Origin of the sequence: Methylobacterium crusticola, assembly GCF_003574465.1 — a bacterium.
GTDB lineage: Bacteria > Pseudomonadota > Alphaproteobacteria > Rhizobiales > Beijerinckiaceae > Methylobacterium > Methylobacterium crusticola.
The window spans coordinates 57,672-112,601 of the sequence record NZ_QOWC01000001.1 but is presented as its reverse complement, the minus strand read 5'-3'; the positions used below and the strand labels follow the sequence as shown (position 1 = coordinate 112,601).

At 69.8% G+C, this 54,930-nt stretch carries 56 protein-coding genes and 1 pseudogene (1 of these 57 cut by a window edge); 24 read left to right on the top strand and 33 right to left on the bottom strand.

Features of this window, described 5'->3' with window-relative positions:
• Window positions 1–116: 116 nt before the first annotated feature.
• A complete protein-coding gene (locus DT057_RS06515) occupies window positions 117–800 on the top strand; it encodes a GntR family transcriptional regulator (RefSeq protein ID WP_128561261.1) in 684 nt (227 codons plus the stop codon).
• Window positions 801–982: 182 nt separating this feature from the next.
• Here DT057_RS06515 and DT057_RS06510 read toward each other — a convergent pair whose 3' ends face one another.
• Both DT057_RS06510 and DT057_RS06505 read right to left on the bottom strand, forming a co-directional pair.
• Window positions 983–1,396: a CopD family protein gene (locus DT057_RS06510; RefSeq protein ID WP_128561260.1), complete on the bottom strand. Its 414-nt coding sequence runs from the start codon at window positions 1,394–1,396 to the stop codon at window positions 983–985.
• Window positions 1,393–1,797, bottom strand: coding sequence for a DUF3817 domain-containing protein (locus DT057_RS06505; protein WP_203236205.1), 405 nt, complete (start codon window positions 1,795–1,797; stop codon window positions 1,393–1,395). The genes DT057_RS06510 and DT057_RS06505 overlap by 4 nt, the downstream gene beginning before the upstream one ends.
• A gap of 141 nt (window positions 1,798–1,938) precedes the next feature.
• Here DT057_RS06505 and DT057_RS06500 point away from each other — a divergent pair, with 141 nt between their 5' ends.
• Window positions 1,939–2,883, top strand: a complete 945-nt coding sequence (locus tag DT057_RS06500; protein WP_128561259.1) for a GlxA family transcriptional regulator — start codon at window positions 1,939–1,941, stop codon at window positions 2,881–2,883.
• 293 nt (window positions 2,884–3,176) lie between these two features.
• Window positions 3,177–6,059 carry an ATP-binding protein gene (locus tag DT057_RS06495; protein WP_162501342.1) on the top strand — a complete coding sequence of 961 codons (2,883 nt, stop codon included), beginning with the start codon at window positions 3,177–3,179 and terminating at the stop codon, window positions 6,057–6,059.
• 13 nt (window positions 6,060–6,072) lie between these two features.
• Here DT057_RS06495 and DT057_RS06490 read toward each other — a convergent pair whose 3' ends face one another.
• From DT057_RS06490 to DT057_RS06475, 4 genes are all read right to left on the bottom strand, one after another.
• Window positions 6,073–7,512, bottom strand: coding sequence for an aldo/keto reductase (locus tag DT057_RS06490; protein WP_162501341.1), 1,440 nt, complete (start codon window positions 7,510–7,512; stop codon window positions 6,073–6,075).
• 288 nt (window positions 7,513–7,800) lie between these two features.
• Window positions 7,801–8,580 (bottom strand): VOC family protein, encoded by a 780-nt coding sequence (locus DT057_RS06485; protein WP_128561257.1) that lies wholly within the window; start codon window positions 8,578–8,580, stop codon window positions 7,801–7,803.
• Window positions 8,581–9,058: 478 nt separating this feature from the next.
• The gene (locus DT057_RS06480) at window positions 9,059–9,748 is read right to left on the bottom strand and encodes a hypothetical protein (protein ID WP_128561256.1); all 690 of its coding nucleotides are present in this window, start codon (window positions 9,746–9,748) and stop codon (window positions 9,059–9,061) included.
• 125 nt (window positions 9,749–9,873) lie between these two features.
• Complete coding sequence (locus DT057_RS06475; RefSeq protein WP_128561255.1) at window positions 9,874–10,896, bottom strand: TRAP transporter substrate-binding protein; 1,023 nt, start codon at window positions 10,894–10,896, stop codon at window positions 9,874–9,876.
• 144 nt (window positions 10,897–11,040) lie between these two features.
• Between DT057_RS06475 and DT057_RS06470 the strand changes: the two genes are divergently transcribed.
• Entirely contained in the window at window positions 11,041–11,835 is a 795-nt protein-coding gene (locus DT057_RS06470) for an IclR family transcriptional regulator (protein ID WP_203236204.1), read from the top strand.
• Window positions 11,836–11,845: 10 nt separating this feature from the next.
• On the opposite strand, the gene DT057_RS06465 is transcribed toward DT057_RS06470, so the two are convergent.
• The 3 genes from DT057_RS06465 to DT057_RS06455 form a co-directional block, all read right to left on the bottom strand.
• Window positions 11,846–12,352: a hypothetical protein gene (locus tag DT057_RS06465; protein WP_128561253.1), complete on the bottom strand. Its 507-nt coding sequence runs from the start codon at window positions 12,350–12,352 to the stop codon at window positions 11,846–11,848.
• A 469-nt stretch (window positions 12,353–12,821) separates the two neighbouring features.
• The gene (locus DT057_RS06460) at window positions 12,822–14,009 is read right to left on the bottom strand and encodes a winged helix-turn-helix domain-containing protein (protein ID WP_238314012.1); all 1,188 of its coding nucleotides are present in this window, start codon (window positions 14,007–14,009) and stop codon (window positions 12,822–12,824) included.
• 422 nt (window positions 14,010–14,431) lie between these two features.
• Window positions 14,432–14,920, bottom strand: a complete 489-nt coding sequence (locus DT057_RS06455) for a dual specificity protein phosphatase family protein (RefSeq protein ID WP_128561251.1) — start codon at window positions 14,918–14,920, stop codon at window positions 14,432–14,434.
• 314 nt (window positions 14,921–15,234) lie between these two features.
• Here DT057_RS06455 and DT057_RS06450 point away from each other — a divergent pair, with 314 nt between their 5' ends.
• Window positions 15,235–15,435, top strand: coding sequence for a hypothetical protein (locus tag DT057_RS06450; RefSeq protein WP_128561250.1), 201 nt, complete (start codon window positions 15,235–15,237; stop codon window positions 15,433–15,435).
• 213 nt (window positions 15,436–15,648) lie between these two features.
• Here DT057_RS06450 and DT057_RS06445 read toward each other — a convergent pair whose 3' ends face one another.
• The 4 genes from DT057_RS06445 to DT057_RS06430 form a co-directional block, all read right to left on the bottom strand.
• Window positions 15,649–16,041: an MAPEG family protein gene (locus DT057_RS06445; RefSeq protein ID WP_128561249.1), complete on the bottom strand. Its 393-nt coding sequence runs from the start codon at window positions 16,039–16,041 to the stop codon at window positions 15,649–15,651.
• A 34-nt stretch (window positions 16,042–16,075) separates the two neighbouring features.
• Window positions 16,076–17,155, bottom strand: coding sequence for a catalase family protein (locus tag DT057_RS06440; protein WP_203236208.1), 1,080 nt, complete (start codon window positions 17,153–17,155; stop codon window positions 16,076–16,078).
• A 226-nt stretch (window positions 17,156–17,381) separates the two neighbouring features.
• The gene (locus DT057_RS06435) at window positions 17,382–18,521 is read right to left on the bottom strand and encodes an L-dopachrome tautomerase-related protein (RefSeq protein ID WP_128561284.1); all 1,140 of its coding nucleotides are present in this window, start codon (window positions 18,519–18,521) and stop codon (window positions 17,382–17,384) included.
• Between the two features lie 481 nt (window positions 18,522–19,002).
• Window positions 19,003–19,545 (bottom strand): hypothetical protein, encoded by a 543-nt coding sequence (locus DT057_RS06430; protein ID WP_238314005.1) that lies wholly within the window; start codon window positions 19,543–19,545, stop codon window positions 19,003–19,005.
• A gap of 173 nt (window positions 19,546–19,718) precedes the next feature.
• Here DT057_RS06430 and DT057_RS06425 point away from each other — a divergent pair, with 173 nt between their 5' ends.
• From DT057_RS06425 to DT057_RS06405, 6 genes and pseudogenes are all read left to right on the top strand, one after another.
• On the top strand, window positions 19,719–20,987 hold the full coding sequence (locus DT057_RS06425) for an NHLP bacteriocin system secretion protein (RefSeq protein ID WP_128561247.1): 1,269 nt from the start codon (window positions 19,719–19,721) through the stop codon (window positions 20,985–20,987).
• 81 nt (window positions 20,988–21,068) lie between these two features.
• Entirely contained in the window at window positions 21,069–23,183 is a 2,115-nt protein-coding gene (locus DT057_RS06420; protein ID WP_269153099.1) for an NHLP family bacteriocin export ABC transporter peptidase/permease/ATPase subunit, read from the top strand.
• The gene (locus DT057_RS06415; RefSeq protein ID WP_128561245.1) at window positions 23,180–26,077 is read left to right on the top strand and encodes an NHLP bacteriocin export ABC transporter permease/ATPase subunit; all 2,898 of its coding nucleotides are present in this window, start codon (window positions 23,180–23,182) and stop codon (window positions 26,075–26,077) included. The genes DT057_RS06420 and DT057_RS06415 overlap by 4 nt, the downstream gene beginning before the upstream one ends.
• A gap of 184 nt (window positions 26,078–26,261) precedes the next feature.
• Window positions 26,262–26,444 (top strand): hypothetical protein, encoded by a 183-nt coding sequence (locus DT057_RS06410; RefSeq protein WP_128561244.1) that lies wholly within the window; start codon window positions 26,262–26,264, stop codon window positions 26,442–26,444.
• Window positions 26,445–26,670: 226 nt separating this feature from the next.
• Window positions 26,671–26,895 (top strand): annotated as a pseudogene (locus tag DT057_RS36710) (IS5/IS1182 family transposase); the annotation flags it as partial.
• Window positions 26,896–27,455: 560 nt separating this feature from the next.
• Window positions 27,456–29,042, top strand: coding sequence for an ABC transporter substrate-binding protein (locus DT057_RS06405; RefSeq protein WP_128561243.1), 1,587 nt, complete (start codon window positions 27,456–27,458; stop codon window positions 29,040–29,042).
• A 4-nt stretch (window positions 29,043–29,046) separates the two neighbouring features.
• On the opposite strand, the gene DT057_RS06400 is transcribed toward DT057_RS06405, so the two are convergent.
• Both DT057_RS06400 and DT057_RS06395 read right to left on the bottom strand, forming a co-directional pair.
• Window positions 29,047–29,478 (bottom strand): DUF6691 family protein, encoded by a 432-nt coding sequence (locus tag DT057_RS06400; RefSeq protein WP_407068133.1) that lies wholly within the window; start codon window positions 29,476–29,478, stop codon window positions 29,047–29,049.
• Window positions 29,478–29,891: a YeeE/YedE family protein gene (locus DT057_RS06395; protein ID WP_128561282.1), complete on the bottom strand. Its 414-nt coding sequence runs from the start codon at window positions 29,889–29,891 to the stop codon at window positions 29,478–29,480. Before DT057_RS06395 ends, DT057_RS06400 begins: the two co-directional genes overlap by 1 nt.
• A gap of 279 nt (window positions 29,892–30,170) precedes the next feature.
• Between DT057_RS06395 and DT057_RS06390 the strand changes: the two genes are divergently transcribed.
• The 8 genes from DT057_RS06390 (at window position 30,171) to DT057_RS06360 (ending at window position 38,106) form a co-directional block, all read left to right on the top strand.
• Window positions 30,171–30,380, top strand: a complete 210-nt coding sequence (locus DT057_RS06390) for a hypothetical protein (RefSeq protein WP_128561241.1) — start codon at window positions 30,171–30,173, stop codon at window positions 30,378–30,380.
• 27 nt (window positions 30,381–30,407) lie between these two features.
• Window positions 30,408–31,316: a serine O-acetyltransferase gene (cysE, locus tag DT057_RS06385; RefSeq protein ID WP_238314004.1), complete on the top strand. Its 909-nt coding sequence runs from the start codon at window positions 30,408–30,410 to the stop codon at window positions 31,314–31,316.
• Between the two features lie 407 nt (window positions 31,317–31,723).
• The gene (locus DT057_RS06380; protein ID WP_128561240.1) at window positions 31,724–33,115 is read left to right on the top strand and encodes a family 2B encapsulin nanocompartment shell protein; all 1,392 of its coding nucleotides are present in this window, start codon (window positions 31,724–31,726) and stop codon (window positions 33,113–33,115) included.
• A complete protein-coding gene (locus DT057_RS06375; RefSeq protein ID WP_128561239.1) occupies window positions 33,102–35,120 on the top strand; it encodes a cysteine desulfurase in 2,019 nt (672 codons plus the stop codon). Before DT057_RS06380 ends, DT057_RS06375 begins: the two co-directional genes overlap by 14 nt.
• A 601-nt stretch (window positions 35,121–35,721) precedes the next feature.
• Window positions 35,722–36,012 carry a co-chaperone GroES gene (gene groES, locus DT057_RS06370; protein ID WP_128561238.1) on the top strand — a complete coding sequence of 97 codons (291 nt, stop codon included), beginning with the start codon at window positions 35,722–35,724 and terminating at the stop codon, window positions 36,010–36,012.
• Window positions 36,013–36,044: 32 nt separating this feature from the next.
• The gene (gene groL / locus DT057_RS06365; RefSeq protein WP_128561237.1) at window positions 36,045–37,667 is read left to right on the top strand and encodes a chaperonin GroEL; all 1,623 of its coding nucleotides are present in this window, start codon (window positions 36,045–36,047) and stop codon (window positions 37,665–37,667) included.
• A gap of 74 nt (window positions 37,668–37,741) precedes the next feature.
• Window positions 37,742–37,867, top strand: coding sequence for a hypothetical protein (locus DT057_RS37195; RefSeq protein WP_269153098.1), 126 nt, complete (start codon window positions 37,742–37,744; stop codon window positions 37,865–37,867).
• Between the two features lie 11 nt (window positions 37,868–37,878).
• Window positions 37,879–38,106, top strand: coding sequence for an FAD/NAD(P)-binding protein (locus tag DT057_RS06360; RefSeq protein ID WP_128561236.1), 228 nt, complete (start codon window positions 37,879–37,881; stop codon window positions 38,104–38,106).
• Window positions 38,107–38,305: 199 nt separating this feature from the next.
• On the opposite strand, the gene DT057_RS06355 is transcribed toward DT057_RS06360, so the two are convergent.
• Window positions 38,306–39,076, bottom strand: a complete 771-nt coding sequence (locus tag DT057_RS06355) for a hypothetical protein (protein WP_128561235.1) — start codon at window positions 39,074–39,076, stop codon at window positions 38,306–38,308.
• Entirely contained in the window at window positions 39,076–39,306 is a 231-nt protein-coding gene (locus DT057_RS06350) for a hypothetical protein (protein ID WP_128561234.1), read from the bottom strand. Before DT057_RS06350 ends, DT057_RS06355 begins: the two co-directional genes overlap by 1 nt.
• 440 nt (window positions 39,307–39,746) lie before the next feature.
• On the opposite strand from DT057_RS06350, the gene DT057_RS06340 reads away from it, so the two are divergent.
• Entirely contained in the window at window positions 39,747–40,127 is a 381-nt protein-coding gene (locus DT057_RS06340) for a hypothetical protein (protein WP_128561232.1), read from the top strand.
• A 204-nt stretch (window positions 40,128–40,331) separates the two neighbouring features.
• Here DT057_RS06340 and DT057_RS06335 read toward each other — a convergent pair whose 3' ends face one another.
• Entirely contained in the window at window positions 40,332–41,912 is a 1,581-nt protein-coding gene (locus DT057_RS06335) for a P-loop ATPase, Sll1717 family (protein ID WP_128561231.1), read from the bottom strand.
• Window positions 41,913–42,221: 309 nt separating this feature from the next.
• Between DT057_RS06335 and DT057_RS06330 the strand changes: the two genes are divergently transcribed.
• From DT057_RS06330 to DT057_RS06320, 3 genes are all read left to right on the top strand, one after another.
• Complete coding sequence (locus tag DT057_RS06330) at window positions 42,222–42,428, top strand: hypothetical protein (protein WP_128561230.1); 207 nt, start codon at window positions 42,222–42,224, stop codon at window positions 42,426–42,428.
• A gap of 214 nt (window positions 42,429–42,642) precedes the next feature.
• On the top strand, window positions 42,643–42,900 hold the full coding sequence (locus DT057_RS06325) for a hypothetical protein (protein ID WP_128561229.1): 258 nt from the start codon (window positions 42,643–42,645) through the stop codon (window positions 42,898–42,900).
• Window positions 42,897–43,217 carry a hypothetical protein gene (locus DT057_RS06320; RefSeq protein WP_238314003.1) on the top strand — a complete coding sequence of 107 codons (321 nt, stop codon included), beginning with the start codon at window positions 42,897–42,899 and terminating at the stop codon, window positions 43,215–43,217. Before DT057_RS06325 ends, DT057_RS06320 begins: the two co-directional genes overlap by 4 nt.
• Window positions 43,218–43,903: 686 nt before the next feature.
• Here DT057_RS06320 and DT057_RS06315 read toward each other — a convergent pair.
• On the bottom strand, window positions 43,904–44,110 hold the full coding sequence (locus DT057_RS06315; RefSeq protein WP_128561228.1) for a hypothetical protein: 207 nt from the start codon (window positions 44,108–44,110) through the stop codon (window positions 43,904–43,906).
• A 274-nt stretch (window positions 44,111–44,384) separates the two neighbouring features.
• Between DT057_RS06315 and DT057_RS06310 the strand changes: the two genes are divergently transcribed.
• Window positions 44,385–44,630, top strand: coding sequence for a hypothetical protein (locus DT057_RS06310; protein WP_128561227.1), 246 nt, complete (start codon window positions 44,385–44,387; stop codon window positions 44,628–44,630).
• 183 nt (window positions 44,631–44,813) lie between these two features.
• On the opposite strand, the gene DT057_RS06305 is transcribed toward DT057_RS06310, so the two are convergent.
• The 14 genes from DT057_RS06305 to DT057_RS06240 all read right to left on the bottom strand — a co-directional run.
• Window positions 44,814–45,371, bottom strand: a complete 558-nt coding sequence (locus DT057_RS06305) for a dihydrofolate reductase family protein (protein WP_128561226.1) — start codon at window positions 45,369–45,371, stop codon at window positions 44,814–44,816.
• Window positions 45,372–45,452: 81 nt separating this feature from the next.
• The gene (locus DT057_RS06300) at window positions 45,453–46,577 is read right to left on the bottom strand and encodes a hypothetical protein (RefSeq protein WP_128561225.1); all 1,125 of its coding nucleotides are present in this window, start codon (window positions 46,575–46,577) and stop codon (window positions 45,453–45,455) included.
• Between the two features lie 255 nt (window positions 46,578–46,832).
• Window positions 46,833–47,444, bottom strand: a complete 612-nt coding sequence (locus DT057_RS06295) for a hypothetical protein (RefSeq protein ID WP_128561224.1) — start codon at window positions 47,442–47,444, stop codon at window positions 46,833–46,835.
• Window positions 47,441–47,908, bottom strand: a complete 468-nt coding sequence (locus DT057_RS06290) for a hypothetical protein (RefSeq protein WP_128561223.1) — start codon at window positions 47,906–47,908, stop codon at window positions 47,441–47,443. Before DT057_RS06290 ends, DT057_RS06295 begins: the two co-directional genes overlap by 4 nt.
• Window positions 47,909–47,964: 56 nt before the next feature.
• On the bottom strand, window positions 47,965–48,306 hold the full coding sequence (locus tag DT057_RS06285; RefSeq protein WP_128561222.1) for a hypothetical protein: 342 nt from the start codon (window positions 48,304–48,306) through the stop codon (window positions 47,965–47,967).
• Entirely contained in the window at window positions 48,303–49,787 is a 1,485-nt protein-coding gene (locus DT057_RS06280) for a hypothetical protein (protein WP_128561221.1), read from the bottom strand. Before DT057_RS06280 ends, DT057_RS06285 begins: the two co-directional genes overlap by 4 nt.
• A gap of 187 nt (window positions 49,788–49,974) precedes the next feature.
• Entirely contained in the window at window positions 49,975–50,199 is a 225-nt protein-coding gene (locus DT057_RS06275) for a hypothetical protein (RefSeq protein ID WP_128561220.1), read from the bottom strand.
• Window positions 50,200–50,431: 232 nt separating this feature from the next.
• Window positions 50,432–51,106, bottom strand: coding sequence for a recombinase family protein (locus tag DT057_RS06270; RefSeq protein WP_128561219.1), 675 nt, complete (start codon window positions 51,104–51,106; stop codon window positions 50,432–50,434).
• Between the two features lie 368 nt (window positions 51,107–51,474).
• Complete coding sequence (locus DT057_RS06265; protein ID WP_128561218.1) at window positions 51,475–51,738, bottom strand: hypothetical protein; 264 nt, start codon at window positions 51,736–51,738, stop codon at window positions 51,475–51,477.
• Between the two features lie 154 nt (window positions 51,739–51,892).
• Window positions 51,893–53,149 carry a helicase RepA family protein gene (locus tag DT057_RS06260; RefSeq protein WP_128561217.1) on the bottom strand — a complete coding sequence of 419 codons (1,257 nt, stop codon included), beginning with the start codon at window positions 53,147–53,149 and terminating at the stop codon, window positions 51,893–51,895.
• Entirely contained in the window at window positions 53,142–54,056 is a 915-nt protein-coding gene (locus DT057_RS06255) for a DUF7146 domain-containing protein (RefSeq protein WP_128561216.1), read from the bottom strand. The genes DT057_RS06260 and DT057_RS06255 overlap by 8 nt, the downstream gene beginning before the upstream one ends.
• Complete coding sequence (locus DT057_RS06250; RefSeq protein ID WP_128561215.1) at window positions 54,053–54,313, bottom strand: transcriptional coactivator p15/PC4 family protein; 261 nt, start codon at window positions 54,311–54,313, stop codon at window positions 54,053–54,055. Before DT057_RS06250 ends, DT057_RS06255 begins: the two co-directional genes overlap by 4 nt.
• Window positions 54,314–54,515: 202 nt before the next feature.
• Entirely contained in the window at window positions 54,516–54,734 is a 219-nt protein-coding gene (locus tag DT057_RS06245; RefSeq protein ID WP_128561214.1) for a helix-turn-helix domain-containing protein, read from the bottom strand.
• Between the two features lie 140 nt (window positions 54,735–54,874).
• Window positions 54,875–54,930: the final stretch of a hypothetical protein gene (locus DT057_RS06240; protein WP_128561213.1), read on the bottom strand. 802 nt of this gene lie beyond the right edge of the window; only the last 56 of its 858 coding nucleotides appear in the window; the start codon falls outside the window, past its right edge — the gene reads right to left on this strand; its stop codon occupies window positions 54,875–54,877.

The window sequence follows — 54,930 nt, the reverse complement described above, 5'->3', positions numbered from 1 at the left end:
TGCCGTACCGGTACCATCGACGCACCCTGTATGCAAGTATGCTGCATACAGGATGAAGGCGTGGTGGGTGCCCGCGACGCCGTGCTAGGATGGCGGACTTCACGCGAGGCGGGACGATGCAGGGGATCGACGGGGGCGTGTCGGCCCTGGACCGGGTGACGCCGCTGAACCGGCGCACGCTCCACGACGAGCTCGTCGGGCGCATTCGGGACATGATCATCGAGGGACAGCTCGCCCCGGGCGGCCGCATCCACGAGGGCCAGCTCGGCCAGGCCCTCGGCGTCTCCCGCACGCCCCTGCGCGAGGCCTTGAAGTTCCTGGCGAGCGAGGGGCTGATCGACCTCGTGCCGGGCCGGGGCGCGGTGGTGCGCCGCCTCACCGCCCACGACGTGCGCGACATGCTCGACGTGCTGGTGGCCCTGGAGACCACGGCCGGGCGCCTGCTCTGCCGGCGCGCCTCCGATGCCGAGATCGCGGCGGTCCGGACCCTGCACGACGAGATGATGGGCTTCTACGCCGACCGTAACCGGCTCGAGTACTACAAGCGCAACCAGGCGATCCACGCCGCCATCGCGGCGCTCTCGGGCAACGCATTCCTGGCCGCCTCGCACGAGGGCATCCAGTCCCGCCTGCGCCGGATCCGCTTCATCGGCAACGAGGGGCCGGAGAAGTGGGCGGGCGCCGTGGCCGAGCACGAGGAGATGATCGCCGCCCTGGAAGCGCGCGACGCCGACCGCCTCGCCGCCATCATCGCCCGGCACCTGGAGCGGACCTGGGAGCGGGTGCAGGGGGTGATCTGACGGGTGATCCGGCAGGCGGCCGGCGCCGCGGGCGGCGGGTCCGGAGGCGGCGCGGCGCCGAGCGACCTGCGGCGCCCTGACCCTGAGCGGCCCCCGGTGCCGCGGCGGGCGGGCCGTGGGCGCTCGTGCCCCTTGTTCAGCCGCGATCATGCGCGGCAGAAAGCGCGCGCGCGGGCACCGACCTACGGTTTGATCACGGCGAGAACCGCGATGGCCACCAGGGCCGGCACGATCAGGGCCGAGACCCGCGGCGGCGCGGCGCCATCCCCTCTGCCCAGGCGCCGGATCCGGCCCGATTGCAGGCCGTGGATGGCCGACAGCAGGACGGCGAGGACCAGCTTCGCCTGAAGCCATCCCGCGGCGAACCAGCCCCCCGTGACGGCGAGCCCGAGGCCGAGGGCCCACACGCCGAGAAGGGCGGGCATCGTGACCCGCCGGTCCCAGCGCAGCAGGGCGGCCGCGAGCGGGGCGACGCGGTCGGGCGCCGCCCGTCCGGCGGCAAGCAGCAGGCCGTTGGCGACGACCCCGCCGACGAACAGGAGCGCGCAGGCCACGTGCAGCGCCTTCAGCCACGGGTAGGCGTCCACCGCCGTCATGCCCCGGGCCGGTCTTCGACCGCCCGCGCGGCGCGCCGCGCGACGGCGCGGGCCGCGAGGAAGCCCGCGAAGGGAACGACGGCCGCCAGGAGCAGCCGGGCCGCCTCGCCCCGCGTCCACAGGCCCGCGCCGACGGACTGGAGGACCAGCCAGAGATAGGCGACGAAGGCGAGGCCGTGGAGCGGGCCGAGGACGCGCACCGCCAGGGGCCAGTCGCCCAGGTGCTTGAGCGGGACCGCGACCCCGACGAGGAGGAGCAGCGTCGTCGCCTCTGCGGCCGCCGCGATCCCGAGCAGGCGGAGCTGCCGCGGGTCGGTGCCCGCGCCCTCCCCCGCCGTGCCGACCGGCTCGCCCCGGCCGAGGTCATGACGCCACGCGCGTCCTTGCCGAACCGTGCTCACATGCCCCCTCCGCGTGCCCTGCCCCGGCGGTCTACCGGGTGAGCCGGCCCGGGGCGAGTGGCGGAAACGACATCCACCGATCGCTTCCTGCCAATCGACGGAGCCTGTATGACGGTGCCGCAACCGGGAGGCGGGGACGGCATGGCTCACATCGTCGGGGTGCTCGCGCTGGACGGGGTGGTGCCCTTCGACCTCTCGATACCCTGCGAGGTGTTCGGCCGCGCCGAGGCCCGCAACGGCACGCCGTTCTACGACGTCCGCGTCTGCGGCGAGGCGCCCGAGATCCGCGCGCGCCCGTTCGGCGTGCGCCCGCCCTACGGACTGGACGCGCTCTCCTCGGCCGACACGCTCGTCATCCCAGGCATCGAGGATCCGTTGCGGCCGGTCGCGCCGGTCGTCCTGGACTGCATCGCGCGCGCCTGGGCGGCCGGCGCGCGGGTCGCCTCGATCTGCTCGGGGGCCTTCGTGCTCGCCGCGACGGGTCTGCTGGACGGACGCCGCGCCACCACCCACTGGCTCGCCGCGGGCGACCTCGCCGCGCGCTACCCGGCCGTCGCGGTGGACCCGAACACGCTGTTCGTCGACGAAGGGCGCATCATCACGTCGGCAGGCGCCGCCGCGGGCCTGGACATGTGCCTGCACCTCGTGCGGCGCGACCTCGGTCAGGCGGCGGCCGCGCACGCCGCCAGGATCGCGGTCGCCCCCCTCGACCGCGACGGCGGCCAGGCCCAGTTCATCCGGCACGAGCCGCCACGCACCACCGCCAGCCTCGCCCCCGTGCTCGAATGGCTGCTCGCGAACGTCGACCGGCCACTCGGCGTCGCCGCGATGGCGCGGCGCGCGGGCATGAGCGAGCGCACCTTCGCGCGGCGCTTCCAGGAGCAGACCGGAACCACCCCCAAGCAGTGGTTCCTGTCGGCCCGGATCAGGCGCGGACAGGAACTGCTGGAGGGCGGGGGCGCGTCGGTCGACGCGGTCGCGCTGGCGAGCGGCTTCACGTCGCCGGTCACGTTCCGGGCGAGCTTCCGCAGGCTCATCGGGATCGGCCCGGCGGCTTACCGGGCCCGCTTCAGCGCCGGGCGCTGAACGCCCTGGCGGAGACCCCCGGGGCCGCGCCGGGGGTGCCCGTGAGTCCCGGTGAGCGGGCGTCCAGTCGAACGCAAGACCGGGGGACGCCGTTCGACCGCGCGCCGAGGACAAGCGGCAGCAGCGCGCGGCAGGAGCAGGAGGCGCGCGGAGTCTCGACCTTGCGCCGATCTTGACAGGCCTCGCCTCCGGGAGATCCATTGCAGCGGGTGCGGACGACCGGGTCCCGCGCGGGTCCGGCGGGCGGACCGGGCGACGCCGCCGCCGCGCAGCCGGTCTCGAGGCGCGGTTGGGTGTCCGCGGCGACGCCGACCCGGGCAACCGCCCACGAACCCGGGACGGAGCAGGTCATCATCTACACGTTCGGCCCCTTCCGCCTCAGTCCCGCAGAACAGCTCCTGCTCAGGGGCGACGCGCCGGTCCGGCTCGGGGGTCGGGCGCTGGAGATCCTGACGGCGCTCGTCGAGCAGGCGGGCGAGGTCGTCAGCCAGGACGACCTGATCGGCCGTGCCTGGCCCCGCACGCACGTCGACCGGTCGAACCTCAAGGTCAACGTCGCGGCCATCCGGCGGGCGCTGGCGGGGGCGGACGCGAGAGACCGCTACATCGTCACGGTCAACGGTCACGGCTACCGCTTCGTGGCGCCGGTCCAGACGGCCCGGCCCCGCGAGCAAGCCGGCCGGCGGCACGCCCTGCCGCCGGCGCCGCGCCTCGTCGGACGGGACGAGGACGCGGCCGCCGTCGCGGAGCGTCTCCGCTCGCACCCGCTCGTCACGGTCACGGGTCCCGGCGGGATCGGCAAGACGTCGCTCGCCGTCGCGGTCGCCCATGCCGCCGCGTCAGCGTTCCCGGACGGCGCCTGGCTTCTGGATCTCGGCGCGCTCGACAGCGCGCGCTACATCGCGAGCGCCCTCGCCCACCGGCTCGGGCTGGTCGTCCCCTCGGACGATCCCGACGCGGCCCTCGTCGCGGCGATCGCGGGCCGGCAGATGCTCCTCGTCTTCGACTGCTGCGAGAACAGCCTCGACGAGGCGGCGCGGCTCGTCGACCTCGTCACCGGAGCGGCCCCGGACACGCGCGTGCTCGCGACGAGCCGCGAGCCGCTCCGCGTCGCCGGCGAGTGCGTGCATCCCCTCGACCCGCTCCCCGTGCCGCCCGCAGGCGCCCTCACGGCCGGGCAGGCGCTGGCCTTCGCGGCGGTCGGCCTCTTCGTGGAGCGCGCCGCGCAGGGCCCCGGACGCTTCGCCCTCCGGGACGCGGACGCGCCGGCGGTCGCCGCGATCTGCCGCCGCCTCGACGGGCTGCCGCTCGCCCTCGAACTCGCGGCGACGCGCCTGGACGCGTTCTCGCCCGGCGACCTCCTCGCGCTCCTGAGCGAGCGGGTCGCGCTCCTCGACGGGGGGCGGCGCGCCGGGCCGGCGCGCCAGCGCAGCCTCTCGGCCACGCTGGACTGGAGCCACGACCTCCTCTGCGCGGACGAGCGGGCCGTGTTCAGGCGGCTGTCGGTCTTCCCCGGGCCCTTCACCCTGGCGTCCGCGCGGGCGGTCGGCGACCTCGGCGGTGGCGCGGGTCCCGACGTCGTCGGGGTTGTCGCCGCCCTCGTCGCCAAGTCGCTGCTGGCGACCGGCGCTGCCGGCCCGGACCGCGCCTACCGCTTCCTCGACACGACCCGGGCCTACGCCCTGCGCCGGCTCTCCGGGAGCGGCGAGTGGGACGCCGCCCACAGGCGCCACGCCGAGCGGTGCCGGGAGCTCTGCCGGCGGCGCGACGACGGGCCGGGCGAACCCTGGCCGTCCGACGGCGGCCAGGGTGGGTCGTCGCTCGGCGACGACCTGCGCTCCGCCCTGGACTGGGCCTTGTCCGAGCGGGGCGACGGGGCGCTCGCCCTGTCGCTGACGGCCGCGGCGATCCCGGTCTGGGAACGGCTGTCCTTCGTGCAGGAACTCGTCGACACGGTCGAGCGGGCCCTCGCGCTGCTGCCCGGGGGCACGGCCGGTCCGGACGACCGCACCGCGGTGACGCTGCGCGTGGCCCTGGCGGCGGCCCTGCTGCAGACCCGGGGGCCGGTCGCGCGCGTGGCGGCGTTGTGGCGGGAGGCGCACGAGGCCGCCGACCGCGTCGGGGATGCGGAGGGGCGGCTGCGCGCGCTATGGGGCTTGTGCGACTACCGGACCTGGATCGGCGACCACCGGGCGGCCCTCGCCCTGGCGGCGCGCATCCGCGCGGAGGCCGCGCGGACCGGGAACCGGGTCGCGGGCGTGGCCGTCGAGAGGCCGACCGCCACGCTCCTGCGCTACCGCGGCGACCTCGCGGGTGCGCGCCGCGCGGCGGAGCGCCTGTTGTCCCGCTCGACGCCGCGCGCGTCCGCCGGCCGACCCGAGCGCCACGGCAGGTCCGCGGCGCGAGGCACCCTGGCGAACGTCCTCTGGCTCCAGGGCTTCGCCGACGGTGCGGTCGCGGCGGCCCGGCAGGCCCTGGAGGAGGCGCGGGCCGGCGGCGATCCCTTCGCGATGATGAACGCGCTCGCGCACACTTTCGTCCCGGTCGCGCTGCACGTCGGCGACGCGCGGGCGGCCGAGGAGGCGCTCGCCATGCTGTCCGACCACGGTGCCCGGCACGGGTTGCGGATCTGGCGGTCGGTCGGCGATTGCCTCGGGGCGATCCTGCTCCTCCGGCGCGGCGACGCGGAGGGGCTGGGACGCCTCCGGGAGGCGCTCGACGAGATGGAGGCGACCGGCTTCCGGATGCGCCGCCCGGCCTATCTGGGGTCGCTCGCCAGCGCGCTTGGCGCCCACGGGCAGCGGGTCGAGGCCCGGGCGACGATCGCGGAGGCGCTCGCCGCCTCGGACCGGAGCGGCGAGACCTGGTGCCGCCCGGAGCTGCTGCGCATCGAGGGACGGCTGCTCGCCGCCGAGGCGCGCGCCGCCGACGCCGAGGCCCGCGTCAGGGAGGCGATCGAGCTCGCCGGGCGCCAGGGCGCGCTGGCCTTCGCGCTGCGCGCCGCGACGAGCCTCGCGGCGCTCAGGAGGGCCCCCGACGAGCGCGCCCTCCTCGCCGCGATCTACGGGCGGTTCTCCGAAGGGTTCGACACGCCCGATCTCATGGCCGCGCGCAGGTGCCTGGGCGACGCGGCGGTGCAGCGCGACGAGGCCGCCTGGCCGGTCGCCCTGGCCTGACCCCGCCCGCACCTCAGCCGGCGAACCTCGCCGCCAGCGCCTTCAACCCGTCCTCGAAGATCGCCTGGAAGACCCGGACGGCCTCCGCGTCGCCGACACCCGCCGGGATGAACCGACCGGACCACTCGACTCGCGCGCGCCCGTCGCCGGCGTCGGAGACCCTGAGCGTCGCGTCGTAATCCGTGACCGGGAAGGGCGCCTGGAGGATGTGGTAGCCGTAGCGGCGCCCCCGCTCGTCGAAGGAGGTCAGCCGCTCGACGATCGGATGGCCGTCGACGTCCCTGAGATGGCGGGTCCGCCCGCCCTCGGCGAGGCTGGATTCCCGGATGAAGGGCAGCCAGTCCGGCAGGGAGCCGAAGCCGCCGATCAGCGCCCAGACCCGGTCGGCCGGCGCGGGCAGCGTGACGCTCGCCGACGCGGTCGCGAACCGCCTCCCCGCCCCTTCACCCGGCAGGGGCGCGTCCGGTGCGACGAGCCCCCGCTCGCGCAGGGCGCGCCAGAACTCCCCCGGAACGGCCGCGCGCAGCGCCGCGTGATCCTCCGCGATGCGCTCCGGCCGGCTGGCGCCCGGAATGATCGCGGCGGCGGCCGGGTGGGCGAGGGAGAACTGGAGCGCCGCGGCCTTGATCGGGACGGCGTGCGCGGCGCACAGGGCCTTGATCGCCTCGACCTTGGCCCGGATCGCCTCGGGGACGGCGCCGTACTCGAAATGCGCGCCTCCGGCCAGCACGCCCGAGCTGTACGGGCCGCCCACCACGATATCGACGCCCGCCGCGGCCGCCCGCGGCATCACCCGCTGCAACGCCGCCTCGTGGTCCAGAAGCGAGTAGCGCCCGGCGAGGAGCGTCGCGTCCGGCCTGACCTCGGCGAGCCCGAGCAGCACCTCCACCGGCTCGACCTTGTTGACGCCGAGCCCCCAGCCGCCGATCACGCCCGCGTCGCGAAGCCGGTCGAGCGCCACGAAGGCGCCCTTCCGCGCGGTCTCGAACTGGCCGAGCCAGCCGTCGCCGTGGAAATCCTGGGCGAGGTCGTGCACCCAGACGAAGTCGATCCGGTCGACGCCCATGCGCCTCAGGCTGTCGTCGATCGAGCGTTTCGCGCCGTCGGCGGAGTAGTCGTAGACGACACGGTTGGGGCGGCCGTGCTTGAAGATGTCGCCCTTCTCGCCCTGGTCGCGCGCCGCCACGTCCTCGACGTCGTCGAGGATCAGGCGCCCGACCTTCGTGCTGAGCAGGTAGTCGTCGCGCCGCCGCCCCGCGAGCGCCGCGCCGAGGCGGATCTCGGACAGGCCGGCCCCGTAGAACGGCGCGGTGTCGAAGTAGCGGGTCCCGGCGTCCCAGGCCGCGTCCACGGTCGCGCGGGCCTCGGCGTCCGGGATGTTCCGGAACATGTTGCCGAGCGGCGCGGCACCAAAGCCGAGCGGACCGGCGGGAAGGGCCTTCCTGATCTGCACGATCGCCTCCTTGTCGCGTCGAGACCGGTGATGTCGTCAGGGTGTCGGGCCGCGCAGCGCCGCCGTACCGGCCACCGGGACGCCGCCGGGCGCGAGGCCGGGGAGCGTCGCGGACCGGGCCTCGACGCAGGCCCGGGCGTTGTGCCCCCCCCGCAAGCCGCCAGGCATGCGCCGACCTCGCGGCCGGCGACGCCTCCGGCGGGGCCCGGATCCTCTGAGAGGACCCTTGTCCTCGGGTAGGGCCGGGTCGAGGATTGTTCGCGCCGCCGCGGATGCGCGCGGCCGGCCTCAGGGACGCGCGCGCCCCTGGCGGCGCTCGAGGGCGTCCGCGAAGGTCTGCCGGACGGGTCCGAGCACCTGCACGAACTCGAGCTGCTCGCCTTCCGGACCCTTGCAGTAGATGATCGACCAGCCGTTGGAGGCGCCCTCCCGGATCTTGATCGTGTTGGCGCTGCGCGGCGCGGCCCGTCGCTCCGCCTCGGTCCGGACCGTGATCGTGCGGTTGGCTCTCACCTGCGTCATGCCGCGCCGGGCGCATTCCGCCTCGAGATCGCCGATGAAGGCGTCGAAGTCGACCTCGTCGCGGACGTAGAAGCAGATGTGCATCGAGCGCGGATAGGCCGGGCTCATGTGGTCCCGCGGCGCCGCCCAGCTGTCGCCGCACCCCATCGGCTGCCCGGCGTCGCGATACTGAAGCAGTTCGATGACGACGTTCTCGAACTGGACGAAGCGGACGTCGAGCCGCTGCGTTCCGCCGCGCAGGTCGGGCACGCCGATCGTGCGCGGATCGATCCGGCCTTCCCGCGCGACGATCTCCTGGTCGGTCATCAGGGTGTTGTGGACCGGCTCGCCGTGGAAGTCGCCGTCCCGCATGATCTCGGTGCCGCCGAGCACCTCCGTGTAGAACGCGAAGGCGCGGTCCATGTCCTGGACCGTGACGCCGAAATGCTGCACGCCCCGGAGGCGCGCGCCGAGCGACGCCCCCGTCCGGTCGCCCGCCGGCGCGCCGGCCTGAAGGAGGGCGCGATGGTCGGGATCGATCGCCGCGCCGGGTCCGCTCGTCGTCATGGTGCCTCCCGACAGGAACGTGCTGCCGGTCCCAAGGCATAGTCGGTCCCGCGGTCGGCCGCCGGTTAAAAGAGGTGAATCCGCGCCGCCAGCCCGGGGCGACCGGCGCGTCACGGCTGCGCCCCGGGGCCGCGCGCCGCGCCCTCGAGGATACGGGGCAGAGCCTGAAGGACGTGGCGGCCCGTTGCGGCTTCGTCACCGAGGAGCGCACGCGGCGCGCGTCTCAGCGGCGGGCCGGCATCGATCCGCTGGATTGCAGGCGCCGCTTCGCCGCGGGATGACGCCGGCCTCGGCCGTCAGGGCGCTCTCGCGCCGCGCGCGCCAGCCGAGGCTGTCCTCCGGGCCGTGAGATCTCCGTCGTTGCCTCGCCGCACGAGGGCGGCCGGCCCAACGGAGGCTGCGGGCGGGTCACGGGCCCCCGTGCCGCGCCCGTCGTGGCCGGCGCCGCGGGCCGCCCGGCGTGCGACCCGCTTCCCGTTTACGCCAACCCGACATCGTCGCCGGTCATCCCGAAGGACAACGTGTAGTGTCCGACGGTCGAGGAGCCGTCATCGTGCCTGCCGTGGAGCGTCGAGGCCGACAAGCGGTCCCGCACGGAACGCTGCACCATCTGCGGATCGTAGCCTGAGAGCAGGACGATCCAGTCGGCGGTGCTGTCGGCGCCGCGGATCTTCTGCTCCGTCGTCGGCACGCTGGCGCGAGGGGTATCCGTCATCAAGAGGTGTGCGCCGGTCAGGCCCGGCCTGGATGGCAGGTCCGCCAGCGTCGCGACGATCCGGTCTCGCAACGCCGACCCGTCCCCCGGTCCGGGCGACAGACGGACCGTCGCGAGAGACGTTGCCAATCCACCACCGAAGCTCGCGGCGACACGACACTGGCTTCGCACCATGCCGAGGTGGTGGGGCATCATCGTCGTCGACCACGGGGTCGGGGCATTGAGCCGGTCCAGATACCCCTTCGAGGTGAGCGTCCCGTAGGTCTCGAGCTCGTAGAGCACGAAGAACCCTTCGGCGTCCGACGTGCTCGTCCAGCGCGACCCGCGCCGGAAACCAGGGATGCTCATCCGCTCCGGAAAATGCTCGTGGGAGTGCCAGTCTTCGAACTCCGCGCGCATGTCCGGCTTGATCCTCCACCACATGGCGACCGCGGCCTGGCCGAGTAGAGACATGCCCACCTCTCGCGTTCACCTAACCACGGACGCCACCGCCCCGCGCGACGCATCCGCCCCAAGGCCGCAACACGGGCGCGCATCATCCGGAACGGAGCGTGTCGCCCGCCAGGGTCCGAGCCCCCCTACAAGGAGGTCTCGGCGGCGTCTTCAAGCATCTGGAATCCCTGATCGCCGAACCTGCGACGAACATCGGCATAATAGCCAGCCGATTTCAGCTTCGCGCGAAACGAATCTGCATCGACCTCATTGAAAGTCATTCCGCTCTTGATCATCGTATCGCGGTAGCTCTGCTCCAAGCCGGCCAGGTCGTTGCGCTGGGCCCGTCCCGCCTCGTTGAGCCGGGTCTCGACGATCTCCTGGAGCCGTTCCGGTATGCTCTTCCAGACGCGTCCATTGAACAGGATCCAGTTGCCTTGCCAGATGTGATTGCTGAGTGAGCAAAATTTCTGCACTTCATAGAACTTCGAGGTCACGATCAGGCTGAGCGGGTTCTCCTGAGCGTCGACGATCCTGGTCTGCAACGCGGGATAGACGTCGGTGAACTGAACGCTGGTCGGCGCGGCGTCCAGCGCCTTGAACAGGCTCGTGTACGCGGCGGCGCCGGGAACCCGGATCTTCAGCCCGGTCAGGTCGCCGACCGTCCTGATGGGCTTCGCCGATGTGGTGATCTGCCGGAAGCCGAGATCCCAGGGGGTGCGCGCAGCGTACAGGTTGCTCTTCGCGAACGCCTCCCTGATGTACGCTCCGAGCTTGCCGTCCATCGCCGGCCAGACCTTCGAGGTGTCGCTGAAGGCAAACCCGGTTCCGTCGAGGCCCGCCGCGGGCACGACCGTCGATACGACGAGGCCGCCGATCACGTAGCCTTCGACCGCTCCGGACCGAAGCTGGCTGAGCGTGTCCGCCTCGCCGCCGAGCTGGCCGTTCGGGAAGATGCGCAGCTCGACCCTTCCGTCGGTGTCCTTCTGGATCTTGTCGGCTGCCTCGATGAGGCGGGAATTCGTCGGATGGGCCGCCGCGAGGGGGTGCGCGATCTTGAGGCTGATCTCGGCCGCGGCGGCGCGGCGGACGAACGGCGCGGCAACCAGCGGCAAAGCCGCCATCGCGGTCAGCATCTCTCTGCGTCGGATGAGGCTCGTGCCCGTCATGGTGGTCCTCCCGTGTCGAACCATCGTCGCCTGCGATGTGAGCCTCCACCTCGTACCAGCACGGATCGACGGGACAAGATTTTTTGACTATCTTTCAAATTTTGAAAGCTGTTAGCCGAACGAGGTTCTCGGATGAGCGGGTCGATGGAGAAGGCGCTGGCCATCCTGGAGTACTTGGCGCCTCGCCCGCACGGGGCGTCGCTCGTGTCGATCGCGACGGACCTCAACCAGATCCGGAGCGGGTGCCATCGCACGCTGAACGAGCTGGTGAGGTACGGGTACGTTCGAGCGCTGCCGCAACGGGGTGAGTACGCGCTCACCACGAAGCTGTCCTCGATGGGCATGAGCTTCCTCAGCAAGTCCGGCATCATCGACGTTGCGCAGCCGGTCATGAATCGACTTGCAAGGGAAACGGAAGAGCTTGTTCGCCTCGCCATTCTGGACGGCACCAGGCTGACCCTGGTGGCGAAGGCGGTGGGGTCGAAAGTCGGTCTGCTCTACGACCCCGACATGGGGATCGACCTCAGGCTCTCGTGCAGCGCAGCGGGACACGCCTGGCTTGCGACCCTGACCGATCAGCAGGCGACCGAAGCCGTGGTTCGACAGGGCCTGGGCGATCCGGCGCATTACGGGCCGAACGCCCCGGTGACCGTGAGCGCGCTCCTCGCGATGCTGCAGGCGCACCGGACGCGGGGCTTCAGCATGATCGAGGACATGTACGCCCTCGGGATGAATTCGATGGCCGCGGTGATCAGGCGCAAGGGCGAGCCTGCGGTCGGCGCCCTGATCGTCGCCGGTCCCACCTCCCGCTTCACGCGGGAGCGGATGCTTCATGTCGGATCCAGCTTGGTGCGCCGGGCGAACGAGCTCGCGCTGATCGGCAGCGCTTCGCCGCTCCTCAAGGCGGATGATCGCGGCACGTGGGGCAACATGGCCTGATCGCGCCGGGTCATCTCATCGATCGGTCCCGGGCTGGCGGCGCGTCCTGCACGCGCGCGGACGGTCGCTGCTCCGCTGACGCGACCACCGCCATGGCGAGGCCGGCGGCGACCACATCCTCGGCGAGCCCGCGAAAGCGGCCGGCGGCGCTCCGGGCGTCCCCGCCTCTTGCGGCGCGCCCGAGGAGGGTGCCGGCGAGGGCCCCCGCCACACCGGCCAGGGCGCCGTACTCGGGTGAGGCGCGGTGCCCGGCGAGCGCCCAGCCGCCGACCCCGCCGATCGCGAGCCGGACCGCGAAGGATGGCGGGATGCGCCGGTCGGGCGCGAACGGCATCTTGTCGCCGATCATCTCGGCCAGCGCCGCCGCGGCCGTGAGCGCCCTGGCACCCGGGCCGGCCGGGATGAGTGCGCCGCGCGTCCGATCCTGCGAGGCGGCCCAGGTCAGCGCCGCGCAGGCGGTCATGCTGCGCAGGCCGGTCACGAACCCGATGCCGAACGAAGTCCCATATCCCTGCATCCTGCCTCACCCCTTCTCGGCGCGGAACATCCCTGCCCCAGGCAAGCGCCGGCGGCGATGGGTGTTCCGGCCGAGGCGGGAGGGTCCGGGTCATCGTTGTCAGCCAGTGCCGTGAGACCCGCCGCGAAGGACCGGGCCGCCGCGACCGCGCGCACCCGGCCTGAGGTGGCCGCGATCTCTCCCGCCGCCGCCGTGCCGGTGGCCCGTTCCGATGAATACGGATGCCCGCGCCCGACGCGGTGTTCGCCACCAGGCCTGCGCGGTCGGCGCACCAGCGACGCGGCCGACGCGTGCGAGCACGAGCCGGAGCTGCGCTGCGTCAGCGCCGATCCCACGCACCGAGGCTGACGCGGCCCGATCTGCCGCGTCGGATCCCGTGCACAGGCTGGATCATCGCCGATACCGCGAGGCCGCGGGACGACCGGTGCCGCCTCGCCTCGCGGGTCCCCCTCGCCGCCCTGCGAGCCCGTCACTCTGACGCGGCGGCACGGGCCGCGGCCGGCGCGATCGCGAGGCGCGACAACCCGAGCCACGACGCCATCAGGCGCAGCTCCTCCATCAGCCGTTCGAGCGTGGATCGCGGCGCATCCGGCTCGATGTGTGCCCGTTGAACGATCAGCGCGCTCGCTTTGCGGTCCGCCTTGAGATCCACGCGTGCGACGAGTGCACCATCCATCAGGAAAGGCAGAACGTAGTAGCCGTGCTCGCGCCTGTGCGCCGGCGTGTAGATCTCGAGCCGGTAGCGGAATCCGAACAACCTTTCGGTCCGCGGGCGGTGCCAGATCAGCGGGTCGAACGGCGACACCAACGCCGCGCCGGCGAGCCTGCGACCGGCATACGCCTGCTTGTGCAGGTAAGCCTGTTGCTGCCAACCGCGTACCCGCACGGGGATGATCGTTCCGTCCTCGATCAGCTGCCCGATCGGCAGGCGCACGTCCGCTGCGGGCACCCGGTAGTAGTCGCGCAGGTCGTCCGCGGTCGCAATTCCGAGCGCCCGCGCCGCCCGCGCGAGCAGCGTCCGCCGCGCATCGAGGCCGCGGGGCGTCGGCAGCCCCAGGACCGCTCGCGGCAGAACACGCTCAGGCAGGTCGTACACGCGCTCGAAGCTGCCCCGGCGGTGCGTCGCGGCGACGAGACCCGCCCAGAACAACCATTCCAGCGCGTGCTTCGCGTCGCTCCAGACCCACATTCCTTTCCGGGCGGCGCGGCCTGCAATGTCGGAGGCTGCCAGCGGCCCGTCGGCCCGGATGCGATCCAGCAGAGCATCGGCCTCGGCCCGCTTCTCGCTCGCGAAGGGTTCGAGCTGACGCCAGACGCCTTTGCCCCGAAGCGCGCGGGCCATGCGCCAGCGCAGCAGCGGGTGACAGTCGACAGGCAGGAGCGATGCTTCATGGCCCCAGTACTCGAAGTAGCGCTTCGGCTTCTTCGCGATGAGCGCATCCAGGGATTCGGGCTCGTATGAACCAAGGCGCGAGAAGAGCGGCAGGTAATGAGCGCGGACGAGGACGTTGACGCTGTCGATCTGGAGCAGGCCGAGCCGGTCGATCGCCTTACGCAGTCGTGTCGCGGCGACGTCGCCGCCGCGGGACGGGGCGTTGAAGCCTTGCGCCGTCAGGGCGACGCGACGGGCCTCCGACACCGAGAGTTCCGTTCTCAGGGTCGCTCTCCTGTGACTGGGCGATGAACGCCCGGACATGCTTCGGATGAGGGCGACCGGACCGGCGGGCGCGGCGCCCCTCTCAATCAGCCGGGCTGACGGGCTTCAGCGCCGAGCGGCGCCGGACCGGATTGTAGAAGCCCGCGACGGAGCCGGCCAGGGCCCCGCTCGCCTCGGCCCGGGCGTGGATCATTGTGCGCCGGCCCCCGCGCGCGTCCGGCCGTCGTGAGGAGCGCGCCGACCACCGCGATGTCGCAGCCGCTCCCTTGACGCGGCCTCGGGCTGCGGATGCCGGGCGTTGCCCAAATCCGGCCCGATGCCCGGTCGAGCAGGATCGGCCGCCCGGCTCCGAACGAGGGGTCAGGCCGGCCGATGGTCCGAGACCAGCGGGCCCTCGCCGCAAGGCCGTGAGCGCCAGGTCCTCACGCCACCTCCTCGCCCGAGGCGTCCAGCGCGGCGATCAGCCGGGCTTCCCAGCGACGCACCGCCTGCACGATCGTCCCGCCGGTCCCGAGCGCCTCGTCGGCGTACCGGCAGAGCCGGGTGTTCGGCATCATGTCGGGCCGCATCCGCCCGACCTGCGCGATCGCGGCCTCGGCCGGCACGCCGTGCTGCACCAGGATCGCCGCGGCGAGCGCCGTGCTCCGGCTCAGGCCGGCGACGCAGTGGACGAGCAGGCGCGCATCGGGCTCGAGCGCGCGGGTGAAAGCCAGCGCCGTCGCGACGTGCCCCGCGGTCGGTCCCTCGGCGCTCGGCCGCTCGCTGTCCTCGAAGGTCAGAACAAGGCTGCGCGGTGCCAGCGGTGCCGTCGGCTCGTAGCCGGCATCGACCAGGGAGACGGCGTGCGTCGCCCAGCCGGCGGCCAGGGATGCGGCTTCGGCGGCGGCGCAGACGCGCAGGTCGAACGGCATCGCTCTTGTCCCGACCACGACAGCACCCTCGTGTCCGCCGTCACTGCACCCGACCGACGTGGCGGAAGCAAGGACGCAGCCGGCGCGCGGCGTCCTGCGGCCGGGATGCTGCCGCGAGGCCACGGGCGCATCGGCCGGGTGCCGCACGTCACGGGCTGGGACGCCGGCCGCGGGTCCGACTGCCGGAGCGCCGGCAAAGCGGCTCGCGCGCCTTCCTGAGGCTGCGGCCTTCTCCTCCGATCGAGGGATGTCGAGGGCCACGCCGGAGGTCAATCTTCGCGGCTCCCACCACACTCCCGACGAAGGGGCAGCCGATGTTCATTCTTCGACTGATCTTCAATCAGAACGCCCTGGTCGTCCTGTGTGCACTCGCGTTCTCGCTCGGCATCTTCGAGGCGTTCGCGCTCGCGGAGCCCTACGAGCTGCGCCGCCATCATCACGCACGAGAAACGCTACGCGCGGACACCGCCTGTGCGGTCACGATCATGGGAGACGTGGCATTCTGCGCCCCGTAATCGGGACGTGCGGCCCGATGCGCGCGGGCGAGGAGGCTTACCGGCGCTGGACCTCGCCCGACGATCAACGGCCGCCACAACGTCGCCCCTCTCAGGCCGGCTCTCAGCCGGTCGGGAGGGCCGGGCGGCCGCGCCGACCGGAGCGGGATGCCGGCGAGCGACGTCACGGCGAGAGAGCTTCTCGGAAACGGCGGGGCTCGGCGTCCCCCAGGCTCAGCGGAGCAGCAGGGCGACCGCCGCGACGGCGATGACCAGGAAGGTCGCGATGATGCCGCCGCCACGGCAGACGTATTGCTGCAACGAGTTCTTCGGGGCCAGCATGCCGACGGGATGCAGGATGCGGGCGACGAGCAGGATCGGCAGCAGCGTCCGGACCAGCGTCGAACTGCTCCCTCCCGCCTCCAGCAGCGTCACGAGAAGGAGGGCGAGCGGCACGTACTCGCCGAAATTGCCCTGGGCGCGGATGCGCTTCTCGAGCTCGTCATCGCCGCCGTCACCGTGCAGCACGTCCGCCGACACGCGCGTCGCGACGACCCAGGCCGAGAGACCCACGTAGAGAAGGGCGAACAGGGCGGCGTAGAATGCGGTCGTGGCCGGGAAGATCACGTGTGAGCCTCGCTGCGGACGGAGGATGGCCGGGTCAGGACAGGCTGCCGGCGAGGAGCGTCGGCTCGCGGATCGGGCAGCCGTCATGCGTGGCGCGGAAGTCGGACGAGTTCGGGTAGACCGCGCGGCGCGCCCGCATGACCGCGTCCGGCGGTCGATGAGTCGCCAAGCCGTGCCAGGGGCTGAACGCGAGGCCGTCGTCGATGCGCTCGACCTTGGCGGCGCTCCACGCCTCCTGCCGCGGCACCAGGACCCGCGCCACCGCGACGTAGGGGCTTTCGTCCTCCGGCCAGGGCACCGAGGCGTCCTCGACCGGCATGGTGTCCCGGTTCGTCGGGAGTTGTGCGCGAAGCTCCCAGACACCCTCGTGCGCGGCGAAGAAGGCAGTCACCGCCGCGCGCAAGCCGTCAGGCTTGCCCTTCACGTCGAGGGCCGCGCCGGTCAGCGCCGTCAACGGGGACGATACGGGCGCCACCGCCACCTTGGCCACGTACTCGCCCCACCGCACCGGCACCTGACTGTATAAGGTCTCCCCGAGGATGTGCGTCTCGGGATGCCCGCCGAGGCTGATCACGGTCGGGCTCCCGGTGCCGACCGCCTCCAGCACGCTCTCGACACCGCGCAAGGTGGCGGACAAGGCCTTCTTGACGATCTGCGGGGTGTCGGTGGTGGCGGCCAGGAGCTTCAGGCTCCCGAGGAAGGCCTTTGCGTCCGGGGCCGTGAAGGCCGGCGCGTTCGTCATCGCGAAGTCCTGCGTCGTGCCCTCCGCGTCGGGCAGGCGCTCGCCCTCGACACCCAGGATCTTGATGGCGAGGCCCCGCGGCGTGGACACGCTGTCGTCGAGGATGTCGCCCGGGTTCGTCGAGAGCCGCAGCACGACGTCGTGGCGGCCCGGTGCCGCGAAGGCGCCCTGCGCGAGCGGCGGCAGGTCCGGGAGCACCTCCAGCGTGCCGGTGAGGAGGCCGTGACCCTTGGCGTGCACGCCCCGCACCGCGCGGCCGTAATCCGCGCGCGTGGTGGCCTGGATCTTGGCGAAGGTCGCGATCATGCCGGCGTGGACCTGCGCCTCGTCCGGCTGCACGGTCTCCAGGGCAGGCTCGTAGCGGATGGGCATCGGTGTCGGCACGCTCGCCTCCGATCAGACACTGGCGTCGATGGGCTTGCCCGGCCGACCAGCCCCGACCGAGCCGTCCCGAGCCGCCGGCGCCGACGCGTGCGATCCGAAGCCGGGATGCCGGCGCGGGGCGCCGCCGCCGCGCTCCGGGTTTCCCATCACCGGGCGCACGCCCTCGCCAACGGGCACGCGGCCGGCGCAGGACGAGGGCGCGTGCGGGCGCTGCTCAGCGGGCCGGCGCCGCTCCGACCGAGCCGGTCGCCGCGCCCGCCTCCCGCGCGATGGCCCAGAGTTCGGTCGGCAGGGCCGCCGGCGCGTCGGGCTTGTAGAAGGCCGAGTCCTGGATCCGCGACGTCGTCACGTAGAGGGTACCGTCCGGGCCCTCGCCGAAGGTGTCGGGCCAGCGCAGCCGCCGGTCCTGCACCAGCACGCTCAGGCCCGTGTCGCGGCCCGACAGGTCGCGCACCTTCACGGCGTCGTCCTGGGGCGACGTCACGTACATGCGCCCGTCCCGGCGCGAGATGAACAGGCCGTCCGCCGGCCCGTTCTCGCCCGTTGTCGCGATCTTCGAGACAAGGGTCCGGTCGGTCAGCGCGTCCGGCACGACGGCGGCCGTGGCCCAGCCCGTCAGGGCGTCGGTCGGCAGGCTGTAGAGCGTCCTGCCCTTGATCGCCTGCCAGTACAGCGTCTTGCCGTCGGGCGAGAGCGCCAGGCCGTCGGCCGCGAACTCGACGCCGCGCCCGTCGGGCCGGCGCAGCGGCTTGCCGTCGTAGGTCACGGTCACGGCCGGGTCCGGCATGGTCGAGGGGTGGCCCGCCAGCACGCGCTTGGCCCTGCCGCTGTCGACGTCGACCACGATCAGCGCGCCCTCGGCCCCCGAATCCGTCAGGTAGGCGGTCCTGCCGTCCGGCGAGACGCGCACGTCGTTGAGGTAGGAGCCCTGCGGGGCGATCGAGGGATCGAACGCGATGGTCTTGGCGACCTGGTTCGACTTGAGGTCGATCGCCACGAGCTTCGGACCGTCCTTCACGACCGCGGCCATCGCGGGGGCGGCGGCATCCACCACCCAGAGCCGGTCCTGTCCATCCGCGACGACGCTCTGCACGCACACGAAGTGGTCCTTGGGCGAGACCTCGTCCTTGCGCGCGTTGCGCCAGGCATTCCACTCGGCATTCGGGTAAGGCACCGGCTTGCCGTCCTTCAGCTCCGCGACCGACACCGGCGCGTCCTCGGTCCAGCGCGGGAAGTTCACGAAGACGCGGCCGTCCCCGGACACAGTGACCCCGGTGACCTGGTGCTCGAACTCCGCGACCTTGGTCAGTTGCCCCGGCGCGGCCGCGGGAGCCTGCGCGAGGGCGGGGTTCATCAGCACGCCGAGCGCCGCCTGGGCTGCCGAGGCGAACAGGCTGGCGCGTCGAACGCCGACAGGGACGAGCCGGTGACGGAACGTCATGCGTGTGTGCTCCTGAGCGTCGATTGCGTGGTCCCAAGCCGCTCGCAAGCCGGGACGATCAGGACCAGAACGTCACATGCGGGCAACGGTTCCAGCATACAAGAGCATGAAAACAAACGATAATTACGCGCGCCGGAGGATACGCGGGCGTTTCAGACAAAAGGTCCCACGTCCCGCACGGCAGGGAACATTCTCGCCTGCGCGGAGCCGGATCCGGTCGCGGATCGCTCGGATCGGACGACGCCGCGCCCCCGGCGCGATCGGATTCGCGGTCTCCTGCCGGCCGACCCCCTCCCCTGACGCGGTGGCTCAGGTCACGGGTCCTCGAACACGGGACGCTCCCCCGTTTCGCCGCAGGTCCTGATTACCCCCACCTCGTCGGGGGCTGATCACCTCACAGCCGCGGCTGGACGGCGCGCAGGATCGCCTGCGTGCTGTCGATGAACTGGATGGCCTGGCGCGCCTTGCCGGAAGAGAGGTTCGAGCGGCCGCAGGTCTCGGTGAGTTCGCCGAGCCGCCGCCGCTCGGTGTCGAGGATCTTGAGTGCGTTCTCGACCGCGAAGCGCAGCACGTTGCGCAGGGCCTCGTCGTCGCCGAAATCGGTGAGTTCCCCGGCGGTCGTGATGAGGGCCTCGTACCCTTTGAGCTCATCGGCGATCTGCAGCAGCGCACGCAGGGTCGAGCGGACGCAATCGCCCTCCATCCCTGCCAAGTCCGGGTTCTGTGCGGACCTCGCGACGTCGTTCAGCACGTCGGTGTAGAGAGGCTTGATGCGCGCGATGCTGGCGAGATCACCGTCGCTGAGCACCCGTGCCGCTGCCGCAGGCGGAATTGGCGCCAGGACGATCGCGAGCGCGACGGCGCGCCGGAGCCGCGAACGGATTGCCGACCGATCCGCGCCAGTCCCCCGCCGCATCGCAGCCTCCTCCTCGGTCAACAGCCTCAGTCCGGGCCGGATCCGGCGACGTTCTGTCTGTTCAATGGGTAAAATGCTACTACACTCGCGATCTGTTGTACCGGCTATCCAGAATGGATCGGGCTTCGCGCCGGCGCGTGCGCCCGCGCGCCGTGTGCCAGCGGCGGCGGGAGGGGCGGTTCGCACGCGATGCCATGAGTTCATCCCCGCAGCCTCCCTTCCGGGCGATCGCCCTGGAGCGTGCCTCGTCGCCCGAGCAACTCGATCACTTGGTCCGGATCACGCGGCCCGCCGACTGGATTCTCGCCGTGGTGATCGCGCTGCTGCTCGCCTCGACCCTGGCCTGGAGCATCGTCGGGCGCGTGCCGACCCGGACGGCCGGTGAGGGGATCCTGGTCAACGTCGGGGGCCGCGTCGTCGATGCGGTCTCGGCCGCGCCCGGGCGGCTCGCGGCGGTCGAGGTCGCCGTCGGCGACCACCTCGTGCAAGGGCAGGTGATCGCCCGCATCGTCCAGACCGAGATCGAGGAGCGCTACCGCAGTGCGGTCGAGGTCAACCGCGAGCGCGAGCGCGAGCACGCCATCCTCAGGACCAAGACCGAGAACGAGCTCACCGCCAAGACGCGCAACTTCGCGAAGCTGGAGGAGGCCTTCGACCAGATCATCCAGGCCACTGACCAGCGCATCGTGTATCTCGCCACCGAGGTGCGGAACCTGGAGGGATTGCTCGCCAAGGGCATCACCACCCGCCGCATCGTCGAGGACCGGCGGCGCGAACTCGCCGAGGCGCGCCAGCGCCGCGACGACACCCTGAACGAGGTGCTGAAGCTGCGCTCGCAGAAGACCGATCTCGACACCCAGCGCGAGCGCGACGTGCAGGATTCGCAGTTCCGCCTCAACGACACCCGCCGGCAGATGGAGCAGCTCGCCGGGGAGCTCAACCGCAACACCCAGGTGCGGAGCCCGATCGAGGGGCGGGTCCTCGAGGTGAAGGTCTCGCCGGGCTCGGTCCTCTCGGTCGGCATGCCGGTGATCGCCGTCGAGAGCGGGGGCCGGGCGCTCGAAGCGGTGATCTACATCCCGGCCGACAAGGGCAAGACCGTGAAGCCCGGGATGGAGACGCGGCTGGAGCCCAGCACCGTCAAGCGCGAGGAATACGGCACGCTGATCGGCACGGTCGTGTCCATCTCCGATTTTCCGATCACCTCGCAGGGAATGGCGGCGGTGCTGCACAACGACAGCCTGGTCACCCGCTTCTCGCGCGAGGGCGCTCCCTACGCGGCGCTCGTGCGCCTCCAGCCCGATCCCAACACGCCGAGCGGCTATCGCTGGGCGGTCGGACAGGGTCCCGACCTCCGCCTGACCAGCGGCACGCTGACCAGGGCCGAGATCACCACGCGTCAGCAGCGCCCCCTCGACCTCGTGGTGCCGATGCTCAAGCGCCTCACCGGCCTCGCCGGGTAGTCGAGACGCGCCGTGGTCCTCTCCCTTCAGGGCTTGCGGGGCGCGCTCACACGGGCGGGGCGCGTCCGGGCGACACCGACCGTGCTGCAGATGGAAGCGGTGGAGTGCGGGGCGGCGGCCCTCGCCATGGTGCTCGCCCATCACGGCGCCTTCGTGCCGCTGGAGCAGTTGCGCGTCGCCTGCGGGGTCTCCCGCGACGGCAGCAAGGCGAGCAACATCGTCAAGGCCGCGCGCGCCTTCGGGCTCGCCGCCCAGGGGTTCCGCAAGGAACCCGGGACGCTGCACGAGCTGCCGATGCCGTGCATCCTGCACTGGAACTTCAACCACTTCGTGGTCTTGGAGGGGATCCGGGGCGGGCAGGCCTTCATCAACGATCCGGCCGGCGGGCGCCGCCGCGTCACCCTGCGGGAGCTCGATCTCGCCTTCACGGGCGTCGTGCTCGCCATGGAGCCGGCGGAGGGCTTCCGGCGCATCGGCCGCAAGCCCCAAGGGCTCCGGCTCCTGCTGCGCGAACTCGGCGCCTCGCGCGCCGCGATCGGCCTCCTCGTCGGCCTGAGCCTGACGCTGATCGTGCCGGGCCTCCTCATCCCGGGTTTCAGCAAGGTCTTCATCGACGAGGTGCTGATCCAGCGCACCACCGGCTGGCTCGTCCCGCTCCTCATCGGCATGGGCCTCACCGCCCTGTTTCGCGCCGGCGTCACCGCCCTGCAGCTGTCCCTGATGCTGCGCCTGCAGACGAAGCTCGCCGTGGTGATGACGAGCCGCTTTCTCTGGCGTGTCGTCTCCCTGCCCATGGAGTTCTTCACCCAACGCCACGCGGGCGACATCGCCGGCCGCGTCGCGACGAACGAGGAGATCGCGCGCCTGCTCTCGGACGGCGTGGTCAGCAACGCGCTGGCGCTGGTCTCGATCGCCTTCTTCGCCGCCGCGATGGCGGTGTACGACCTGCTGCTCGCCGGGATCGGCGTCGGCCTGTCGCTCCTCAACGTGGTGGCGCTCGCGCTGATCGCGCGGCATCGCGAGAACCTCAGCCGCAGCCTCGCGCTGGAGCGCGGCAAGCTCCTCGGCAGCACGATCGGCGCGGTGCGGACCATCGAGACCCTGAAGGCGAGCGGACTGGAGGACGAGGCCTTCGCTCAATGGTCGGGCATCCAGGCCCGCACCCTGAATGCCGAGCAGGATCTCGGCGCCGCGGCCGCTTGGCTCGACGCCGTACCGACCTTGCTCTCGGGCCTCACCACCGCGGTGATCCTCGGCCTCGGCGGCGTGCGGGTGATCGAGGGCTCGCTGACGCTCGGCGGCCTCGTCGCCTTCCAGTCCCTGATGACGAGCTTCTCCGAGCCGATCACGACGCTCGTCGGCCAGATCGGCGGCATCCAGCTCATCAAGGGCGGCCTCGAGCGGCTCGACGACGTCGCCAACTACCCGGTCGCGCACACGGTGCCGGACTCCTCCCTGCCGCCGGCGCCGCCGCGGCTCGCCGGGCGGGTCGCGTTGACCGGGGTGTCCTTCGGCTACGCGGTGCTGGAGCCGCCCCTTCTCGAGAACGTCTCGATCGACATCGCGCCCGGCAGCCGCGTCGCCCTCGTGGGCCTCTCGGGAAGCGGCAAGTCGACGCTCGGGCGGCTGATCTGCGGGCTCAACCGCCCCTGGTCGGGCGAGGTGCGGATCGACGGGCGGCGGCTCGCCGACATCCCGCCGGAGGTCTTCGCCCAGTCGGTGGCCTACGTGGACCAGGATATCGTGCTGTTCGAGGGTACGGCGCGCGACAACCTGACCTTGTGGGATGCGACCGTCCCGGAGCCCGACCTCGCGCTCGCCCTCAAGGACGCCGCCATCCACGGGGAGATCGCGACGCGGCCGGGCAACTACGATTGTGCCGTCCTGGAGGGCGGCGCGAACTTCAGCGGCGGCCAGCGCCAGCGCATCGAACTCGCCCGCGCCCTCGTGGCGAACCCCTCGGTGCTCGTCCTCGACGAGGCGACCGCCGCCCTCGACCCGGTGACCGAGAAGATCATCGACGACAACCTGCGGCGGCGCGGCTGCACCTGCATCATCATTGCACACCGCCTCAGCACCATCCGCGACTGCGACGAGATCATCGTGCTGGAGCGCGGCGGCATCGCCGAGCGAGGCACGCACGAGGACCTCCTCGCCCGGGCGGGCCTCTACGCCGCGCTGGTGGCCCAGGCATGAGCGAAGCGCAGGCGAGGCCGGCGGGCGGGCTCGCCCTGGTGGAGACGCCCCCGGAGGGACAGGCGGGATCGCGCCTCGACGGACGCCGGCCGGAGCGGCTCGCCGCGCGCATTGCTCCGCTCCTCGTCGTGAGCGGCCACGCCGACCTCTTCGCGGTGCGGCTCCGGGCCGGGCAGGCAGGTCCGCGCCATCACCTCCTGCGGGTCGAGGCCGGCGGGATCATCCCGCCGATGCCGGCCGATGCCGACGAGACCGGCGCGGCGCTCGAGATCATCGCGGTCGGCACGCCCGGAACGACGGTCCAGGAGGCCTACCCCGCCGGATGGGGCCGGGGGGACCGGATCGAGGCCTGGCTCCTGCGCCTCGCCGCCCTGATCACGGGACCCTACCCGGCCTGGGACATCCGCGAGGCGGCAGCGGAGGGCGCCGAGGTGCTGGAGCCCGGGGAGCAGCGGCGCGGGCCCGCCCGGGCACTGCGCTGGGTCACCGTGGAGGCCGGACGTGCCGGCCTCGCCGGGAGCGGACCGGTCCTGCATCCGGGCGATCCGCCGCTGCCGCTCGCCGCGGGACTGCGGATCGCCGCGGGGCCGGAGGGATGCCGCCTCGCGGCCTCGGCCGCCCCGGAGGGGGATCTCCTCACCCGGGCCCTCGACCGCTTCCACCGCGTCGCGGTCGCCCGCCTGCACGCGATCGTTGCGGCCGCGCCCGCACGGGATGCCGAGCGGCTGGCCCGGCGCGCCGATCTCGGGACGGCCCGCGCCGCGGAGCTGTTCGGGTCCCTCGAGGCGATCGTCGCGCTGCCCGCCGGTCCGCCGCCGGCCGCGGTCGATCCGGAGGATCCGCTGATGGCGGCCTGCGCCCGGATCGCCGAGACGTTCCCCGCCCCGCTCGTCCGCCCCGCGGGCCGCCGCAAGGAGGCGCAGGACTTCACGGACGTGGTCGAGATCGCCCGGGCCTCGCACCTGCGGGTACGCCGGGTCCTGCTGCGCGGGACGTGGTGGCGGGAGGATTCGGGCCCGCTCCTCGCGTGGTGGGGCGAGGCGGGGATCCCCGTCGCCCTGTTGCGCGAGCGCCGCACCTACGTGATGACGCACCCCGTCACGGGCGAGAGGCGGCGGGTCGACGCGGCGCTCGCCGCCGAGATCGCCCCGGAGGCCTCGACCTTCTTTCCCACGCTGCCCGGCCGGGCCTTGACGCTGCGCGACCTCGTCGCCTTCGCGGTGCGGCGCGGCCGCGGCAATGTCCTCGGCATCGCGCTGCCGGCCGTGATGATGGGGCTCATCACCCTGATCCTGCCCCTGATCACGCAAGTTCTGGTCGCCTCGGCGATCCCGCGCAGCGAACTCGACCAGGTCACGGTCTGCGCCCTCGCGCTCGCCGTCGCGGCGCTCGCCGGCAGCGCCGCGCAGGTGGTCGAGAGCCTCGCCATGCTGCGGCTCGAAGGGCTGATCGACTGGACGCTCCAGGCCGCGATGATCGACCGGCTGCTGCGGCTGCGCGCGTCGCTGTTTCGCGATCACACCGTCGGCGACCTCGTCGATCGCGTGATGGGAGTCGACGCCGTGCGGCGCGCCCTCACCGGACGGGTCCTGCGCAGCCTCCTGGCGGGTGTCTTCTGCTGGTTCAGCATCGTCCTGATGCTGGTCTACGATGCCAGGCTCGCCCTGGTCGCGGTCGGCCTCGCGCTCCTGCGCGGGCTCCTCATCGTCGGGGCGAGCGGGCTGCGCCTGCTGCACGAAAGCCGCCACTTCAACGGCCAGGGGCGTGTCCAGGGTTTCGTGCTCCAGCTCTTCGCCGGGATCGGCAAGTTGCGTGTTGCCGACGCGACGGTGCGGGCGCTCGCGGTCTGGTCGAAACTCTTCGCCGGTCAGAAGGCACATTTCATCGCGGCCCAGCGCGTCGGCAACCGGCTCTCCGTCATCGAGAGCGCCTTCCCGACGCTCGCGACGCTGACGATCTTCGCGTCGGCGGGCGCTCTCGACAGCACGTTGACCCAGGATCTCGGCGCCTTCCTGGCGTTCTTCGCAGCCTTCGGCCAGGCGATGGCGTCGATCGGAACCTTCGCCTCGGGCCTGAGCGAAGCCCTGGTGGCGATACCCCACCTCGCCCGGCTGCAACCGCTTCTCTCCGCGGAGGCGGAGATCGCCGACGACCGCAAGCCCCCGGGCGAGCTCTCGGGCGCGATCGAGCTCTCCCGCGTGACCTTCCGGTACGCGCCCGGAGGAGCGCCGGTGCTCGACTCCGTCTCGCTCAAGATCGTGCCGGGCGAGTACGTCGCGGTGGTCGGGCCCTCGGGAAGCGGCAAGTCCTCGCTCTTCCGTCTGCTCATCGGGTTCGAGACACCCGAATCCGGTGCGGTCTTCTACGACAGCAAGGCGCTCGATACCCTCGATGTCAGCGCGGTGCGCCGCCAGCTCGGCGTCGTGCTTCAGAACGGCCGGCTCGCAACGGGGAGCCTCTACGACGCCATCTGCGGAGGCGTGCAGCTCCCTCTCGAGCAGGCCTGGGAGGCGGCCCGCATGGCCGGCCTGGAGGAGGACATCCAGGCGATGCCGATGGGCATGCACACGGTCGTCGCCGAGGGCGTGAACACGCTGTCGGGGGGCCAGCGCCAGCGTCTCCTGATCGCCCGCGCCATCGCCCGCCGCCCGCGCATCCTCCTCCTCGACGAGGCGACGAGTGCCTTGGACAACCGCGCCCAGGCGGTGGTGAGCGCGTCCCTGCGCGCCCTCAACGTCACCCGCCTCGTCATCGCTCACCGGTTGAGCACGGTGCGGGAAGCCGACCGCATCGTCGTGCTGGTCGACGGCCGCATCGTGCAGACCGGCACCTTCGACGAGCTCGCCGCCGCGCCCGGGATCTTCGCCGACTTCGCGAGGCGGCAATTGCTGTAGCGGTGTCCGGAAGGCGCGTGCCCACCCGCCGGCAGGCTGCGGGATCTCAGCCCGTGCGGCCCCGCCACGGCCGAGCCCCGTCACGGGCGTCACCCTCACCGGTGTGTCTTGCAGCACATCAACGCGCCGGGTCCCAAGTCAATCTCTCCTGGCGACGGACGGTCGCACCGACCAGGAGGACACGATGACCAAGGCCACTCAGAACTTCGCTCAGACCGGCAGCCTGAGCGACGCCGACCTCGATCAGGTTTCCGGCGGCCTCAACCCGCAGCCGCTGCCGCCCAAGGAGAGTTTCAAGCTCTTCAGCTCGTTCTCGTTCCTCAAGGTGCTGCCGTCGTTCTCGCTTCCGAGCTTCTTCAGGTTCTGACATTTCTAGCGCATCGACGCGACCTCAGCCCGCCCGGCCCTGCCGCGGCGGGCTTTGCTTCATTTCAAGCGCTGTTGCTCGGAACAATGCGAGGATGTCTGCTGGATGCAGGTCTAACATCTTGCGCAGGCATCGTCACGAGAACGGGGCGGCGGTCACACCGATCGAGGCTGATCACGGCGGCACGCGATGCTGGAATACGTCGGCCCAGCCCACGTCGCCCTGAGGGCGGCCACGCGGGTGCACGGCCAAGCTGCACGCCGACAGGGCTGACGACCACCGCCGCTGCCGCCGGGCGCTGACCCGTCGGCACATTCGACATCGCATCGCTCGCCGCGGGATCGAGAGCAGCCAGCGCCTGACCCGGCGCCGCCGCGTGATCGCGCGGACGCGGTCCTGGCTCGCCCCGGTCCGGCGCCGCGCGGTCCGCTACGAACGGCGCCGCGACCTCCGTTCCGACCTCCCGCCCGAGCAGGAGCCCAGCACGTCAGCCGCGCCGCGCCTCCGGGGCACCCGAGCCGGTCACCTCGCCGGCGCGGCGGCCTGCGGGCATTCCTGGAAGGTGGGCATCGGCCGGCCCGGCCCCGGCCGACGCGCTGACCCGGCACCGACGATCGCGGCACGTGTTCGTTTAAATGAACGATCGGTCGGCGGCGTCACGAGCAGGAGATTCTCGCCGATGCTCCCGCCTCGAGCAAGGCTTCCCTGTCGAGAAACCCGGAAATCCGCCGGTTTTGGACGAATTTCGCCGTACCGGAGATCGTGAGAGCGATGTCGTCTCCCTCGGCGGCGTACTCTAAAAAGAACATTCTCGTTGACAGGGGACGGAGTCGGAGCGGAGCATGCGCGCGTCATCTCGGGCGCCGCCGCCTTCCGCTCCGGCCGCCGCGACGCGGTACGCCGCGGGACTGCGCGCGCTGCCGGACATCCACGACCACGCCGCCGAGGCCGAGCGTTTCCGGCCTCCGGGTGCGCCGTCCGACCTCCCGACCCGCTCTCTCCAGGCCAATCATGCCCGATCGCCGCCGAGCCCTCGCCCTCCTGTCGTCGACGCTGCTCCTGCCTCTCAGCGCCCGCCTCGCCCGCGCGCAGGGCGCGGAGCCGCGGCGGGGCGGCACGCTGACGCTCGTCGAGGTCGGCGAGCCGACCACCCTCGTGCCGCTCACCGACTCGAACACCCGGACCCGCAACATCAGCACGAAGGTCACCGAGGGCCTGCTGCGCTTCGACGCGAGCTTCGCGCCGCAGCCGCTGCTGGCGACGGGCTGGAGCGTCAGCGAGGACGGGCTGCGCTACCGCTTCACCTTGCGGCCGGGCGTCAAGTGGCACGACGGCCGGCCGTTCACCGCGGCCGACGTCCGCTTCTCGCTCCTGGCGCTGAGGACCATCGGCCCGCGCGGGCGCATCACCTTCGCGAACCTCGTCGCGGTCGAGACGCCGGACCCGCTGACGGCGATCCTGGTCCTGTCGAAACCGACGCCGTACCTCCTCAAGGCGCTCACCGCGGCCGAGTCGCCGATCGTGCCGGCCCACGCCTATCCGGGCGAGGCCTACGGCGACAGCCCGAACGGCAGCGCCCCGGTCGGGACCGGGCCCTACATCTTCACCGAGTGGGCGCGGGGCAGCCACGTCGTCCTGCGCCGCAACCCGGAATACTGGCAGCCCGGGCAGCCCTACCTCGACCGCATCGTGGTGCGCTTCGTCGCCGACACGATGGCGGTCTCGACGGCGCTCGAGGCCGGCGAGGCCGACGTCAGCTACAGCGTCGCTCTGCCGGAGCTCGAGCGGTTGAGGTCGCACCCGCGGCTCGCGGTGACGGCCGTCTCCGACGACTACCTCAACAACGCGCAGGTGCTCGAATTCAACCTTGACCGGCCGGTGCTGGCGCGGGCGGAAGTCCGCCACGCCCTCGCCTCGGCCATCGACCGCCGGATCATCACGGGCACGATCTTCTACGGACACGCCGAGGCCGCCGGCTCGACGATCCCGGCGGCGCTCAAGGCCTACAACGACGAGGCGCCGTTCGCCTACCCGTTCGATCTCGCCCGGGCGAACCGGCTGCTCGACGAGGCCGGGGCGTCCCGCGGGCCGGACGGCACGCGCTTCTCCCTCAGGCTCACCTTCCATCCGGGACCGACCTTCAGGAAGACCGCGGAGTACCTGCGCGCCGCGTTCTCGCGGGTCGGCGTCAAGGTCGACATGGCCGACGGCGACCTCGCCACCTTCATCCGGCGGGTCTATTACGAGCGCGACTTCGACTTCAACCTCAACGGCATCAGCCGCCTGTTCGATCCGACCGTCGGCGTCCAGCGGTTGTACTGGTCGGACGGGATCAAGCGCCCGCTGCCCTACCTGAACGCCGCCCATTACGACGTGCCGGCGGTCGACGACCTGTTTCGCCGGGCGGCGACGGAGGTCGACGAGGCGCGCCGGCGGGAGATCTTCCGGCAGATCCAGGGCATCGTCGGCGCCGACCTGCCGGCGCTCGCCCTGGTGACGATCCCGACGATCGCGGTCCAGAACGCCCGGGTGCGGGGCCTGTTCAACAGCATCGACCTCGCCACCGGCGACTTCTCGGAGACCTGGCTCGCGCCGTGACGGGCTAACGGACGAGCAGCACGCGGCGCGCGGCGCCGTGCGCCGCCATGCCGGCGAGCATCGCGACGACGAACACCGCGACCGGCAGCGACCGGCCGGAGAGGGCCGCCACCGCGGGCCCGGGGCAGAAGCCCGACAGGCCCCAGCCGACGCCGAACAGGCCTGCGCCGAGGATCAGGGCGAAGTCGATCCGGCTCCGCGTCGGCCAGTCGAACGAGTTCGCCAGGACCGGGCGGCGCAGGCGGCGCGCCAGGGCGGTGCCGAGGCCCGACGCGGTGACGGCGCCGGCCAGCACGAAGGCGAGGGTCGGGTCCCAGGCGCCGGTCACGTCGAGGAATCCCCGCACCCGGGCGGGGTCGAGCATGCCGGAGAGCGCGAGCCCGACCCCGAAGACGAGGCCGGACAGGAGCGCGGTGGCGAGGCGCAGGGACTGGATCACGACAGCACCCGGCCGACGGCGACCGTCAGCATCCCGCTTCCCAGGAAGACGAGAACGGCCACGGCCGAGCGCACCGAGAGGCGGGCGAGGCCGCAGACCCCGTGACCGGAGGTGCAGCCCGAGCCGAGCCGGGTCCCGAAGCCGACGAGCAGCCCCGCCAGCGCCAGCACCGGCAGGCTCGCGTCGATCCGCATCACCGGCCAGGCGCCGGCGAGGACCGCGAAGACCGGCGGCCCGAGGACGAGGCCGACCAGGAAGGCGAGGCCGGTGCGCCACGAGGGATCCGCCGGGCGGCCCAGACCGGCGACGAGGCCGCTGATCCCGGCGATGCGGCCGTTGAGCAGGAGGAACAGGGCGGCCGAGAGGCCGATCAGGAGGCCGCCCGCGAAGGCGGACGCGAAGATCATCATCGGGTGACCCGGGATCTGCGGCGCCGGCGATCCGGCGTCGCGGCGCATGCGACGGTCCCTGGCATACCGGCGGGGACAGCGCGGAACAAGGCTTGCCGTCGGAGGATTATTCGTGAATTATCGAGCAAACGCAACAGGTTAGCGAAGTAAATGCTCTCGCCAGCGCCGCCCGCGACCACGCCCTTCTCCGATCTCGCCGGAACGGAGGGAGGTTCTTCCCATCCGCAGGATCGCGACGCGCCGCAGATGCACCCGCGAGAGCACCGGGAGGATCACGCCATGGCTGAAGCGACGATGACGCGCGGCGACGAGGTGGTGTTCGAGCGGCTCGACCTCGCCGACGTCCTCGGGATCTGGCGCAACGCCAAGGGCCGGATCCTCGGCATCCATGGCCAGGAAGGCGGGACCAGCCCGACCGTCGACGTCAAGTTCGACGGCCACGAGACCCTGCAGCGCTACCTGCCGGACCTGTTCCGGCGGGTGCAGTAACCGCGCCCGACAGGAGCCCCCACCCGCATGGATTCGGCCAGTACGGACCTGGATTCTCCGACAGGCTCGCCCGCGGGGCCGCATTCCTCGTACCGCGCGGCCGGCTCCGCCCTGCGCCAGCCGCCCCTGCGCGCGACGAGCCACAGCACGGCGGAGGCCGACGTCTGGGCGGAGCTGCGCGCCGAGGCGGAGGCGGCTTTGATCGAGGAGCCGCTCTACGCCGGGATCATCCAAGCGACGATCCTCGACCAGCGCAGCCTCGCGCAGGCCCTCGCCTACCGCCTCGCCCACCGGCTCGGCGACGGCGACCTCGCCCGCCTGGCGATGCGCGATCTGTGCCTCGCCGCCTTCGAGGCCGACCCGCATGCCGGCGCCCACGCGGTGCGCGACCTGATCGCGATCCGCGAGCGCGACCCGACCTGCCGCCGCTACCTCGACCCGTTCCTGTTCTACAAGGGGCTCGCCGCCCTCGAGGGCTACCGGATCGCCCACTGGCTCTGGCACCAGGGCCGGATGACGCTGGCCCTCCACGTCCAGAGCCGGATCTCGGAGGTGTTCGGCTGCGACATCCACCCGGCGGCGCGGATCGGCTCGGGCGTGTTCATCGACCACGCCACCGGGGTCGTGATCGGCGAGACCACAATCATCGCCGACGACGTGTCGATCCTGCAATCCGTGACCCTCGGCGGCAACGGCAAGGACAGCGGCGACCGCCACCCGAAGATCGAGCGCGGGGTGCTCCTCAGCGTCGGCGCCAAGGTGCTCGGCAACATCCGGGTCGGCGAGGGCGCGAAGGTCGCCGCCGCCGCGGTCGTACTGCACGACGTGCCGCCCCACACCACGGTCGCGGGCGTGCCGGCCCGGGTGGTCTCGCGCATCCCGCGCTCGGAGGAACCGGCCCTGACCATGGACCAGTTCTTCGGCGACGGCATCTGACGGTGCCGGAAATTCCTTTCGGAGACGGTTCATCGCGGGATCGCGGCATGCCCGCGATCCTATAAAATTATATTCCACGATAGTCTTGAAATTTAGATGGATCTTATCTAATGCCGCGGTTTAGAAGAATTTTCTATGCTCATTAGAGTGAGAAACAGCAAAAAATTCTATTGACGCTCGCGCTCGATCGCCGCTATCGCTGCGGCAGCGACGGGCAGTCCGGTCAGTATTCAAGTATCGGCCTGCGTCCTCGCGGACATCAAGGCGCCAGAACAGGCAGGATTGCGGTCCGACGATCGTCTGCCCCGACGTGCCGGCCCACGCGGACGGCCACGGTTCCCGGCGTCATGCGCGCAGAGTGCCGGGCCGGGACCGGCCCCGAGACGGCGAAACGGAGACGAACCTCGATGAGTGGACCGGGTTTGAGCGTCAGCGCCTCAGCCGCACGCAATCTCGCCACAGCGACCGTCACCTCGGTCCAGAACGCGGCCAACACGCCGCGCTTCCTCCTGCGGCTCCTGCCCTTCGTCGACGTGCCGGGCGGCGTCTACCGGGTCAACCGCCGCGCCGTCGTGCTGGCCAAGCCCGGCCGCATCGACCTCGCGGCCGAGGGCGAGGGCCGCACGGTCCGTCCGGGCTCGTTGCGGGCGGTGCCGCTGTTCAGCCGCCTCGGCGACGCCGAGCTCGCGGCGCTCGCCGGCCGGTTCACCGAGAGCCGCCACCGGGCCGGCGACATCATCGCCGAAGAGGGCTCGACGGGCCGCAGCCTCGTGGTCGTCGCCGACGGTACCGTCGAGCTGATCCTGTCGGGTCCCTACAAGGGCCACCTGCGTCAGGGCCTCGCGACGCGCGGCGACTACTTCGGCGACGGCGACCTCCTCGGCGAGGCGGCCCCCGCCCCGGCCGTCAGGGCGCTCTCGGCGGTGACGCTGCTCACCCTCGAGCGCGCCGCGGTCGAGGACGAGGCCATCGCCTCGCGCATCGCCCAGTACCGCGAGGAGCGCGACCGCCTGCGGGGTCACACCAACTCCCACGGCGAGCAGGGCATCGAGCTGCTGGCGGTCCATGCCGGCGAGCCGCGCCTGCCGACCACCTTCGTCGATTACGAGATCGATCCGCGCGAGTACCACCTCTCGACGATCCAGACGATCCTCAACACCCACACCCGCGTCACCGATCTCTACTCCAACGAGATCGATCAGCTGCGCGAGCAGATCCGCCTCACGGTCGACGCCGTGAAGGAGCGCGAGGAGTGGGAACTGCTGAACAACTCGCAGTTCGGCCTCCTCAACGAGGTGAGCCCGCGCCAGCGCATCCCGACCCGCGGCGGTCCGCCGACCCCGGACGACCTCGACGAGCTCCTGACCCTGGTCTGGAAGAAGCCCGCCTTCTTCGTCGCGCATCCGCGCGCCATCGCGGCCTTCGGCCGGGAGGCGACCCGCCGCGGCGTTCCGCCGGTGGTCGTCCACCTGTTCGGGGCGCCGTTCATCACCTGGCGCGGCGTGCCGCTCGTCCCCAGCGACAAGCTGCCGATCGACATCGACCCGGTCACGGGCGCGCAGACCACCTCGATCCTGCTGCTGCGCGTCGGCGAGGGCGAGCAGGGCGTGGTCGGCCTGCACAAGTCCGGCGTCACCGGCGAGATCGAGCCCGGCCTGTCGGTGCGCTACATGGGCACCAACGACCACTCGATCGCCTCGCACCTCGTGACGCGCTACTTCTCGGCCGCCGTGCTGGTCGAGGACGCGACCGCCCGCCTCGATAGCGTGCTGCTCGGCAACTACCATGACTACGCCTGAGGCGCGGCCCGGCTTCCCCTCCGGGACGCCGGCCGAGCTCGCCCACGCGGATCTCGTCGGGCGCCTCGCCCGCGAGATCTACGGGCAGGGCCAGGCCGCGAGCGCCCCCTTCGCCCCGACGCTGCCGGCGGGCCCCCAAGTCCCGCAGGCGCAAGTTCCGCAGGTTCAGGTCCCGCGGGCCCTCCCCCCGGCTCCCGCCGGCGAGCGGCCCTCGGGGATCGAGCCCGGCATCGCCGCGCTCGGCGCCCGCTCGTTCGGGGCGCCGCCGGTCGGCCTGCCGGGCCTCACCGGTCCCTCGGCCGCCAGCCCGGTCGGGGCGTCGCCGGCGCCGGCCGGCGCGAACGCGCTCGATCTCGGTGCGGTGCCCTCGCTGCATCCGCTCGCCGGGCCGTTCGGGCCGAACCCGCTCGGGTCGCGGGCCCTGCCCGAGTTCTTCGTGCCGAGCCTGCCCGAGGTGGCGGCCGGCCTGCCCGGCGGCACCGACCTCTACCGGCAGATCGCCGCCGACCATCCGCGCGCCCACGCCTTCGCGCAGGCGCTGGCGCCGGCCCTGGTCCCGGGGGATCCGTCGCGGGCCGGCGTGGACGTGGCACAGGAGCACGTCCGGCGCACCGGCCGCCCGCCCGAGCCGACTTCCCTGCCCTCGGCCGAGGCCGACTACTACTTCCTGAACCCGTCACCCAGTCCGGCCCGCCGCGGTGGCCGTCCGGCTCCCCGGCCGCGGGTCGAGCCGGCGCGCCACGACGGCCCGGCCCCGCGGGCGCTCGCCCTCGGATCGAGCCCGGCCGCGGCGCCCTTCGACGTCGAGCGCGTCCGCCGGGATTTTCCGGCCCTGCACCAGAGCGTGAACGGGCACCGGCTGGTCTGGCTCGACAACGCCGCCACCACCCACAAGCCGCAGAGCGTCATCGACGCGACGAGCGAGTTCTACGGCCGCCACAACTCGAACATCCACCGGGCGGCCCACACGCTCGCGGCGCGCGCGACGGACCTGTTCGAGGGCGGCCGCGAGAAGACCCGCCGCTTCCTCAACGCGCCGTCGAAGGACGACATCGTCTTCCTGCGAGGCACCACCGAGGGCATCAACCTCGTCGCCAACTCCTACGGCCGGGCCAATGTCGGCCCGGGCGACGAGATCATCGTCTCGACGATCGAGCACCACGCCAACATCGTACCGTGGCAGCTCCTGGCGCAGGCCACCGGCGCGACGATCCGGGTGATCCCGGTCAACGACCGCGGCGAGATCATCTTCGAGCAGTACGCCGCCCTGCTCTCGGGCCGCAGCAGAATCGTCTCGGTGACCCACGTCGCCAACGCGCTGGGGACGGTGAACCCGATCCGCGAGATCATCGCGCTCGCCCACGCCTACGGCGTGCCGGTGCTGGTCGATGCCGCCCAGTCGACCCCGCACATCCCCATCGACGTGCAGGCGCTCGACGCCGACTTCCTGGTCTTCTCGGGCCACAAGGTGTTCGGGCCGACCGGGATCGGCGCGCTCTACGGCAAGAGCCACCTGCTCGCCGCGATGCCGCCGTGGCAGGGCGGCGGCCACATGATCGAGGACGTCACCTTCGCAAAGACCGTCTACAAGGGCGCGCCGGAAAAATTCGAGGCTGGCACCCCGGACATCGCGGGCGCGGTGGGGCTCGGGGCCGCCCTCGACTACCTGGAGGGCGTGGGCCTGCCCGGCATCGCCGCCTACGAGCACGACCTGCTCGACTACGCGCAGGAAGGGCTCGCCGGAGTGAAGGGCCTGCGCCTCCTCGGGACGGCGCGCGAGAAGGCGAGCGTGATGTCGTTCGTGATCGAGGGCCACGAGAACGAGACGGTCGCCCTTCACCTCGACCGGCACGGCGTCGCGGTGCGCTCGGGCCATCACTGCGCCCTGCCGGCCCTGCGCCGCTTCGGCGTCGACCAGTCGGTCCGCGCCTCGCTCGCCTTCTACAACACCCGCGAGGACGTCGACGTGTTCCTCAAGGTGCTGCACACGCTGCCGCGGCGCTGAACGTCGCCCAGCGGGGCCGCCCTGCGTCGCTCGACACCGCGCGGCCTCGCGCCACGGACCAACGCGCAGCGTGCTGCGGCGCGCCACGGAGCCCCGGCGCGCCACGGAGCGCCGGCGGGCCCCGCCCAGGAGGCCGCGGCCCTGAACTTCCCGCGCGTGCGGCTCGCCGGCAGCGAGGCCCTGGCCTGGAACAACGCCGGGAAGTCCGCGCGGCCGAACGCCGTGCGTGGACGCGGCAAGCGCGGTCCGAGCGTTCCCGGCCGGAACAAGCACCGGTTCGGCACGAGGACGCGCGCCGAAGCGCGGATCGAGGGCGGCGCCCGACGGCAGTGCGATCGGGTAGCCCTCTGGCCGCGCTCGCGCCGCGACCGGCGCCGCCTCGTCCAGCCATCCCCCGACGGGCGTCACGTCCTGGTGCGGTCCACCGAACGCCGGAAATTCTTCTCGGTCTGCGCTCCGCGGCAGTCTGGTCCCCTCCCCCGCAGCGTTCTTTAAAAAGAACAATCTCGTTGACTTGGCGAACGCCTCCGGACACCCTTGGGACGTCGGATGCGCCCCGAACGCGGGCGATCCGGTCCCCTTCAACCAGGAGGCTCCACCGATGGCCTTTCGGCCCCTGCATGACCGCGTGCTCCTGCGCCGCCTCGACGGCGAGGAGAAGACAAAGGGCGGCATCCTCATCCCCGACACCGCCAAGGAGAAGCCCCAGGAGGGCGAGATCGTCGCCGTGGGGCCGGGCGCGCGGGACGACCAGGGCGCGCTGACGCCCCTCGACGTGAAGGCCGGCGATCGGGTGCTGTTCGGCAAGTGGTCCGGCACCGAGGTCAAGATCGAGGGCGAGGATCTCCTGATCCTCAAGGAAGCCGACATCCTCGGCGTGATCGCGGCCTGACCCCGACGGCATCAGCGAGAAGGACGATTCCCATGGCTGCCAAGGACGTAAAATTCTCCGCCGACGCCCGCGAGCGCCTTCTGCGCGGCGTCGACATCCTGGCCGATGCGGTGAAGGTCACGCTCGGCCCGAAGGGCCGCAACGTCGTGATCGAGAAGAGCTTCGGCGCGCCCCGGATCACCAAGGACGGCGTCACCGTCGCCAAGGAGATCGAGCTGGAGGACCGCTTCGAGAACCTCGGCGCCCAGCTCCTGCGGGAGGTCGCGGCGAAGACCAACGACCGCGCGGGCGACGGCACCACCACCGCGACGGTGCTGGCTCAGGCCATCGTCAAGGAAGGCGCCAAGGCGGTGGCGGCGAACTTCAACCCCCTCGACCTCAAGCGCGGCATCGACCTCGCGGTCGCGGCGGCGGTGAAGGACGTGGCGGGCCGCGCCCGCAAGGTGACGGCGTCCGACGCCATCGCGCAGGTCGGCACCATCTCGGCCAACGGCGACGCCGAGATCGGCCGGCTGATCGCCCAGGCCGTCGAGAAGGTCGGCAAGGAGGGCGTCATCACGGTCGAGGAGGCGCGCACCGCCGAGACCGAGCTCGACGTGGTCGAGGGCCTGCAATTCGACCGCGGCTACCTCTCGCCGTACTTCGTGACCAACGCCGAGAAGCTGACCGTCGAGCTCGACGATCCCTACATCCTGATCCACGAGAAGAAGCTCTCCTCGCTCCAGCCGCTGCTGCCGGTGCTCGAGGCGGCGGTGCAGTCGGGCCGGCCGCTCCTCATCATCGCGGAGGACATCGAGGGCGAGGCGCTGGCGACGCTCGTCGTCAACAAGCTGCGGGGCGGCCTGAAGGTCGCGGCCGTCAAGGCGCCGGGCTTCGGCGACCGGCGCAAGGCGATCCTTGAGGACATCGCGATCCTGACCCAGGGGCAAACGATCTCGGAGGAGCTCGGCATCAAGCTCGAGAACGTGACGCTCGCCGCGCTCGGCCGCGCCAAGCGGGTACGGATCGACAAGGAGAACACCACGATCGTCGACGGCGCCGGCGAGGCCTCCGAGATCGCCTCCCGGGTCGCCCAGATCAAGGCGCAGATCGAGGAGACGACCTCCGACTACGATCGCGAGAAGCTCCAGGAGCGCCTGGCCAAGCTCGCCGGCGGCGTCGCGGTGCTCCGGGTCGGCGGCGCCACCGAGGTCGAGGTCAAGGAACGCAAGGACCGGGTCGACGACGCGCTCAACGCCACCCGCGCCGCGATCGAGGAGGGCATCGTGCCGGGCGGCGGCACGGCGCTGCTGCGGGCCCGCGGCGCCGTCGCGGCGCTCCAGGGCGGCAACCCCGACGTCGCGGCCGGGATCAAGATCGTCCTGAAGGCGCTCGAAGCCCCGATCCGCCAGATCGCCGCCAATGCCGGGGTCGAGGGCTCGATCGTGGTCGCGAAGGTCGGCGAGAGCGTGTCCGACACCTACGGCTTCGACGCGCAGGCCGAGACCTACGTCGACCTGATCGAGGCCGGCATCGTCGACCCGGCGAAGGTGGTGCGCGCGGCGCTGCAGGACGCGGCCTCGGTGGCGGGCCTCCTCGTCACCACGGAGGCGCTCGTCGCCGAGCGGCCGAAGGACAAGCCCGCCCTGCCCGCACCGGCCGGTGCGGATTTCTGACAATCGGTCCCGCGCGCCCCGGGGATCCTCCTCCCCGGGGCGCTCCTCGCTCTCGCCCGTCGCCAAGGACCGTCATGGTGCAACTCCCCGACCCGGCCGTCCCGTTCCACCCCTCCGAGCCGAGCCCCGGGCTCGTCGCCGTCGCGCTCTGCGTGGCGCTGATCCTCAGCGCCTTCGCGTTCCTGCTGCGCGCATCCTGACGGCTCCCCGGATGAACCCGGTCATCGCGGTCGTCGGCGCCGGCTTCAGCGGCAGCATGGCGGCGCTCCACCTGCTGTCCGCCCTGCCCCGGCCCTGGTCGGTGCTCCTGTGCGAGAAGGGCGGCAGCTTCGGGCGCGGCCTCGCCTACGGCACGCAGGCCTGCGACCACCTGCTCAACCTGCGCGCCGCCAACATGAGCGCGTATCCGGACCGGCCGGAGCATTTCTCCGGGAGATGACATCAAATATCCCTTTTATCTCAGCACTTTGATGCTAGGCCCACTTGGCAGACCTATTATTGTACCCATGGTTTGCGAGCGGATTTGAGCGAACGGCAGCGATCGCCTGCGAACCTGCCGTGTCGCTTTGGACACGCTGCACGAGCGTCCGATAGGCGGGCCTAGGCAGGCCTCATCCTGCCCTGGCCCTGGCCACGGGTCAGGCCTGATCGGCCTCGTCAGCGTCCGCCAGAGGCGCCGATCGCAAGGCGGGGCACTCGCCGATCAGCGCGAGCACGGCGATGGCCTCATCCAATTCGCAGCCGTGTTCCTCCAGGAACCCGGAAGCGAAGCGCGCTAGGGCGCCGGCGCCGCGGGCGGTGGTCGGGACCGTCTCGAGGACCTTCCCGTTCCAGATCTCGTGCACGGCATCGCCGGCGCCGGTCCGGCGCTCCATCAACTCGGGCGTCTCCTCCACTTCCGGCTGGCCCGGCATGGTGAAGGTTGCGGTGTAGGCGCGATCGGCCTCGAGGCATTCGAACAGCGCCTCGTAGATCGGATCGGAACTCGCGGTGTCGGACACCGCTTCGGCCTGCGCCGCCGACGATCGCGCCGCAACGGCCTCCGGATCTTGGAGCAGCGCCCCCGTCATCACCGCGAGCGATCCGAACACGTCCGGCGGATCGTCCATCCCGATCATCGAGTCGTAGTGCTCCCCGGCGTGGCGCATCACGGCAAGTAGCCCTGCGGTTGTGCTCGGCAGTTCTCCGAAAAGGTGACGCCAAGCGCGCTCCTCGGCGGCGTCGGCCTGGTCGCGCTGCGCCTTCAGGATCGCCATGGCGCGGGGCGAGGCGTTGCCGCCCCTCTTCCTGATCTGCACGTGGTCGGAGGCCTCTACGGCCTCGCCGAAGGCCTCATGAGCGACGCGGTGGCGCTCGATCGCCGCCAGGATCGGATCGACCGCCGGAGACGTCTTGCGTGCGGCCTTCATCACAGCTCTCCCTGAGCCAGGAGCGCGTCGAAGGCGCGGCCCTCGTCCGGGCCCAGGCCTGCGAAGTAGCGGCCCAGACCTTCGCGTAGCTCGGCAATGCGATCACGCTCCTGGTCCATGTCCTCGGCACGCACGGCGCGGATCGCGGCCGTCACGGGCCCGACCTGAGCAGCGGGCGAGCGGGAGCGTTCACCGGCGCGGGCCGGCGTGGTAGCGGTACGGATAGCCATGATCGTCCCTCAGAGACGGTTGTGGTTAGGGCCGTACCGAGGATCCTACCCCTTGGTGCGGCCCGGGTTTTGTGCCATCATAAATAGGCCATGTCAATTCGTGACGTCACAAAAAAGCGCGGCCGGCCTGCCACAGGAAAGGGTGAGCCCGTGACTGTGCGCCTGCAACCGGAGCACATAGCTCCTCTTGATGCCTGGATCGCAGATCAGCCAGAACCGAAGCCTTCACGCCCAGAGGCAATCCGCGAGGCTCTCACAGAGCACTTCAAAGCCAAAGGCTATCTGAAATGAGTTGGATTCTGCATAAATTCAGCACATTAGAATGTATTTCGAAGTCAAAGAATTAGAGGCTGATAATGCGAACCATATTATGCCTATTTACGGCATTCATAGTGAGCACGGTCCCTGCAAGCGCAGATTGGCAGTACACACGCTGGGGAATGAGCGTCGAACAGGTTGCAAAAATTTCCAAAGGGAAAGCGCAGCCTTATTCTTCAAAATACAGCAACGAGACATATAAAGTTGAACTTGCGGCTCCTTTTCAATCTGGACCATTCGCATTCAACGCACATTTCGAATTTCAGGGAAGCCGAGGGCTTGCAATCGTGTCACTTCACCCTGTTAACGGCGCTGATTGTCCTTCGATAGAACGAACTCTTGTTTCAAAGTACGGCGAGTCTGATCCAGAACCCCGTCGGTTCGGCGCGTACAAATGGGACGATCGCAAGAGCAATAATGTTGTTCGATTTGTCCCCAACGGCAGTGACTGCGTAATAATTTATCGAGAACTGGCGGCGCGCGGCGGCGCCAAGGGTCTCTAACGGCCATGAGAGAGATGCTGGCAGGTTCGAGGCCTGTCGGGCCCACCAGCCTCCAAGCCGCTCAGATCTGCCGGCGTCATCCTCATCGAGGAGAATGGCGAGGGTCCGGGGGTGCGGCTGCGGCGTCAGACAGTAGAGCGCCCGGTGGAGGTTTAGAGCCTTGCCGGGCGACGCTCGTCAGTGTTAGCAATTAGATTGGCGGGTTTATGACCGCCTGCAGAGTTGTCCCATCGTATTAGCGTCTTCAGCTATAAAATTACCCTGACAATCTGGACAAGTTATCTCCCCTTCTTCAACAATTCGTAATGCGGTGCAGTGCGGACATATTACTAATGAATAATCCATTGCCTCTTCAATGCTGCGATCTGAATTAACAGCTATCGCAAGCCGAGGATCTAGAATGCCATACAGATATTGAGGTCTATTGCCAGGGTTAGGTACATCGCCTATCTTGACCACTGCACCTGAGTTTTGCCAGTTCTTAACTTTCGACCTCGCCGCCTGTGTACTGACGCGAAAGATGTCGTTTGCGAGCCTGTTGATTGTGAAATTGACATCACCAACTTTCTTCAGTTCTCCAAAAATCGCACCATACAACTCGCGAGCTCTTTCAGTAGCGAAGTTTATAATGCCCGCTTTGACAGTTCTAAACTCGATCTTTTCTCCATACCTCCCGGTCTTTGTATGCTCATCGACTATTTTCTTGCAGATCCGAACCATATCTCGTGGCGAGGCATGAGCAAAATACGCGATCATGCGATGCACATTATATGGCGAGTCCGAGGCAACCAAATCATCGAATTGACGGATTTTACCTTCTGAATAGGTCGATAATCTCTTACTAAGGACAATTTCCAAATCCGCTACCGACCAATCAAGCGAATATTCGAGCAACCGGTCTGGCCGGCCGCCTGCATCTTGATACATGTCCTTGATTTTGTCCCATAGAAAGAATTTGAAAGCCAAACCATTGGTTTCGAGTAGTGGAAGATCGATTAGTAGAGACTCCAGGAACTCGAAATTTTTTCCAGCGTCACTGGCTGTTATTGTCAATTCATCGACGCGATCGACAAGTATATAGGTCGATTTGTATCCAAATTTCTTGACGAGAGCCACAAGAGACTCAAACTGAAACCGTAAAGTTTCATCAAGAGGTTTATATGCTGCCGTTGCCAATTCGAATTTGCCGAACCCAAATTTAGCCGCCATTAAATTTAGTAAACCAGTGACTATACCGCCATATCTTCCATAGTAATCTTTTGGCTTATCTCCAAAAGATTTGACAGATGCAAGTGATTCCTGAAATTTCTCGGCCGACAGATCGCCTAGTAACTTGCGAGAAAGAGAGACAATCAATCGTTTGTCGATCTCGTCTACTTCCTGCGGGAGATACTTTCGCTCTTCAATCTCGCAAAGGATAGCTATCAGTAATATACGACAAATATTTGTCAGATGATATTCCGCGTCAGCATCCTTTGGCAGTCTAATTACATTTGTCGGAAATCGATCATAAGTTAAGCAGAGAAATTGATGCGCCTCCGCACTTCGTTTCTCAATCATTATTTTCTGAGCAGTTTTGCCTCCACCACGCGGCGCAAAAACAACATTGCTCTTTGGAGTATTTGGGTCACCAACCACCGCAGGAAAAAATGGCGGATCCACAAAATACTTATCGATCAGTGGCTCGTCCGCTGCGTTAGTAGACGCAAATGGATCTTGGAGAAATCCAAAAGTCTTGAGGAAATCAATCGACAAAGCGATCTCCCTGCGCACATTAAGGTACACGGCGATCCTCTCCAACTATCATGAAAACGTCTGGTTGCGTGTGCAGGACTCCTTTTTGCGTGCTGCACTGCTTGTATGACTGCCCGTCACTGCACCCCACCCTCGCCGCCGGCCGCCATCGCCTCGGCCGAGCCCTGGATCTCGCGCACGCGCCGGTAGAAGTCTACGCGGCCACTCTTGTAATGTGGCTAGATCTGGCCGCACGGGAGCATCCGGCGTGAGGATGCGGTGTGTCGACCTCGTGCCGCTGCATGCATGCTTTGCTATGGCCGAATGGCCGCGGGCACGGCCGCCCTCTATAGGAGCACCATGGCCGACAGCATCCCCCACCCCTACACCATCGAGGATTCACCTCTCCCCAAGCCCGCCGGGCACTACCAGTGGGCTGTCCGCAGGAGCGGAAGCCTCGTCGAGCGGTCGGACCGGCCGTACCCGACCGAGGCCGCGGCCGAGGCCAGCGCGATCGCCGCCGTGGAGCGGGACATGCACTCCGTCGCGGGCGGCGGGCGCCGGTAAGGGCACTCCGCCGGGCGACCTCCCGGCCGCTCCGGAAGCGATCGGCGGGCGAGGCGCCCTGTCGGTCCCCGAACAATCGGGCTAGCGCCCACGGACCAAGCGGTGTGGTCGTTCCGCAATGGGCTCGCATCTGAGCGACAGCTTCGATCGGCCTGGAGCCCAGCCAGGCGCCCGCTAGATCCCCCATGTGGCCGGCGCTGGAGGAGCTGACGACGTGGCGACGACCCCCACCATGGGCGAGCTGTACAAGGCCCTGACGCTCTCCGAAGACAACTTGTTGACGGCCATCAAGACCTACCTCGAGGACCCGTCCAAGCCCGTCATCCTCGAGGCCGGCGAGTACCGCCTCGACGTCGGCGCCGCGGTCCAGGCGCATCCCTGGGCCCGGGAGATGTTGGCGCGGGAGACGGCGACCAAGGTCTTCCGGGAGGGCGCCGTGCGGACTGCGGTCCTGCTGGCGCGGCCGGCGTGAACGTCGGCGACCTGCGGGCCCAGGGCGAGACCACGGCGGCGGTGTTCTGCAACGGCCTCGACTGCCAGCACCACGCCGTCATCGCGACCGAGCGGTTCCCCGACCACCTGCCCTTCCCGGCGCTGGCGCGGCGCCTCGTGTGTTCGGTCTGCGGGGCTCGCGATCCCCGGGTCATGCGGGACATGCTCGCGCACTACGATCGGCTCTACCGCGAGCAGGGATGGGGCGGGCAGCTCGCCGGTCCCCTGCCTGCGCACTATCGCGTAGTCGGGCGGGACGTGCCGTGGCCCGATCAGGAGGAAGCACCTCAAAAGTAGCTCGTCGCGCCCTTAGTGCTTTGCGGACATGCTCTCTGCCGCTCGACGATCAGCTTCGGCAGCCAAGGCGCGAGCAAGGGCGCTGAGTTCCCCAGAAACATGTCGAATTCCACGCAGCCTGAGCCAGTTAGCAACCACAACCGTGAAGGTTGCATCAATTGCTTCAGCTGGGGTTGCTCCCTCTTTGATAAGATCATTGATTGCACTCTGCACTGTCGCACAGTGGAGAAGGCCATTGTAATTATCTGCGGTCATTTGTTTGGCGCACCCTCCGAATTGGAGGCAGCGTACGCCGATTTGGCGACCAGTTACGCTTAACTTTAGCAAGATATATCTGCGCTAGGGTGCTCCTCAGATACTCCAAGGTCCACCCAAGCCCGCGGCTCCTGGATCCAGCGCCAGACGGGACGTGCCGTGGCCGGCGCGGAGGCGGGAACCCGGGTAGCGGCCAGGGGTAGGTCTGGGGCCAGCCGCGTCACGTCCAAGCTCCATGCCCGCCATGCTCTTCACCACCTTCCTCGCCCTCACCGTGCTGGTCGCGTTGGCGATGGCGGCGGTGGTCGCGGTCGTGGTCTGGGTAGACCGGCCCTGACCACGAAGAAGCCCGCCGCGGCGGTGAGCCGGGCGGGCCAGTGGGATCGTTCGCAGCGGGCCAACCGGCGGCGGCTGGCCCGGTTCCGGGCGCCTCAGGCGCGCCGCTTCACCGCCTTGAAGCGCTCCCGCCCCTCGAGGCCGTTCCACCCCTCCACCAACGCCCGGGCCTGGCGCTCAAGGACGAATGAGCTGGCGAGGCTCCAACCGTCGTCCCGGTCGAGGACGTCCCAAACGGCGCCGAACTCGACCAGCAAGGCGTTGAACTCGGCGGCGACGCCGAAGGGCTCGGCGCTGATCATGACTGGGCGTCCTGCGGGCTCTCGCCGTGCTCGACCTCGAGCCAGGCCTCCCGGGCCCGGCGCTCCCGCATCCGCTTGAGGGCGGGGCCGACGATCGCGAAGGCAGTAGAGTTCATCGCGTCGAGGCGCTCGCGGGAAGCCTCGGGGAGATCCTCGTCCTCGGGGGCGGTCTGGGTTGGCCATCCTGATCGCTCCTGATGGGCGGTGGCGCGGTATGCATCGAGATGGGTCGCGGAGTCGACGTAGCAACTCGATCGCGCAAGGGTTGGGCGCCATGCGCGCCATCCTCTTCGCCCTCGTCCTTGCCGTTCCCAGTCTGGCCGTCGCCCAGAGCGAACCACTGATCCAAAGCCCGCAGGATGAAGTGTGCCGCGACGAGGCGCGTGACCGGGTCTTCGGCGCGCCGAACCCGAAAGGCCTCGCGCTCTACGACCTCGGCGTCGAGCTCTACGAAAACTGCATGTGGCGCTCGCCGATGCGCGACAACAGCACGCGGCCAAAGCGCCGGCAGAGCTCCTGATTGCGGCCACAGAGAAGCCCGTGGGCCGCGTTCTGGGAGGCGCCGGCCACTACCCCTGCGGCCGGGGCGTCACGGCCGCTGGCGGGCTTCCTATTCGGGAGGCGGGAAGGTGGAGCCCCGAGCGCCCGCGCTATGCAGAACGTCTGTGTGTGACGTGGAGCGCGAGACCGGTTCGAACCTGAGTCAGCGTGCGCGCCGGTAGTGCATGGCGACCGCGCCATTCCGGAGCGACTTCGCCGAGACCAGCTCGAGCCGTCGCGTACTGGACAGCCCGCCCTGGTAGAGGGTCGGGCCGTGGCCAGCGATCCTGGGATGGACGAGGAGCTTGTACTCGTCGATCAGATCCAGCCGGTCCAGTTCGGTCGCGAGTTTGCCGCTACCGAGGAGCACGCCCGCCGGAGTCGCGTCCTTGAGCCTCTGCACGCCTGTTCGCAGGTCGTCGGCGATGTGGTGGCTGTTGGTCCACGGGAAGTCCTTTCGCGTCGACGACACCACGTATTTCGGCTTGGCCTCCAGCTTGACCGCCCACTCGCGTATCGCCGGCGGCGCCTCCACGTCGCCGCGAGCGACCGCCGGCCAGTAGCTCTCCATCATCTCGTAGGTGATGCGGCCCCACAGCATCGCCCCGACCTCGTCCATAAGGCGGGTGAAGAACGCGTGCGTCTCGTCGTCAGCGATTCCTTCCTGGTGGTCGACGCAGCCGTCCAGGGTGACGTTTATGCTGAAGGTCAACAGTCCCATTAGGCGAGCCTATGCCATACGCTTGAAAGAACGTAGGGCTATAGCGCCTCGCCGTGGGTTCCAAGCGTCAGATTTGGGCCACTAGGACGAAAGCCAATCGTACCAGTGACGCGGAAGGGCAACAAAATCTCCGGGAGGTGACAACATAATATCAGTGTCTGTTGTCAGATATTGGGATGTGTTGCCAGTATATCCTTCACCGGCTAGAGACACATCACCAAAACTACTAGTTTTTTGGTCAATGTACTCAGAGTCAATTCCCGATATCAAATTGACATCAGCATTGCCGATGTCGGGCCAATTTTCTCCAGAATAGATGTTGAATGTCTGGGGTCCAAATTGTGTCTCGATGATTGTACTCGGAGCACTATCAGGCTGCCAGCCTGGATCGACGAGAGACGGCGGATTGATAAGCATATCGATGTTAACGGGATCTAGATCTCCGTTATTCATTGGAACCATATTATTAGTTCCATGTAGCAAGTCTGTCGACCCACTGAACCCTCCCAGAGGTAAGTTTATACTCGGGCCATACGTTACCGTGCCATTTGTAGTAACACTAATATCGCCGTATCCTATACCATTGCTCGACACGGCATCTGCTGTATCATGCGTAATACCTGCACCTATTAATGTAGAACCGAGCGATTCATTAGCGGTAAGGCCACTCTGTGTACCAATACCCACAGAGATTAGCGGCGTCTGGATGACTATTCCGATATCGTTAGTTCGTAACATATCGATCATGGATGCGTCTGGATCGGGCGTAATGTATGGGATCTGCGGACCATAACTCGACTCTAGTACAGGTGTATTTGGATCGGTAGGCCTCCAGCTTGGATCAACAATTGGAGGCCCGTTTAGTATTGAGTCCAATGTATCCGGAAGTCTGATAGGCCCCATGCCCAGATCTAGAGCGGCATCATCTCTAGCTGCTGCGAGAAGATCGATTTGCGGCGTGGGCGTGGGTGTGGGCGCAGGTCCAGGTTCTGGCGATGATGAAGTCTGATGATCCTGCCCTAGTCCTATAGGAGCTACCACAGCTCCCGCTTCGTTAAATGTAATAGAAAAAGCCTCATAATCTATTGACGCTATTTGTTGTGCTTGCTCAAGTGTGACCCAAGGCCAGTCTGAAGAGTACATAGGCTCACCGACGACATTGACCATGCATATAGCGCGGCCATATTTATCGCATAATGTTGCCATCTGTAGCCTCCCTCTAGTATATCAGAGATGCTGAGAACATCCTCGAACTGAGAGGAAGAGATCAGAGCCTTGAGCAGTTTGATGTATGCAAGCGCACAAAGGCTGCAGCTATCACTTACGGGCGCGTCGGCACTCTCGATCGCGCGTCTGCGGCGGGGATGGGTAAGCCGCCCGGCGCTTGTCTACCGCCGGGCGGCTCCGCGCATGACGATGGCCGATGAACGGCCGAACGCCGGCCGGTCGTCATGCGCGAGCTCAGATCAGGCTTGCCGACCACACGTGCCGGCCATGGGCCTGCGCCTCCGGGTCGAGGCTCGGCAGCACCACGCTCTGCGGGATCGAGCCGATCATGGAGCCACGGTGCATGCCGTTCGGCGCGACGCCGCGGGCCACCATCTCCGGCGGCTCGATCCAGGCCTGCTCGGCCGGCAGGTTCGCGTTGGCCGCCGCCACGATCCGATCCGCGTCGACGACCTGGCGCATGAGCGCGGCGAGCTCGCCGGCGAGGACCGGGTAGCGCTCGCGCAGCGCGGCCGCGGCGGCGTCCCGGGCCTCAAGGGCCTCGGCGTAGGTCTGCCGGCGCCGCGCCTCGTCCTCGCGCCGGCGCGCCTTGGCGAGCCCCCCGTTCAGCGCCTCGAGGCCGGTCGCGAGGCGACGGTCCGCGAAGGCGGCCCGCTCCATATCGGTCCGGGCCCGGTCGACGGCGTCCTCGCTCAGGCGCGGGTCGAGGGCGTCCCGCTCGGCGCGCTCGCGGTCCGCCTTCAGCCCTACCGCGGCCTGTGCCGCCTCGGCGATGAGGGCGGCGATCTCGCCCGAGGAGGGCGAGCCGGTGAGGGCCGCGGCGATGCGGTCGGAGAGGCTGCTCACCGAACCGACCTCGCGCGGGCTTCCGCGGCCATCTGCCGGGTCGCCGTCGCCATCCCCTCGAGATGATTGGCCACCTCGGTCAGAGCGACCTTCTCGCCGGAGTCCATCATCATGCCCGGGAAGATGCCGCCCGCCGTCATCCGCATCCGGGACACGAGCGCGCCGGCCTGGCGTGCGGCGTCTTCCATGATGAGCGGATTGCCGGAGTTCAGCCCGCCGCGGATGTACAGGAACTTGTGCTTGAACTCGCTCGGCACCGCTTCGAGGCTGTCGTTTAGGTTCATGGGACTGTCCTTCATGAAAGCGCCGGCCGCAGAGCACCGGTCCATCATCATCAGCGGGACCGACAGTCCCTCGCCGTCGTGGAGCACCGGGTTCGCGGCCATGATGGCGATCTCCGCATCGGTCGCGAGCGGATAGAGCGCACGCAATCGCAGCTTCCGCTCTTCGATGTTCCACGTCATGTTGCTGCCAACTCGTCGCTGTTCGACAAGATGGTCCGCCGGATCTCGCGCGAAGTCTATCGCACTACGGCCAGAACTGGCGCCTTTGCGCTTTTTGTAGCTTCTGCACTTTCTGTGGCGTCGCAGGGCACGACGGCCCGGACGAAGTAGGCCCGCACCGCCTCGGCCCCGCGCTCGCCGGCCAGGTAGGCGTCGAGCGCCTCGTGGTCGTCGTCGAGCAGCATCAGGAGCGCCGGGGCCGAGACCATCCAGGCGCCGCCCGCGATCCGACGGCCGATGTGGAAGCGCGCCGCCCATCCTCGGACCGTGCTGGCCGAGCGGCGCGCGAGGAAAGCGGCCTCGCCGATCGAGATGGCCTCGGCTGGGTCGTACGGGATCAGGACGCGCGGGCGGGTCAACCGTGCCTCCGCATGTGCTGCATCAGCTGGCCGGCGCGCCAGGCGCGACGCTCCTCCTCGCCGTCGTTCCCCAGCACCGCGTCGCTGATCATCCCGTAGCGCACCGTGCGGCGCGCCCGGATCAGGACACCGGCGACGGCGTTGGCGACGTCGTCGTGCTCTCCGGGGGGATGATCGATCGAGTCGCGGCCGCCGCGGGCCGTGCGGCGCTCCAAGGCGGTCAACTGCGCCTTCAGCTTCGGCAGGTCGAGGAGGCGCGCCCGGCGGCTGTTCAGCAGGGGCAATGCGGCCTGGTAGATCTCGCTCTTCGGCATCTCGGCGAGCTCGTACGTGATGCCATGTTCGCGGAAGGCCTCGCGTGGCCACTCGCCGCCCCAACGGTCGCCCGTGACCCGGGTTACTCGGTAGGCCTTCAGCACGGCCGCGAACTCCGTCACGGTGGCCTGAGGCGAGAACGGCGGGGCCTTCTCCAGCACCCGATCCAGCACCGCGCAGCCGCCGGCCTCGTGCGCGATGGCGAGCGTCATCGAGTCCTTGCCCGAGCCGCCGGCCGGGTCGACGAACGCGTGGTAGGCGATGCGCTCCGCCGGCGGGACCTCGGTCGTGCCCGCCATCGTGCACGCGTCGACCAGCTCGACGGAGACGAAATCCTCCAGATCATCCCTGAAGTCGCCGCCGTACTCCGCCCGGGCCGCGGCGGCGTCGCGCTGGTAGGCGCGGGCGATGACGGTCTCGCTCAACGTCGGGTTCATCGTCCGGCTGGGCGCCTTCGCCACCAGAACCGCCGGGTCGCCGTCGGGGCCGTAGTCGCGCCGATACGCGGCGTAGAGCTCGCCCCGCTTCGCGTACGGGCTCGAGATCACGATCAGCGGGCCGCCGGTGGTGGCGAGGCCCGGGCGGAGCGCGGCCAGGATCTCCTTGTCCGGGTTCGCGCTGCCCTCGATGCGCCAGAAGGCAGCCTCGTCGCACAGGGCCGCCACCAGCGTCCCACCGCGCGCGGTCCGGAAGCTCGCCGGCCGGACCTCGATGTCCACGCCGGTGTCGAGGCTGATGGTGTCGGCCGTGCGCCCGACCTGGTGTCCGGCGAACCCTGGCACGCCCTCGAAGATGCCGCCGATGTAATTCAGCGCCTTCCCGGCCTGGTAGGTCGAGGCAGCGATCAGCGGGAGGGAGCCGCGCTCGCCGGGTGCCAGGACCTCGTCCCAGTCGCAGAGGACGGCGAAGTAGGCCATCAGGACGGCCATGGCGCGGGTCTTGCCGCCGCGCCGGCCGATGATGGCCCAGGCCTCCTCCACGGGCTCCTCAGGCTCGCGCTCGCGGCCCGTGAGGGCGGTGTAGATCGCCCGCTCCTCAGCCGTCAGGGCCTCGCCCATGATGGCGATCAGGAGCACCCGCCATGCGGCCCAGGACTCGCCCGGCAGGATCGTCCCGAAGATGTCGAGGTCCTCGAGCGCCGCGCGCATCGTCATCAGGCGCCGCATGCCGAGGCTCCGGTCAGCCGCGACGAGAAGTTGAGTGCGCCCGCCTTCGGCTTGAGCGCTGCGCTCCGAAGAGTCGCGGGCCGCGCAGCCGAGGTTCCCGGTGTTGGACGGGGCGCGGCGCCCTCAATGAACTGGCCCGCGAGAGTGACAGCCGCCGCGTAAGGCGGCCGAATGGTGGGATTGCGGCTCATGGGGCAGGCCGCCCCGCCAAGGCCCGCTCGCGGGCGCTCAGGGGCCTGCTGGCGGCCTTCGGGGCGCCCATGCGGCGGGCCTGCCGGTCGAGGCGATCGCCGAGCTGCCCCATGGCCTCGGCGTCGACGCGCCGTCCGGCCGCGAGATCGGCGTGGAGCTGCTCGAGGGCGACGGCGAGCCCGGCATAGGTGCGGGCGGCCTCGTGGGCCACGACGCTCATGGCGAGCCGGCCGCCCCGCTCGGCCTCGAGAGCGGCCAGGATGTCCCGAAAGCGCCGTGCGGCCGCCGAACGCCCGTCGACGCCACGAGGCAGTGGGGCCCCGTTTGTGATCCTGCTATGAGCCCTCTGCGCCACGCCACAACACCCACGTGATAGGCCGATGTTCGGCCCATGATCCGGCGACGGATATAGCAAGTGCTATGTTTCTTCACCAATAGTGTGATCGACGGACTCAGGCCATCCTCATCAGCACCCTTTGAACCTGCGTCGTACTCCAGCCGAACGCTCCACGCGGGGTCGGGATACCCCGCGTAGTCAGCGCCTTGGCAAGGCCTGAGGCGGAGGTGATGCCCTCGGCCCGCAGCGCGGCGATCGTTGGGGCCAGACGTGCGGCCTGCGCCTCGCCCAGGGCCCGTCTCCCGTGCGCAGCGGCCTCGAGGTCGGCTTCCGTGAGTCGGTAGCCCCGGTAGCCGCCGAGCACCTTCCCGCGGGCCTTGGCGGCCTGTAGGGCGGCCTTGGTGCGGGCCGAGATGGCTTCCCGCTCCTGCTCGGCTACAAGGGCCATGATGCCCACCGTGAGCTTGTTGGCGTCCGGCATGTCGGCGGCCACGAAGTCGATGCCAGACCGTTCCAGGTCCCGCAGAAAGCCAGGGTCACGGCTTAAGCGATCGAGCTTCGCCACGATGAGGCGGGCGCCGTAGAGCCGGCATGCGGCGATGGCCTTCGCCAGTTCCGGCCGGTCGGCCCGCTTGCCGCTCTCCACCTCCACGAACTCGCCGACGACCTTCCACTTGCCGCCGTTAAGGTAGCGCTCGACGGCCTCGCGCTGTGCCTCCAGGCCGAGGCCGGAGCGGCCCTGTTTGGCCGTTGAGACCCGCGCATAGGTGACGAAGTTGCCAGTGGCCATGAGGGGCCTCACAGATCTCTCGACGTTCGTTGAGAATTATGTGAGTGGGCCCAAGTGGTGTCAACGGATTGTGCGCGTCGACGTACCCCAACCCGAGCGAGCTACTACTGACCGGAGGGTCATTTTTATCAGGGCTGGGTTTGGATGAAGGCCGCCATCCTCGGCGTTTCCCCCGCCGCCCTACCCGGCCAGAGCGTTGGCCAATGGCGGGGCCTCGCTCTGTTTAGTCGATCGTGGCACGCTGGGCCTGCCGACTTGCTGCGGGACCAGCAGGGAGGCAGCGGGTTGGGCTGCTGTCGTGACGGGTGGGGAGCCCGACCCGCACCACTGCAATGCCGTTTGCTGCCACGACGTTGGCCGCTGGCGGCCTACCCGCGCTTCTGGCGGGGATAGAGCCCCGCGAACGCCCCGAGGATCTGGCGACGGTCCAAGCTCGGCATCCGGTTCAGTTCATCAGCCGCGATCGGCAAGGCGTCCGGATCGTGCTCGGCCTGCTCGAGCGCCTCGACGAGGCGAGCGCCGCGAGGGCCGGTTAGCAAGCGTGCGATGGCGCGAAGGCTTCGAAGCCGGGCGAGCCGCTCGGCGGAGTCGAGGCCAGGCCGCCATGGCCCGAACTCATCGGCGGGAGTCATGCTCCACACCTCACGGGCTTCCACACCTTGAAAGCGGGGGTGACGGCCCACCACACCACACCCCACACCCCAATAGGGGGTGTGGTGTGGTGGTGGTGGTCACCACACCTTCCACGCCTTGCCACACCACCTAATTTGAAGTGTGGAAGGTAGGTCATACGCGCGCTCCGATGACGACCATCGGCTTGTCGCGCCCGGCACGCTTATCGTGCTCGCGGACGACCTTCAGGGCGCCGTTCTTGATCCACGTGCCGAGGATCCGCTTGATCCGTGACACCTCGGCCTTGTCGGTGGCGTCGACGCCGAGCACCTCGGCGACCGCATAGCCGGCCCAGCAGTCGGCCTGGGCATTCTCGGCCCAGGAGCCTGCGGCGATGGCGGCTTGGACCCGGCGCAAGTGGCCGACGTCGATGTCGTCGAACAGGCCGGGCATGGTCCACTCGGTCACGACGCCGATGAGGTCTTCGGGATCCTCGTCGTCACCGTTACCGAGACCCACGTTGACGAGCTGTCGCCACACCGCCCGGTCCTGGGGCGGCTGCATGTTCGACTTGCCGTTGTCGACGCGGAAGTAGAGACCGCGCTGCTCGCCCGGCACGCCAGCGTTGCTGGCCTCCTCCGTCGACATCACGTTGAGCACGCGTGCCGACCGAACGGCGCCGATCAGGGCGGAGCCGCCCCGGGCATCGTCGACCGAGTAGCCCGCTTGCCCTGCGCTCGCCTTCCTGACGTGGTGGACCAACTCGACGGCGCTGTTCGTCTGGCCGGCTATGCCGGCCCACGCCTTCGTCACTTTATCGATCGCGCCGTTGTCGTTCTCCGGCACGTCGTGACACGACACGAAAGGATCGATGATCGTGACGTCGATTTGCTTCGAACGTATTTCTGAGACGAAGTCAGCAACGACAGGTCTCTGCACTTGCGTATGATCGCCGACACGCTGGGCGATGACGATTGGCGTGTTCCTGCCGCTGTCGAGGAACAGCCGGCCCTCCAGCTCCTCGCGGCCGATGTCGTAGTGGACGCAGACCGCGGCGATGCGGCGCTGCACCTCGTCCTGCGGGTCCTCGCCGTTCCAGTACCAGACCCGGAGCCGCTTGCGCGGCTCCGCGCCGAGCAGGGAGCGGCCCGTGGCCATCGCCACGGCCTCGACGAGTGCCAGGCTGGTCTTTCCCAAGCCACCGGGCGCGATCGTAGCCGTGGCGTACTGCCTGATGTAGTGCCGGCCGTAGAGCCAGCGCCGCGGCGGGAGCGCCTTCGGGTCGACCCAGGAGAAGGGAGTTGCCCGGATCGGCTGGCGTGGCGGTGCGGGATCTCCGGCGAGCGGGAAGCGCCCCTCGTCGCCGGCTCCGTCCATCTCCTCTTCGAAGGCGCGAGGACCGCGCTTCGTGATGGTGACGCCGTCAACCATGCGGCATCTCCTGCAGGCGCGCGACCACGTCGTTGATGTCGGCGCCGGCGACGTCCGGCCGGACCAGGTAGACCTCACGGCCGGCCTGCTCCCAGCGGTCGGCGCACGCCTCGGCCGCGGCGAGGCCCGCGGGGTCGTGGTCGACCGCGATCCAGAGGACCTCGATCCCGGCGAGCACGGGGAACGCCGCGATGCCGCCGGCCGAGATCAGCGACCACACGGGCGAGCGGCGGAACTCCGGCAGGAGCTGGAGGCTCAAGGCCGTCTCGAGCCCCTCGGCGATACCGAGGCACGTGATGACATCTTCGTCCGGCGTGAGCTTGATGGCGCCGCCGCGGACGGGGCCGAGCGACCGGCGGTCGTAGCCCTCGACCTCGCCCTTGCGCCCGTCCGCCGTTAGAGCGGTACGATGGACCGCGACCGGCCGGTCGCTCGCCACGTCCCGGACGAGGGCGACCATCGCCGGCGTGCGCGAGCCGGCGAACGGGCAGGACGAGTGATAGCGGATTGCCACGTCGGCGTCGGGGAGGGTCAACCCTCGCCGCGCCAAGTAGGCCTCCACGGGCGTCCCGCCGGGGCGCCGCGCCTCGTGCCAGAGCTCTAACGCCCGCCGGCCGCGCTCAGCGTCGTCGGAAGCAGGGCGGCTGACCTGAGGACGCACCGGCTGCTCGGCGGCGCGGCCCGATCGCGTCGGCCAGCCAAGTCGCGCCGCCACGTGGTCGCGGCAGGCGAACGGGTCATCCGTGGCAAACGAGTGCACAACGAACCCGCCCGGGGCCTCGGCGGCGAGGCGGACGCTGAGGCTTCGATCTCCCGGCCCGTGGCCTGGTCCGGGGCATAGGATCTGGTTCACGCCGGCGACCTTGCCGCCGAGCGCCCGGGCGGCCTCCTGGAGGGACACCGTCATGAGCCGGTCCCCACACACAGGGCGGCCGTGAGAGGCCGCTGCGTCTCAACCTCGGCCGCCTCGAGAGCCTCGATCACGCGCCGCAACAGCCGCGGGTGGACGCCGATGCCCTTCTGTGTCGGCACCAGTTCGCCATCGGGGCCGATCACGAAGAGGCGCAGGTCGACGAACTCGTGCCCCTTGAACTCGCGCAACTGGACGCGGAGCGCTTCGCGGGCGTTCTTCGGTATCTCCCCGATCAGGATGTCGTCGCTCATCGACGCGCCTCCGTGGGGCCGAGGCCGGCGAGCTGCGCGACAACCGCCGCGACCTCGGGCGACAGAGCGAAGCGCTGCGCCAGCCTATGGACGACGCGCGGGGGGTGGCTTACATCCGGGGTGCTGGTCGAGCCAAGAACAGCATTCCCCGGGGCCTGGGTGCGGTCGCCACAACCGCTCCGGGCCCCAACTATGTTCAGCATCACGCCGCTCGCGCCTCCGGAAGAGAGTTGACGAAAGCCCGCAAGGATTCGTCGGTGAACAGTAGGCGAGCACCGACCTTCACGGCCTTGATCTGGCCGAGGGACAGCAACTCGAACAGCTTGGTCTTGCCGATGCCGAGCGCGTCGCACGCCTCGGTGGTGGTGTAGGTGATCTTCGGGTGCCGCCAGGCCAAGTCTTGGCGGAGATGAGCGTCCATTCCGTTCCTCCGTCATTGCTCGCGCGAATTGCTGCGAACTGTCGGAGGACAGTCGTTCAGAAGAATTTGATTGCATAGGAGGCAAAAAAAGCAACTAAGGCAGCAACTGTTGCCTTTGCTGCACTAGCTGCTCGCGCCAGTCAGGAAGCCTTCCGGCCGGCGCGCCGAAGTATGGTGTCCGGAGAGGCGTTCGGCA

Excerpts from the sequence above, each read along its gene's own strand:
- DT057_RS06515 (WP_128561261.1), top strand. The coding sequence starts at position 117 with ATGCAGGGGATCGACGGGGGCGTGTCGGCCCTGGACCGGGTGACGCCG.
- DT057_RS06510 (WP_128561260.1), bottom strand. The coding sequence starts at position 1,396 with ATGACGGCGGTGGACGCCTACCCGTGGCTGAAGGCGCTGCACGTGGCC.
- DT057_RS06500 (WP_128561259.1), top strand. The coding sequence starts at position 1,939 with ATGGCTCACATCGTCGGGGTGCTCGCGCTGGACGGGGTGGTGCCCTTC.
- DT057_RS06485 (WP_128561257.1), bottom strand. The coding sequence starts at position 8,580 with ATGACGACGAGCGGACCCGGCGCGGCGATCGATCCCGACCATCGCGCC.
- DT057_RS06480 (WP_128561256.1), bottom strand. The coding sequence starts at position 9,748 with ATGTCTCTACTCGGCCAGGCCGCGGTCGCCATGTGGTGGAGGATCAAG.
- DT057_RS06475 (WP_128561255.1), bottom strand. The coding sequence starts at position 10,896 with ATGACGGGCACGAGCCTCATCCGACGCAGAGAGATGCTGACCGCGATG.
- DT057_RS06470 (WP_203236204.1), top strand. The coding sequence starts at position 11,041 with ATGGAGAAGGCGCTGGCCATCCTGGAGTACTTGGCGCCTCGCCCGCAC.
- DT057_RS06465 (WP_128561253.1), bottom strand. The coding sequence starts at position 12,352 with ATGCAGGGATATGGGACTTCGTTCGGCATCGGGTTCGTGACCGGCCTG.
- DT057_RS06455 (WP_128561251.1), bottom strand. The coding sequence starts at position 14,920 with ATGCCGTTCGACCTGCGCGTCTGCGCCGCCGCCGAAGCCGCATCCCTG.
- DT057_RS06450 (WP_128561250.1), top strand. The coding sequence starts at position 15,235 with ATGTTCATTCTTCGACTGATCTTCAATCAGAACGCCCTGGTCGTCCTG.
- DT057_RS06440 (WP_203236208.1), bottom strand. The coding sequence starts at position 17,155 with ATGCCCATCCGCTACGAGCCTGCCCTGGAGACCGTGCAGCCGGACGAG.
- DT057_RS06435 (WP_128561284.1), bottom strand. The coding sequence starts at position 18,521 with ATGAACCCCGCCCTCGCGCAGGCTCCCGCGGCCGCGCCGGGGCAACTG.
- DT057_RS06425 (WP_128561247.1), top strand. The coding sequence starts at position 19,719 with ATGAGTTCATCCCCGCAGCCTCCCTTCCGGGCGATCGCCCTGGAGCGT.
- DT057_RS06415 (WP_128561245.1), top strand. The coding sequence starts at position 23,180 with ATGAGCGAAGCGCAGGCGAGGCCGGCGGGCGGGCTCGCCCTGGTGGAG.
- DT057_RS06410 (WP_128561244.1), top strand. The coding sequence starts at position 26,262 with ATGACCAAGGCCACTCAGAACTTCGCTCAGACCGGCAGCCTGAGCGAC.
- DT057_RS06405 (WP_128561243.1), top strand. The coding sequence starts at position 27,456 with ATGCCCGATCGCCGCCGAGCCCTCGCCCTCCTGTCGTCGACGCTGCTC.
- DT057_RS06395 (WP_128561282.1), bottom strand. The coding sequence starts at position 29,891 with ATGATGATCTTCGCGTCCGCCTTCGCGGGCGGCCTCCTGATCGGCCTC.
- DT057_RS06390 (WP_128561241.1), top strand. The coding sequence starts at position 30,171 with ATGGCTGAAGCGACGATGACGCGCGGCGACGAGGTGGTGTTCGAGCGG.
- cysE (WP_238314004.1), top strand. The coding sequence starts at position 30,408 with ATGGATTCGGCCAGTACGGACCTGGATTCTCCGACAGGCTCGCCCGCG.
- DT057_RS06380 (WP_128561240.1), top strand. The coding sequence starts at position 31,724 with ATGAGTGGACCGGGTTTGAGCGTCAGCGCCTCAGCCGCACGCAATCTC.
- DT057_RS06375 (WP_128561239.1), top strand. The coding sequence starts at position 33,102 with ATGACTACGCCTGAGGCGCGGCCCGGCTTCCCCTCCGGGACGCCGGCC.
- groES (WP_128561238.1), top strand. The coding sequence starts at position 35,722 with ATGGCCTTTCGGCCCCTGCATGACCGCGTGCTCCTGCGCCGCCTCGAC.
- groL (WP_128561237.1), top strand. The coding sequence starts at position 36,045 with ATGGCTGCCAAGGACGTAAAATTCTCCGCCGACGCCCGCGAGCGCCTT.
- DT057_RS37195 (WP_269153098.1), top strand. The coding sequence starts at position 37,742 with ATGGTGCAACTCCCCGACCCGGCCGTCCCGTTCCACCCCTCCGAGCCG.
- DT057_RS06360 (WP_128561236.1), top strand. The coding sequence starts at position 37,879 with ATGAACCCGGTCATCGCGGTCGTCGGCGCCGGCTTCAGCGGCAGCATG.
- DT057_RS06355 (WP_128561235.1), bottom strand. The coding sequence starts at position 39,076 with ATGAAGGCCGCACGCAAGACGTCTCCGGCGGTCGATCCGATCCTGGCG.
- DT057_RS06350 (WP_128561234.1), bottom strand. The coding sequence starts at position 39,306 with ATGGCTATCCGTACCGCTACCACGCCGGCCCGCGCCGGTGAACGCTCC.
- DT057_RS06340 (WP_128561232.1), top strand. The coding sequence starts at position 39,747 with ATGAGCGTCGAACAGGTTGCAAAAATTTCCAAAGGGAAAGCGCAGCCT.
- DT057_RS06330 (WP_128561230.1), top strand. The coding sequence starts at position 42,222 with ATGGCCGACAGCATCCCCCACCCCTACACCATCGAGGATTCACCTCTC.
- DT057_RS06315 (WP_128561228.1), bottom strand. The coding sequence starts at position 44,110 with ATGATCAGCGCCGAGCCCTTCGGCGTCGCCGCCGAGTTCAACGCCTTG.
- DT057_RS06310 (WP_128561227.1), top strand. The coding sequence starts at position 44,385 with ATGCGCGCCATCCTCTTCGCCCTCGTCCTTGCCGTTCCCAGTCTGGCC.
- DT057_RS06305 (WP_128561226.1), bottom strand. The coding sequence starts at position 45,371 with ATGGGACTGTTGACCTTCAGCATAAACGTCACCCTGGACGGCTGCGTC.
- DT057_RS06300 (WP_128561225.1), bottom strand. The coding sequence starts at position 46,577 with ATGGCAACATTATGCGATAAATATGGCCGCGCTATATGCATGGTCAAT.
- DT057_RS06290 (WP_128561223.1), bottom strand. The coding sequence starts at position 47,908 with ATGACGTGGAACATCGAAGAGCGGAAGCTGCGATTGCGTGCGCTCTAT.
- DT057_RS06280 (WP_128561221.1), bottom strand. The coding sequence starts at position 49,787 with ATGCGGCGCCTGATGACGATGCGCGCGGCGCTCGAGGACCTCGACATC.
- DT057_RS06275 (WP_128561220.1), bottom strand. The coding sequence starts at position 50,199 with ATGAGCGTCGTGGCCCACGAGGCCGCCCGCACCTATGCCGGGCTCGCC.
- DT057_RS06270 (WP_128561219.1), bottom strand. The coding sequence starts at position 51,106 with ATGGCCACTGGCAACTTCGTCACCTATGCGCGGGTCTCAACGGCCAAA.
- DT057_RS06265 (WP_128561218.1), bottom strand. The coding sequence starts at position 51,738 with ATGACTCCCGCCGATGAGTTCGGGCCATGGCGGCCTGGCCTCGACTCC.
- DT057_RS06260 (WP_128561217.1), bottom strand. The coding sequence starts at position 53,149 with ATGGTTGACGGCGTCACCATCACGAAGCGCGGTCCTCGCGCCTTCGAA.
- DT057_RS06255 (WP_128561216.1), bottom strand. The coding sequence starts at position 54,056 with ATGACGGTGTCCCTCCAGGAGGCCGCCCGGGCGCTCGGCGGCAAGGTC.
- DT057_RS06250 (WP_128561215.1), bottom strand. The coding sequence starts at position 54,313 with ATGAGCGACGACATCCTGATCGGGGAGATACCGAAGAACGCCCGCGAA.
- DT057_RS06245 (WP_128561214.1), bottom strand. The coding sequence starts at position 54,734 with ATGGACGCTCATCTCCGCCAAGACTTGGCCTGGCGGCACCCGAAGATC.